This is a genomic window from Streptomyces sp. E-08 (assembly GCF_049913095.1).
GTDB lineage: Bacteria > Actinomycetota > Actinomycetes > Streptomycetales > Streptomycetaceae > Streptomyces.
Genome location: NZ_CP183971.1, coordinates 8,154,036 through 8,208,202, shown reverse-complemented (window position 1 = coordinate 8,208,202; position 54,167 = coordinate 8,154,036). Strand labels below are relative to the sequence as shown.

54 protein-coding genes, 1 pseudogene and 1 riboswitch (1 of these 56 only partly in view) are annotated in these 54,167 nt (G+C 73.8%); of the genes and pseudogenes, 30 read left to right on the top strand and 25 right to left on the bottom strand.

All coding sequences use genetic code 11. The features are described 5' to 3' along the window. A protein-coding gene (locus tag ACN9MM_RS37510) for a DMT family transporter (RefSeq protein ID WP_426368270.1) crosses the window boundary here: on the bottom strand, positions 1-819 show its 5' portion. Its footprint begins 144 nt before the window's first position; the window shows 819 of its 963 coding nt (coding positions 1-819); its start codon is at positions 817-819; its stop codon lies beyond the left edge, outside the window. A 71-nt stretch (positions 820-890) separates the two neighbouring features. On the opposite strand from ACN9MM_RS37510, the gene ACN9MM_RS37505 reads away from it, so the two are divergent. Then, positions 891-1,766, top strand: coding sequence for a LysR substrate-binding domain-containing protein (locus ACN9MM_RS37505; protein ID WP_426368268.1), 876 nt, complete (start codon positions 891-893; stop codon positions 1,764-1,766). A gap of 27 nt (positions 1,767-1,793) precedes the next feature. On the opposite strand, the gene ACN9MM_RS37500 is transcribed toward ACN9MM_RS37505, so the two are convergent. Both ACN9MM_RS37500 and ACN9MM_RS37495 read right to left on the bottom strand, forming a co-directional pair. Next, on the bottom strand, positions 1,794-2,627 hold the full coding sequence (locus ACN9MM_RS37500; RefSeq protein WP_426368266.1) for a class II fructose-bisphosphate aldolase: 834 nt from the start codon (positions 2,625-2,627) through the stop codon (positions 1,794-1,796). 39 nt (positions 2,628-2,666) lie between these two features. After that, a complete protein-coding gene (locus ACN9MM_RS37495; RefSeq protein WP_426368264.1) occupies positions 2,667-3,590 on the bottom strand; it encodes an SIS domain-containing protein in 924 nt (307 codons plus the stop codon). A 175-nt stretch (positions 3,591-3,765) separates the two neighbouring features. Between ACN9MM_RS37495 and ACN9MM_RS37490 the strand changes: the two genes are divergently transcribed. Both ACN9MM_RS37490 and ACN9MM_RS37485 read left to right on the top strand, forming a co-directional pair. Next, entirely contained in the window at positions 3,766-4,569 is an 804-nt protein-coding gene (locus ACN9MM_RS37490) for a DeoR/GlpR family DNA-binding transcription regulator (RefSeq protein WP_426368262.1), read from the top strand. Between the two features lie 193 nt (positions 4,570-4,762). Then, positions 4,763-6,787, top strand: coding sequence for a phosphocholine-specific phospholipase C (locus ACN9MM_RS37485; protein ID WP_426368260.1), 2,025 nt, complete (start codon positions 4,763-4,765; stop codon positions 6,785-6,787). Positions 6,788-6,850: 63 nt separating this feature from the next. On the opposite strand, the gene ACN9MM_RS37480 is transcribed toward ACN9MM_RS37485, so the two are convergent. Continuing rightward, positions 6,851-7,453: a DUF6197 family protein gene (locus tag ACN9MM_RS37480; RefSeq protein ID WP_426368258.1), complete on the bottom strand. Its 603-nt coding sequence runs from the start codon at positions 7,451-7,453 to the stop codon at positions 6,851-6,853. Positions 7,454-7,834: 381 nt separating this feature from the next. After that, positions 7,835-7,993, top strand: a riboswitch (cyclic di-AMP (ydaO/yuaA leader). Positions 7,994-7,995: 2 nt separating this feature from the next. Between ACN9MM_RS37480 and ACN9MM_RS37475 the strand changes: the two genes are divergently transcribed. Next, positions 7,996-8,886, top strand: a complete 891-nt coding sequence (locus ACN9MM_RS37475) for a transglycosylase SLT domain-containing protein (protein WP_426368256.1) — start codon at positions 7,996-7,998, stop codon at positions 8,884-8,886. On the opposite strand, the gene ACN9MM_RS37470 is transcribed toward ACN9MM_RS37475, so the two are convergent. The 3 genes from ACN9MM_RS37470 to ACN9MM_RS37460 form a co-directional block, all read right to left on the bottom strand. Continuing rightward, positions 8,870-10,174, bottom strand: a complete 1,305-nt coding sequence (locus tag ACN9MM_RS37470) for a phosphoribosyltransferase family protein (RefSeq protein ID WP_426368254.1) — start codon at positions 10,172-10,174, stop codon at positions 8,870-8,872. The two genes, ACN9MM_RS37475 and ACN9MM_RS37470, sit on opposite strands and share 17 nt — an antisense overlap. A gap of 155 nt (positions 10,175-10,329) precedes the next feature. Continuing rightward, positions 10,330-10,926, bottom strand: coding sequence for a hypothetical protein (locus ACN9MM_RS37465; protein ID WP_426368252.1), 597 nt, complete (start codon positions 10,924-10,926; stop codon positions 10,330-10,332). 149 nt (positions 10,927-11,075) lie between these two features. Next, a complete protein-coding gene (locus ACN9MM_RS37460; protein ID WP_426368251.1) occupies positions 11,076-11,840 on the bottom strand; it encodes an alpha/beta fold hydrolase in 765 nt (254 codons plus the stop codon). 163 nt (positions 11,841-12,003) lie between these two features. Between ACN9MM_RS37460 and ACN9MM_RS37455 the strand changes: the two genes are divergently transcribed. The 3 genes from ACN9MM_RS37455 to ACN9MM_RS37445 all read left to right on the top strand — a co-directional run bounded on the left by ACN9MM_RS37455 (position 12,004) and on the right by ACN9MM_RS37445 (position 15,870). After that, positions 12,004-14,535: a SpoIIE family protein phosphatase gene (locus ACN9MM_RS37455; protein ID WP_426368250.1), complete on the top strand. Its 2,532-nt coding sequence runs from the start codon at positions 12,004-12,006 to the stop codon at positions 14,533-14,535. Positions 14,536-14,677: 142 nt separating this feature from the next. After that, positions 14,678-14,926 (top strand): type B 50S ribosomal protein L31, encoded by a 249-nt coding sequence (locus tag ACN9MM_RS37450; RefSeq protein WP_190103166.1) that lies wholly within the window; start codon positions 14,678-14,680, stop codon positions 14,924-14,926. A gap of 107 nt (positions 14,927-15,033) precedes the next feature. After that, the gene (locus ACN9MM_RS37445; RefSeq protein WP_426368248.1) at positions 15,034-15,870 is read left to right on the top strand and encodes an NAD(P)H-binding protein; all 837 of its coding nucleotides are present in this window, start codon (positions 15,034-15,036) and stop codon (positions 15,868-15,870) included. A gap of 108 nt (positions 15,871-15,978) precedes the next feature. Here ACN9MM_RS37445 and ACN9MM_RS37440 read toward each other — a convergent pair whose 3' ends face one another. From ACN9MM_RS37440 to ACN9MM_RS37430, 3 genes are all read right to left on the bottom strand, one after another. After that, positions 15,979-16,476, bottom strand: coding sequence for a peptidylprolyl isomerase (locus tag ACN9MM_RS37440; protein WP_426368247.1), 498 nt, complete (start codon positions 16,474-16,476; stop codon positions 15,979-15,981). A 124-nt stretch (positions 16,477-16,600) separates the two neighbouring features. Continuing rightward, positions 16,601-16,813 (bottom strand): hypothetical protein, encoded by a 213-nt coding sequence (locus ACN9MM_RS37435; RefSeq protein ID WP_385567473.1) that lies wholly within the window; start codon positions 16,811-16,813, stop codon positions 16,601-16,603. Positions 16,814-16,824: 11 nt separating this feature from the next. Next, positions 16,825-17,490 carry a DUF6629 family protein gene (locus ACN9MM_RS37430; protein ID WP_426368246.1) on the bottom strand — a complete coding sequence of 222 codons (666 nt, stop codon included), beginning with the start codon at positions 17,488-17,490 and terminating at the stop codon, positions 16,825-16,827. Positions 17,491-17,608: 118 nt separating this feature from the next. Between ACN9MM_RS37430 and ACN9MM_RS37425 the strand changes: the two genes are divergently transcribed. Continuing rightward, positions 17,609-18,130: an AMIN-like domain-containing (lipo)protein gene (locus tag ACN9MM_RS37425; RefSeq protein WP_426368245.1), complete on the top strand. Its 522-nt coding sequence runs from the start codon at positions 17,609-17,611 to the stop codon at positions 18,128-18,130. A 51-nt stretch (positions 18,131-18,181) separates the two neighbouring features. Here ACN9MM_RS37425 and ACN9MM_RS37420 read toward each other — a convergent pair whose 3' ends face one another. Beyond that, positions 18,182-18,685 carry an NUDIX domain-containing protein gene (locus ACN9MM_RS37420; protein WP_426368244.1) on the bottom strand — a complete coding sequence of 168 codons (504 nt, stop codon included), beginning with the start codon at positions 18,683-18,685 and terminating at the stop codon, positions 18,182-18,184. Positions 18,686-18,805: 120 nt separating this feature from the next. On the opposite strand from ACN9MM_RS37420, the gene ACN9MM_RS37415 reads away from it, so the two are divergent. From ACN9MM_RS37415 to ACN9MM_RS37405, 3 genes are all read left to right on the top strand, one after another. Next, a complete protein-coding gene (locus ACN9MM_RS37415) occupies positions 18,806-19,291 on the top strand; it encodes a hypothetical protein (RefSeq protein WP_426368243.1) in 486 nt (161 codons plus the stop codon). A 127-nt stretch (positions 19,292-19,418) separates the two neighbouring features. Continuing rightward, complete coding sequence (locus ACN9MM_RS37410; RefSeq protein WP_426368242.1) at positions 19,419-20,327, top strand: ABC transporter ATP-binding protein; 909 nt, start codon at positions 19,419-19,421, stop codon at positions 20,325-20,327. Beyond that, a complete protein-coding gene (locus tag ACN9MM_RS37405; RefSeq protein ID WP_426368241.1) occupies positions 20,324-21,193 on the top strand; it encodes an ABC transporter permease in 870 nt (289 codons plus the stop codon). The genes ACN9MM_RS37410 and ACN9MM_RS37405 overlap by 4 nt, the downstream gene beginning before the upstream one ends. A gap of 3 nt (positions 21,194-21,196) precedes the next feature. Here the strand turns inward: ACN9MM_RS37405 and ACN9MM_RS37400 are convergent, their stop codons facing one another. Together ACN9MM_RS37400 and ACN9MM_RS37395 are read right to left on the bottom strand one after the other, a co-directional pair. Continuing rightward, positions 21,197-22,054, bottom strand: a complete 858-nt coding sequence (locus ACN9MM_RS37400; protein ID WP_426368240.1) for a YhjD/YihY/BrkB family envelope integrity protein — start codon at positions 22,052-22,054, stop codon at positions 21,197-21,199. 215 nt (positions 22,055-22,269) lie between these two features. Then, on the bottom strand, positions 22,270-22,746 hold the full coding sequence (locus ACN9MM_RS37395; protein WP_426368239.1) for a winged helix-turn-helix transcriptional regulator: 477 nt from the start codon (positions 22,744-22,746) through the stop codon (positions 22,270-22,272). Positions 22,747-22,844: 98 nt separating this feature from the next. Between ACN9MM_RS37395 and ACN9MM_RS37390 the strand changes: the two genes are divergently transcribed. Beyond that, positions 22,845-23,336, top strand: coding sequence for a PaaI family thioesterase (locus ACN9MM_RS37390; protein WP_426368238.1), 492 nt, complete (start codon positions 22,845-22,847; stop codon positions 23,334-23,336). 12 nt (positions 23,337-23,348) lie between these two features. On the opposite strand, the gene ACN9MM_RS37385 is transcribed toward ACN9MM_RS37390, so the two are convergent. After that, positions 23,349-23,714, bottom strand: coding sequence for a luciferase family protein (locus tag ACN9MM_RS37385; protein ID WP_389313523.1), 366 nt, complete (start codon positions 23,712-23,714; stop codon positions 23,349-23,351). 136 nt (positions 23,715-23,850) lie between these two features. Next, positions 23,851-25,110, bottom strand: a complete 1,260-nt coding sequence (locus ACN9MM_RS37380) for a PP2C family protein-serine/threonine phosphatase (RefSeq protein ID WP_426368237.1) — start codon at positions 25,108-25,110, stop codon at positions 23,851-23,853. Between the two features lie 182 nt (positions 25,111-25,292). Between ACN9MM_RS37380 and ACN9MM_RS37375 the strand changes: the two genes are divergently transcribed. From ACN9MM_RS37375 to ACN9MM_RS37365, 3 genes are all read left to right on the top strand, one after another. After that, positions 25,293-26,162 (top strand): AAA family ATPase, encoded by an 870-nt coding sequence (locus tag ACN9MM_RS37375; RefSeq protein ID WP_426368236.1) that lies wholly within the window; start codon positions 25,293-25,295, stop codon positions 26,160-26,162. A 77-nt stretch (positions 26,163-26,239) separates the two neighbouring features. Then, the gene (locus tag ACN9MM_RS37370; protein ID WP_426368932.1) at positions 26,240-27,595 is read left to right on the top strand and encodes a VWA domain-containing protein; all 1,356 of its coding nucleotides are present in this window, start codon (positions 26,240-26,242) and stop codon (positions 27,593-27,595) included. Between the two features lie 277 nt (positions 27,596-27,872). Next, positions 27,873-28,457, top strand: a complete 585-nt coding sequence (locus ACN9MM_RS37365) for a nucleosidase (protein ID WP_426368235.1) — start codon at positions 27,873-27,875, stop codon at positions 28,455-28,457. 18 nt (positions 28,458-28,475) lie between these two features. On the opposite strand, the gene ACN9MM_RS37360 is transcribed toward ACN9MM_RS37365, so the two are convergent. Next, complete coding sequence (locus tag ACN9MM_RS37360) at positions 28,476-29,648, bottom strand: alpha/beta hydrolase family protein (protein WP_426368234.1); 1,173 nt, start codon at positions 29,646-29,648, stop codon at positions 28,476-28,478. Positions 29,649-29,997: 349 nt separating this feature from the next. Between ACN9MM_RS37360 and ACN9MM_RS37355 the strand changes: the two genes are divergently transcribed. From ACN9MM_RS37355 to ACN9MM_RS37345, 3 genes are all read left to right on the top strand, one after another. Continuing rightward, on the top strand, positions 29,998-30,117 hold the full coding sequence (locus ACN9MM_RS37355) for a putative leader peptide (protein WP_426368233.1): 120 nt from the start codon (positions 29,998-30,000) through the stop codon (positions 30,115-30,117). A gap of 117 nt (positions 30,118-30,234) precedes the next feature. Beyond that, a complete protein-coding gene (locus ACN9MM_RS37350) occupies positions 30,235-31,356 on the top strand; it encodes an LLM class flavin-dependent oxidoreductase (protein ID WP_426368232.1) in 1,122 nt (373 codons plus the stop codon). Further along, positions 31,353-32,717 carry an NtaA/DmoA family FMN-dependent monooxygenase gene (locus ACN9MM_RS37345; protein ID WP_426368231.1) on the top strand — a complete coding sequence of 455 codons (1,365 nt, stop codon included), beginning with the start codon at positions 31,353-31,355 and terminating at the stop codon, positions 32,715-32,717. Before ACN9MM_RS37350 ends, ACN9MM_RS37345 begins: the two co-directional genes overlap by 4 nt. Positions 32,718-32,865: 148 nt before the next feature. Here ACN9MM_RS37345 and ACN9MM_RS37340 read toward each other — a convergent pair whose 3' ends face one another. After that, positions 32,866-34,758 (bottom strand): CocE/NonD family hydrolase C-terminal non-catalytic domain-containing protein, encoded by a 1,893-nt coding sequence (locus ACN9MM_RS37340; protein WP_426368230.1) that lies wholly within the window; start codon positions 34,756-34,758, stop codon positions 32,866-32,868. A 223-nt stretch (positions 34,759-34,981) separates the two neighbouring features. Continuing rightward, the gene (locus ACN9MM_RS37335) at positions 34,982-35,626 is read right to left on the bottom strand and encodes a TetR/AcrR family transcriptional regulator (RefSeq protein WP_426368229.1); all 645 of its coding nucleotides are present in this window, start codon (positions 35,624-35,626) and stop codon (positions 34,982-34,984) included. Between the two features lie 156 nt (positions 35,627-35,782). Here ACN9MM_RS37335 and ACN9MM_RS37330 point away from each other — a divergent pair, with 156 nt between their 5' ends. Both ACN9MM_RS37330 and ACN9MM_RS37325 read left to right on the top strand, forming a co-directional pair. Continuing rightward, entirely contained in the window at positions 35,783-37,276 is a 1,494-nt protein-coding gene (locus tag ACN9MM_RS37330; protein WP_426368228.1) for an APC family permease, read from the top strand. A gap of 4 nt (positions 37,277-37,280) precedes the next feature. Next, the gene (locus tag ACN9MM_RS37325) at positions 37,281-38,144 is read left to right on the top strand and encodes a carbon-nitrogen hydrolase family protein (protein ID WP_426368227.1); all 864 of its coding nucleotides are present in this window, start codon (positions 37,281-37,283) and stop codon (positions 38,142-38,144) included. Between the two features lie 15 nt (positions 38,145-38,159). Here ACN9MM_RS37325 and ACN9MM_RS37320 read toward each other — a convergent pair whose 3' ends face one another. From ACN9MM_RS37320 to ACN9MM_RS37310, 3 genes are read right to left on the bottom strand one after another with little or no spacing between them, the layout of a single operon-like run. Continuing rightward, positions 38,160-39,272, bottom strand: a complete 1,113-nt coding sequence (locus tag ACN9MM_RS37320) for a PP2C family protein-serine/threonine phosphatase (protein WP_426368226.1) — start codon at positions 39,270-39,272, stop codon at positions 38,160-38,162. 1 nt (position 39,273) lies between these two features. Next, the gene (locus tag ACN9MM_RS37315; protein ID WP_426368225.1) at positions 39,274-40,887 is read right to left on the bottom strand and encodes an MFS transporter; all 1,614 of its coding nucleotides are present in this window, start codon (positions 40,885-40,887) and stop codon (positions 39,274-39,276) included. Then, entirely contained in the window at positions 40,884-41,471 is a 588-nt protein-coding gene (locus ACN9MM_RS37310; RefSeq protein WP_426368224.1) for a TetR/AcrR family transcriptional regulator, read from the bottom strand. The genes ACN9MM_RS37315 and ACN9MM_RS37310 overlap by 4 nt, the downstream gene beginning before the upstream one ends. A gap of 299 nt (positions 41,472-41,770) precedes the next feature. Between ACN9MM_RS37310 and ACN9MM_RS37305 the strand changes: the two genes are divergently transcribed. The 6 genes from ACN9MM_RS37305 (at position 41,771) to ACN9MM_RS37280 (ending at position 47,419) form a co-directional block, all read left to right on the top strand. Further along, entirely contained in the window at positions 41,771-42,352 is a 582-nt protein-coding gene (locus ACN9MM_RS37305) for a TMEM165/GDT1 family protein (RefSeq protein WP_426368223.1), read from the top strand. A 114-nt stretch (positions 42,353-42,466) separates the two neighbouring features. After that, complete coding sequence (locus tag ACN9MM_RS37300; protein ID WP_426368222.1) at positions 42,467-42,985, top strand: hemerythrin domain-containing protein; 519 nt, start codon at positions 42,467-42,469, stop codon at positions 42,983-42,985. Between the two features lie 84 nt (positions 42,986-43,069). Next, positions 43,070-43,687 (top strand): TetR/AcrR family transcriptional regulator, encoded by a 618-nt coding sequence (locus tag ACN9MM_RS37295; RefSeq protein WP_426368221.1) that lies wholly within the window; start codon positions 43,070-43,072, stop codon positions 43,685-43,687. Further along, positions 43,671-45,329, top strand: a complete 1,659-nt coding sequence (locus ACN9MM_RS37290; RefSeq protein ID WP_426368220.1) for an acyl-CoA dehydrogenase family protein — start codon at positions 43,671-43,673, stop codon at positions 45,327-45,329. The genes ACN9MM_RS37295 and ACN9MM_RS37290 overlap by 17 nt, the downstream gene beginning before the upstream one ends. 89 nt (positions 45,330-45,418) lie before the next feature. Next, positions 45,419-45,952, top strand: a complete 534-nt coding sequence (locus ACN9MM_RS37285) for a VOC family protein (protein ID WP_426368219.1) — start codon at positions 45,419-45,421, stop codon at positions 45,950-45,952. 150 nt (positions 45,953-46,102) lie between these two features. After that, positions 46,103-47,419: a M20 metallopeptidase family protein gene (locus ACN9MM_RS37280; RefSeq protein WP_426368218.1), complete on the top strand. Its 1,317-nt coding sequence runs from the start codon at positions 46,103-46,105 to the stop codon at positions 47,417-47,419. A 23-nt stretch (positions 47,420-47,442) separates the two neighbouring features. Here ACN9MM_RS37280 and ACN9MM_RS37275 read toward each other — a convergent pair whose 3' ends face one another. Further along, on the bottom strand, positions 47,443-48,342 hold the full coding sequence (locus ACN9MM_RS37275) for a LysR family transcriptional regulator (protein ID WP_426368217.1): 900 nt from the start codon (positions 48,340-48,342) through the stop codon (positions 47,443-47,445). Between the two features lie 131 nt (positions 48,343-48,473). Here ACN9MM_RS37275 and ACN9MM_RS37270 point away from each other — a divergent pair, with 131 nt between their 5' ends. From ACN9MM_RS37270 to ACN9MM_RS37260, 3 genes are all read left to right on the top strand, one after another. After that, on the top strand, positions 48,474-49,736 hold the full coding sequence (locus ACN9MM_RS37270) for an MFS transporter (protein WP_426368216.1): 1,263 nt from the start codon (positions 48,474-48,476) through the stop codon (positions 49,734-49,736). Further along, a complete protein-coding gene (locus ACN9MM_RS37265) occupies positions 49,736-50,053 on the top strand; it encodes a cupin (RefSeq protein WP_426368931.1) in 318 nt (105 codons plus the stop codon). Before ACN9MM_RS37270 ends, ACN9MM_RS37265 begins: the two co-directional genes overlap by 1 nt. A gap of 65 nt (positions 50,054-50,118) precedes the next feature. Continuing rightward, positions 50,119-50,739: a TOPRIM nucleotidyl transferase/hydrolase domain-containing protein gene (locus tag ACN9MM_RS37260; RefSeq protein ID WP_426368215.1), complete on the top strand. Its 621-nt coding sequence runs from the start codon at positions 50,119-50,121 to the stop codon at positions 50,737-50,739. A gap of 17 nt (positions 50,740-50,756) precedes the next feature. Here ACN9MM_RS37260 and ACN9MM_RS37255 read toward each other — a convergent pair. The 3 genes and pseudogenes from ACN9MM_RS37255 to ACN9MM_RS37245 all read right to left on the bottom strand — a co-directional run. Continuing rightward, a pseudogene (locus ACN9MM_RS37255) lies at positions 50,757-51,257 on the bottom strand (tetratricopeptide repeat protein); the annotation flags it as partial. Between the two features lie 17 nt (positions 51,258-51,274). Further along, positions 51,275-52,078 carry a cache domain-containing protein gene (locus ACN9MM_RS37250; protein ID WP_426368214.1) on the bottom strand — a complete coding sequence of 268 codons (804 nt, stop codon included), beginning with the start codon at positions 52,076-52,078 and terminating at the stop codon, positions 51,275-51,277. Beyond that, complete coding sequence (locus ACN9MM_RS37245; protein ID WP_426368213.1) at positions 51,999-52,883, bottom strand: FadR/GntR family transcriptional regulator; 885 nt, start codon at positions 52,881-52,883, stop codon at positions 51,999-52,001. Before ACN9MM_RS37245 ends, ACN9MM_RS37250 begins: the two co-directional genes overlap by 80 nt. Positions 52,884-53,014: 131 nt before the next feature. Between ACN9MM_RS37245 and ACN9MM_RS37240 the strand changes: the two genes are divergently transcribed. After that, entirely contained in the window at positions 53,015-54,052 is a 1,038-nt protein-coding gene (locus ACN9MM_RS37240) for an ABC transporter ATP-binding protein (RefSeq protein ID WP_426368212.1), read from the top strand. Positions 54,053-54,167: the final 115 nt, after the last annotated feature.

Here is a 54,167-nt window from a genome sequence, read left to right as displayed (position 1 = left end):
GGTCATGCCCGTCAGGACCCGGGCGGTCAGGGGCTCGTGGAGGATCAGGGCGCCCAGGGTCACGGAGACCACCGGGAGCAGGTAGCCGACGGTCGCGGCGCTCGTGGGGCCTTCGTCGGCGATCATGCGGTAGTTGAGGTGGAAGGTGAGCCCGGTCGCGAAGACGCCGAGGACGAGGACCGCGAGCACGCCGGTCGCGGTCACCGTCGCCGGACCGCCTGCCGTCAGGGCGGGGGTGCTGAGGACGGTCGCCGCGAGGAGCTGGGCGGCGGAGAGGGCCAGGGGCGCGGTGCCCCGGCCGGTGAGCCGCCGGGCCATGTAGGCGAAGGCCGCCGCGTAGCTCATGGAGGCGCCGAGCAGGGCGAGCGCTCCCCAGGTCATCAGGCCGGGGCCCGCGCTCCAGGGGGCGAAGATCAGCAGGACGCCGGTGAAGCCGAGGGCGAGTCCGCCGAGGCGGGCGGGGCGCAGCGGGCGTTCCGTACCGAGGCCGAGGCCGATGAGGAGGGACCAGAGCGGGGTGGTGGCGTTCAGGACGCCCGCCACTCCGCTGTCGACGGTCTGCTCGCCGACCGAGAAGAGGAGGAACGGCAGGGCGTTGCAGAGGAGGGCGGCGACGAGGAGGCGGCCCCAGGTGCCACGGTCCCGGGGCAGCCGCTGCCCTGCTCCGTACGCGAGCGCGAGGAGGACCGCCGCGCCGAGGAGGCACCGGACGAAGGTGATCCACCCGGGGGTGAGGCCCTCGTTGAGGGAGATCTTGATCCAGAGGAAGCCGGAGCCCCAGAGCAGGGCCAGGACGCCCATGCGTATCGCCGAAGTCATGCCTCCACGGTCCCGGCCCCGAGCCGACAGGACAAGCGAAGGTTCGTGCATCCGGCGTTAAGCTCTGCTACATGCTGGATGTGAGACGCATGCAGGTGCTCCGGGCCGTCGTGGCCAGCGGATCCGTCACGGCCGCCGCCGGGCACCTCGGGTACACCCCCTCCGCCGTGAGTCAGCAGATCGCCGTCCTGGAGAAGGAGGCCGGCATCGCCCTGCTCGAACGTTTCGGCAGGGGTGTGCGACCGACCGCCGCCGGGCGGCTGCTCACCGAGCACGCCGCCGTGATCGGCCGTCAGGTCGCCGAGGCGGAGACGGCCCTCGCCGATCTCAGGGCGGGCCGGACCGGGCAGATCTCGGTCCGCTACTTCGCGACGGCGGGCGCCGACCTGGTCGCACCGGCCCTGGCTCGCTTCCGTACGGAACACCCCGGCGTACGGGTCGACCTGAGGATCGCCGACGGCGCGCCCGACGAGGAGGCGGACCTCACCCTCCTCGTACGGCCCCGGGGCGGACCGGAGACGTCCGGCGACGGTCTCCGGCTCGTCCCGCTGGTCGACGACCCGTACCGCGCCGTCCTGCCCCGGGGCCACCGGCTCGCCGGCCGCCGAGGGGCCGTGGATCTGGCGGACCTGGCGGCCGAGCCGTGGGTCGGCAGCGAGCGTCCGGGTCCCTGTCTCGACGCGGTGCTCGACGCGTGCGCGGCAGCCGGGTTCACCCCGGACATCGCGGTGGAGTGCGAGGAGTACGCGACCGCGCAGGGCTTCGTCGCGGCCGGTCTCGGCATCAGCCTGATCCCGCTGATGGGCCTCGGCAGCCGCCATCCGAACGTGGTGGTCCGCAAGGTCCGCGGTCCGGAGCCGGTCCGCGCGATCCACGCGGCCGTACGGGAGTCCTCGCTGGCCCTGCCCGCGGTGCGGGACCTCCTGACGGCGCTTCAGGATGTCTGAGCGGGCGGGGTCACGCGGGCGGGGCCGTCACGGTGACAGGACGGCCAGGAGGTGGGCGACCTCCCCGGCCACGGCCGCACGGGCCGGGGTCAGGTAGTGGCGCGGGTCGACCGTGTCCGGGTGCTCGGCGAGGTGGGCCCGGACGGCCGCGGTGAAGGCCTTGTTCAGGTGGGTGGAGACGTTCACCTTGGTCATGCCCGCCGTGACCGCCTCGGTCAGGTGCGGGTCCGAGACCCCGGAGGAACCGTGCAGGACGAGCGGAACGTCCACCGCCGCGCGCAGCAGGGCGATCAGGTCGAGGTCGAGAACCGCGTCGCGGGTCACCATCTGGTGGGCGCTGCCCACCGCGACGGCGAGGGCGTCGACGCCGGTGGCGGCGACGTAGGCGCGGGCCTCCTCGGGGTCGGTGCGCACGCCCGGGGTGTGGGCGCCGCCCTTGCCGCCGACCTCGCCGAGTTCGGCCTCGACCCAGACGCCGTGGCTGTGGCAGTGCTCCACCACCTCGCGGGTCGCTGCGACGTTCTCCGCGTACGGCAGCTTCGAGGCGTCGAACATGACCGAGCCCAGGCCGAGGGCGACGGCCTCACGGACGAGGTCGGGGTTCTCGGCGTGGTCGAGGTGGACGGCGACGGGGATCTTCGCTGCGCGGGCGACGGCCAGGGAGGCGAGCGCGACCGGTTCGAGGGCTCCGTGGTAGCGGACGGTGTTCTCGCTGATCTGGAGGACGACCGCCCGGTCGGCGTTCTCTGCGCCGGTCACGATGGCCTGTGCGTGTTCGAGCTGGAGGACGTTGAACGCCCCCACCCCGGTGCCCGCGGCGCGGGCGCGGCGGACGATCTCGTCGGTGGGCGTCAGCGGCATGGTGCTTCTCCCGTGGGGTGGGCGGGTGCGGGGCGGAGGTCAGGCATGGACGTCGGCGAGGACGACGGAACGGGTGAGGTTCCGGGGGGTGTCCGGGTTGAGCCCCTGGGCCTCGGCGACGGCGACGGCGAGGCGCTGGGCGCGGACGAGTTCGGCCAGCGGGTCGAGGTCGCTCTCGGCGAGGGTGCCGCCGACCTTGCGCACCTCGTCCGCGAGTCCGGCGGGCAGGGGGCCGAAGCCCCAGGTCACCCGGCCGGGGCCGGTGATGCTGATCGGACCGTGGCGGTACTCCATGGCGGGGTACGCCTCGGTCCAGGCGCCGGCCGCCTCGCGCATCTTCAGGCCGGCCTCCAGGGCGAGTCCGTAGGTCCAGCCGGTCCCGAGGAAGGTGAACTGCTCCGCCCCGCGGACGCTCTCGTCGAGCGGGGACGTGAGGGCCTGCTCGGCGTCGCGCGCGGCGTCCTCGACGGTGGCGAGCCCCTCCGGGAGGGCGTCCTCGGACTCCAGGTGCGCGCGGAAGAGGGCGAGCACGGTCGTCGCGAAGCGGGTCTGGACGACGGACTCCTCGTCGGCGAAGTCGAGGACGGCGACCTCGTCGGCGAGGTCCATCACCGGGGTCGTGGGGTCGGCCGTGATCGCGCCGGTGGGCACCGTGCCGCGCAGCCGGGACAGCACGGCGAGGACCTCGCTGGTGGTGCCGGAGCGGGTGATGGCGACGACCCGGTCGTAGCGGCGGCCGTAGGGGAACTCGGAGGCGGCGAAGGCGTCCGTCTCGCCGTGGCCGCCCGACTCGCGCAGTTCCGCGTAGGCGAGGGCCATGAACCAGGAGGTGCCGCAGCCGATCACCGCGACCCGCTCGCCGCGCCGGGGCAGGGCCGCGACGTGCTGTGACAGGGTGCGGGCCGCCTGGAGCCAGGTCGCCGGCTGGGAAGCGATCTCCACGGCGGTGCGGGTGGTGGTCATGCCGATCTCCTTGCAAGAAGAATGCGCGATGATGATGGAAGATGCTTGAAGACGCTCCCATTCAAGCAGAAACATGCAGCCTCTTTCCAGATCCCGCACCTTCTGGCGGCTAGAATCGGACGCGCGCACGAGCGGGGTGGTCATGCGGGCGCGGCCCCGGTGGAGGGAGGGACCCATGTCCAAGCACGAGCGGTGGAACACGCTTCTGGAGCTGCTCGCGGCCTCGGGGAAGCTGGAGGTCGAGGAGGCGGCGGCCGCGCTCGACGTCTCCGCGGCCACGATCCGCCGGGACCTCGACGAGCTCGCCGAGCAGCAGCTCCTCGTACGGACCCGGGGCGGGGCGGTGGTGCACGGCGTCTCGTACGAGCTGCCGCTGCGGTACAAGTCGACGCGGCACGCGCCGGAGAAGCGGCGGATCGCGGAGGCGGTGGCGGACCTGGTGGCGCCGGGCGAGGTCGTCGGCCTGAACGGGGGCACGACGACGACGGAGGTCGCACGGGCCCTCGCGCTGCGCTTCGCGAGCGGCCGGGCCGAGGCCCCGGGAGCGACGTCGGCCGGGCCCGCGCTGACCGTGGTCACCAACGCGCTGAACATCGCGGGCGAGCTCGCGGTGCGTCCGCAGATCAAGATCGTCACCACGGGCGGTGTCGCCCGCCCCCAGACCTACGAGCTGGTGGGGCCGCTGACGGTCGGCGTGCTCAACGAGGTCGTGCTCGACGTGGTGGTGCTCGGGGTCGACGGGGTCGACGCCGAGCTCGGCGTGATGGCCCACCAGGAGGACGAGGCGAGCATCAGCCGTCTCTTCGCGGAGCGGGCGAGCAGGGTGGTCGTGGTGACCGACTCCTCGAAGATGGGCCGCCGGGCGTTCGCGCGGATCTGCGGCCTGGACCAGATCGACCTGCTGGTGACCGACACGGGCATCACCTCCGAGACGGTGGCTCGGCTCACGGAAGCGGGAGTGAAGGTCCTCACCGTCTGACGTACCGTCCGACGCGCCGCCCGAACTGCTACCTGACCCATTGGTCTGAAGTCGGACCAATCGGTGAGCCCCCACCTCAAGGACTTCGCGTGTTCACACAGTAATTACCGCACGGCTGTATACCTTTAGGCTCCCCTCCCCCATCATGTCTCCGACGTGCCGCTGGGGCACACCGTGACAGGAGAGGCGGGGCATGATTCCCATCAGCCGCAGGGGTTTCGTCGGGATCGGCGCGGGGCTCATGGCGGGGGCAGCGCTGCCGCCGGTCCAGGCGTCGGCCGCCGCGAGCACCGCGACCGGCACCCTCACGGACGTCAAGCACGTGGTGATCCTCATGCAGGAGAACCGCAGCTTCGACCACTACTTCGGCACCCTGCGCGGTGTCCGGGGCTTCGGCGACCGCGCCGCCGGCAACCTGCCCGGCGGCTGGGGCATGTTCAACCAGCCCAACTGGGGCGGACGCCAGTACCCCTGGAAGCTCAGCGACACCCCGGCCGCCGGCGGCGTCGACGGCGAGACCCTCGCCCAGTGCAACGGCGACCTGCCGCACAGCTGGACCTCGCAGCACGCCGCCTGGAACAAGGGGCGCCTCGACAACTGGGTCACGGGCGTGGGCAACACCCGGTCCCTCGGCCACCTCGACCGCGGCGACATCCCCTTCCACCACGCGCTCGCCGACCAGTACACCATCTGCGACGCGTACTTCTGCTCGACGCTGAGCGCCACGGGCCCCAACCGCACGTTCCTGTGGAGCGGGAAGATCGACGGCTCCAGCAAGGACGGCGGCGACGAGTCGGGCCTCACCTGGGAGACGTACGCCGAGGCGCTCCAGCGCGCCGGGGTGAGCTGGAAGGTCTACCAGAACGCCCAGGACAACTACGGCGACAACGGCCTCGCGTACTTCAAGAAGTTCACCGACGCGCGGCCCGGGGACCCGCTGTACGACCGGGGCATGGGCTCGGTCCCGAAGGTGACCGGCTCGACGCCGGACGACATCGCCGCGGCGATCCGCGCCGACGTCGTCGCGGGCACCCTGCCGCAGGTGTCGTGGGTCGTCGCGAACGAGGCCTTCTCGGAGCACCCGTACGCCCCGCCGGGGGACGGCGCCCACTTCGTCGACCTCGTCTACCGCGCGCTGGCCGCGAACCCCGAGGTGTTCGACTCCACGGTGCTCTTCCTCAACTACGACGAGAACGACGGCTTCTTCGACCACGTGCCGCCGCCGGTCGCCCCTCCGGGCACCGCGGGCGAGTACCTGGACGGCGTCCCGATCGGCCTGGGCTTCCGCGTCCCGATGCTTGTCATGTCCCCGTGGACGCGCGGTGGCTGGGTGAGCTCCGAGGTCTTCGACCACACGTCGGTGCTGCGCTTCATGGAGACCTGGACGGCGGCGCTCGGCACCCCGGCCACCTGTCCGAACATCAGCGCCTGGCGCCGGAAGGTCACGGGCGATCTGACCGGCGTCTTCGACTTCGCCCACCCGGTGTACGGAGTGCCCGCGGACCTCCCCTCCACGGCGAAGGTCATCGGGCAGGCCACCTGCGGCCCGCTGCCGAACCCGGCCCCGCAGAACAACGCACTGCCCGCGCAGGAGCCCGGCACCCGTCCGGCACGCGCCCTGCCGTACCAGGCGAACGGCAACCTCGACCGCTTCGAGTTCGGCGCCGCGGGCAAGATCCTGGCCTGGTTCTCGATGACCAACCAGGGCGCGGAGGCCAAGCGGTCGGCGCACTTCTCGATCCATCCGCACCAGTACCGGGACACCGCCGCCTGGCAGTACACCGTCGACCCCGGCGACACGGCCACGGACTTCTTCAACATCGGCCTGGGGTCGGGTTCGGGGAAGTACGACATCTCGATGATGGGCCCCAACCGCTTCCTGCGCCGGTTCATCGGGGACGCCTCCAAGGCGGGCAAGGCCGTCGAGGTGGCCGCACGGTTCGCACCCGAGTCGGGGACGGGCAAGACCGCGCTGTGGTTCAGGATGACCAACAGCTCGGCCGGCCCGGTCACCTTCACGATCCGCTCGAACGCCTACCGCTCGGACGGTCCGTGGACGTACACGGTGCCTGCGAACTCCAGCCGCGAGGACTTCTTCAACGCGGTGGCGTACAACGGCGGCTGGTACGACTTCACGGTCCTCGCCGACATCGACGGGACCTGGTCGCGCCGGTACACCGGCCACATCGAGACCGGCGCCCCGAGCGTCAGCGGCTGACCCCCTCCTCCCCCGCCTGCCGGGCGGCGGCCTCCGGTCGCCGCCCGGCAGGCGGGCACGGGGTCAGCGGCCCGCGTGCGCGGCGCGGCGGACCGTGGCGTCGAGGAGCGCCACCGCGTCGGCGGCCGTACGGCCGGGAGCCCGGTTCCACGGCCCGATCAGGCCGTGCCACCCGCGCGACCGGAGCTCGGTCATGATCCAGGCGGCCGCCTCGTTCATGGTGTCCGCGCCGCCGTAGCCGAGGCGGTGGGCGGCGAGGAGGGCGCCGCAGACGCAGCGCGCTCCGCGGACGTCACGCAGTCTGTAGGGGGCGTTCTGCCAACCCCACTCCGTCAGCACCAGGCGCGCGTACCCGAGGTGCACGGAGGGCCGCAGCCGGGCCTGGCCGATGCGGCGCCAGGAGTGCAGCCGGTCCGGGAGCACGGCCCCGAGCCGTCCCGGGAGCCGGCGCTCGCCGGGGAGCTCCGGCGGCAGGGCGGCCAGGGCGTCGGCCACGAGCCGGTCCACCGGCACGCTGAGCAGCTCCCGCCAGCCCTCCTCCGCCGGGGGCGGTTCCTCGGGGGCGGTCCAGTCCGTGACGATCCGCTGCCAGGTGGCGCTCTCGAAGAGGGCGGCCGCCTCGCGGTCGAGGCTGTCGGGGCTGAGGAGGGAGGCGGAAGGTGGCATGTTGCGGCTCCTGGGTCGGCTCCCTCCATCCTTCAAGAAGAATGTCTGTTTTGCGACTTTTGAACCCACCGGGAGAGTCGCCCGCCCGAACGCCCCGTCGCGGAGATTTCCGCCCTATTTACCCAGCACGGAATTAAAACCCATATTCGGACATTGTGCCCCGGGTGACGCGACTCACTCATCGAGCCCCGCCCCTTCCCGGCATCTCCGCCCACCCCGTACCGGGCAAGGAAGTTCAACGGTCCCGCGGCGGCATCGATCTTGAATTCCGCGAATTCGGTGATCCATTTCCCGATACCCGACATCCGCTCCCCTTGTTATCGATCGCATTACTGGCCTACGGTCACCTCCATTCGAGCGGAACGCCCAATCCTGCCGCCGCTCGGTAAAACTCCCTTTTCACCCGACGGCAGGAGCGGGGGACCCACGAATACGCCGGTCCGGAATCCGGAACGGCTCGGGGTGCAGCCGCGTGCGCGCGGCCGGACATCTCCCGTCCGAACCCGACAGCTCACCCCGCAGGCGCCGGAGAGGAAACCGTCATGCCTGCTCACGGTAAGCACCGCCGCCCCCGTCTCGGCCACGTCTCCCGCGGCCTCGCCCTGGTCGGCACCGGTGGCGTCGCCCTGACCCTGCCCCTCATCGCCCCGGCCGTCGCCGGTGCCGCGCCGCTGTCCGGCGCCCCGCAGATCGCCGTCCAGTCTCCCGCCGCTCCCGCCGCGACGATCGCCGTCAAGGCCCCCACGGCCCCGGCCGCCGCGCGTACGTACACCGTCGTGAGTGGTGACTCGCTTTCTCTGATCGCCCACAAGAAGGGAATTCAGGGCGGCTGGAAGAGCCTTTACCACGCCAACAAGAGCGTCGTGGGTGACAACCCGTCACTCATTCACCCCGGTCTTGAACTGACGATTCGTCGGGATTCCGTGAAGGCCGTCCCCGCCGAGGCCAAGGCGAAGAAGTCCGCCACGAACGAGCGGGCGAGCCGCTCCGAGCGCCGCGCTGCCGCCCCTGCCGTCGCCACCGGGACGGGCTCCTCGGCCGCCGCGGCCGCTCCGGCCGTCGCCGCCCCCTCCGCCGCCGTCAAGGCAGCCCCGATCGCGGCCACCAACTACGCCGACAACCTCGACGGCTGGATCCGTGAGTCGCTGGCCATCATGGGCCAGCGAAACATCCCCGGTTCCTACGACGGGATCTACCGCAACGTCATGCGCGAGTCCTCCGGCAACCCCCAGGCCATCAACCTCTGGGACTCCAACGCGGTCGCCGGCACCCCCTCGAAGGGCCTCCTCCAGGTCATCGAGCCGACCTTCCTGGCCTACCACGTGCCCGGCACGTCCATGGACCTGTTCGACCCGGTCGCCAACATCACCGCCGCCTGCAACTACGCGGCCGACCGCTACGGCTCCATCGACAACGTCAACTCGGCGTACTGATCCCCTGCCGCCGGAAGTGCCCGGCGAACCAGGAGGTGGCGAGGTCCGCCACCTCCTCCAGGGCGCCCGGCTCCTCGAAGAGGTGCCCGGCGCCCCCCACCACGGCGAGCCGGTTCTCACAGCGCAGCAGCTCCAGGGCCCGCCGGTTGAGGTCCAGGACCAGCGCGTCGGCACCGCCCACCACCAGGAGCGTCGGGGCGCGCACCCGGGCCAGGTGCTCGGCCGCCAGGTCCGGCCGGCCGCCGCGCGAGACGACGGCGCTCACCGGGGACGCGGGATCGCCCGCCGCCCACAGCGCGGCGGCGGCGCCCGTGCTCGCGCCGAAGTACCCGATCGGGAGCCCGGTGCTCTCGGGCCGCGCGGCCAGCCACTCCGTGGCCCCGGCGAGCCGCCCGGCGAGGAGCGGCGTGTCGAACACGTGCGCCCGGTCGGTCGCCTCCGCCTCGGTCAGCAGGTCGAAGAGCAGCGTCCCGAGACCCGCCCGGTTGAGCGCGGTGGCGACCGCCCGGTTCCGGGGGCTGTGCCGGCTGCTGCCGCTGCCGTGGGCGAACAGGACGATGCCGCCCGCGTCCTCGGGCACCGCGAGCCGCCCGCCGAGGGCGACGCCCCCGACCGGGATCCTGACGTCCGTGTCCTGGACGACCGGGACACGCGCGGTCCTGTTCCGCTCCAGGCCGGCGATGACCTCGGCGTCCGGGGTCTGCGAGAAGTCCCGGTAGAACTGCCCGATCGCGAAGAAGAGCTCCGGCGCGTGCACGCTGACGGTCTCGTCGGCCTCTCCGCCGAGGCGGGTCGTCCAGCCACGCGGTGCCACGGGGACGGCGAGGACGATCCGGGCGGCGCCCCGGGCCCGGACCACCCGGCAGGCCGCCAGCGCCGTGGCCCCCGTGGCCAGCCCGTCGTCGACCACGACGACCGTCCGCCCGTCGAGCGGCACGGACGCCCGGCTGCCCCGATATCGCAGGGCGCGCTGGTCGAGCTCCGCGTGCTCCCGCTCCTCCACCGCCGCGAGAGCGCGCTCACCCACACCGGTCTCACGGATCACCCGCTCGTTGAGGACCCGGACGCCGCCCTCCCCGAGCGCCCCCATCGCGAGTTCCGGCTGGTGAGGCACCCCGAGCTTCCGTACGAGGCAGATGTCGAGCGGCGCGTCGAGGGCCTCGGCGACCTCCACCGCCACCGGCACGCCACCCCGCGGGAGCCCGAGGACCACGACGTCCTGGCCCTTGAGGTGGTCGAGCCGGGCGGCGAGCTGCCGCCCCGCGTCCGTGCGATCCCTGAAGAACATGGTTCCGCCGCCCTTCCGCCTCCGCGGCTGGGGCCCGGGGAGGGACGGCGTGCCCCGTCCCCTGCCCGTCTCTCCAGGGTAGACGGGTCCGCCACCGAGGACGGAGGACCGGTGACCGGCCTGCGACCGGACCGACGGACCGAGGGACCGAGGGGTCAGCGGGACTGCAGGGCGTCGAGGGCCACGGCCTGGGCTATCGCCAGGCGCCGGTCGAGCTCGGGGTCGGCTATGTCGAGCACGTACCGGTCCCGGATCCCGAACCGCTTGTCGACCGACATGACGGAGCGCCCTCCCTCGGCGAAGTCGAAGTGGTACGGCACGACGAACGGAAGGAGGTCCGTGAAGGGCAGGAACTCCCAGGCCCGCCGCAGCAGCGCCACCGTCTCGTTCCGCTCCTGGCCGGTGACCTCCGCCGCCGCGCCCTCCCGGCTCATGTGCCAGGTGCTGCGCAGCAGGGAGGCACCGAAGTCCTTGCGGAAGGAGCCGAGTCGGGTGCCGGAGGCTCCGACCACGTCGTACGTCGCGCCGAGGTCGATGACCTGACGGGCCTTGAAGGTGAAGAGGACCTGGCGCTTGGACTCGTCGGTGTAGAAGGTGACGTGCTCCTTCAGCGCCATCCTCTTCTGGTGGGCGAACGCGACGAGTTCGCCCTCGCCGCCGTCCGGGCCGGCGGTGTGCACCAGGTAGCGGTTGGCCATGGGCGTGACCTTCTGCCGGACGAGAAAACGGTGCTGCGACTGCGCGAGGCCCATCGGTGGTGCTCCTGCCGGTCGTGGACGGTCCCTGGAAGACCGCCCCCTGAGGTCGAGAGCATGATGATCCGACGCCGGGGAGCCCCACCGCTGTCCTCTAAAGTCGTCGGTTCCGTCCACCTTCGGATGAGACGTCGGACGGGCGGTTCTCAGCTGCCGAGGAAGGCCTCGATCGCCTCCGCGAGTGCCTGCGGGGCCTCCTCCGGGGCGTAGTGACCGGCGTCCTTGAACACTTCGAGGCGGGCGTTGGGGTACCAGCGCAGCCAGGTGGTCTCCATCGCCTCGGAGCCGAGCGCGGGGTCGTGCGCGCCGACCACGAGCAGGACGGGGACCGGGTTGTCACGGACGCGCTCGTGGAAGTCGGTGCGGGACCAGGAGTCCAGGTAGGCGCGGAAGGCCGTCGCGGAGGAGCGGGTGACGGAGCGGTCGACGAGTGCGCTCAGCCAGGCGTCGTCGTGGCGTCCGCCGGTGGTGTTGTCGATGATCGCGCGCCGGTTGGCCGGTTCGTCGGCGGCGCCCGCGAAGAGCTCCCAGGTGTCCCCGTCGAGCGGGAAGCCGGCGGCGGAGACGGGTGAGACGCCGATGATCGAGCGGATGCGGTTCGGGGCGTCGAGGAGCATGAGCTGAGCCGCCTTGCCGCCCATCGAGTGACCGATGACGGAGAACTCGTCCCAGCCGAGGTCGTCGGCGACCGCGAGGGCGTCGGCCGCGACCTCCTCCATGGTGTACGCGCCCGCGCGGTCGATGGCGTCCCCGTATCCCCGGCAGTCGACGAAGGCGTACGAGCCGACGGCTCCGTCCAGGTGGGGGCGGAGCGGGGCGAAGCTGGTGCGGTCGCCGAACCAGTTGTGGAGCACGAGGGCCCTCCCGGGACCCTCGCCGTGTACGTCGTACGGAAGAACCTGGCCCGTCATCGTGCCCCCTGCTCGCGAGGTCGTGCCGCCGCGCGCCGACGGCGACGGTCGACGACCGAGTGTGACGGTGCGGGCGCATGGGGTCAATATCGTCGCCAGGGGCGCGCGGGAGCGTGTCGGGTACGGGATGCGGGGTCATTCGCGGCGGGGGCATGCTGGCTGTGTGACCTCGCACGGCGCGTCCGGCTCCGGCCCGGCGGGCGGCACCGGGCCTCCGTCCGGGAACGGAGCCGACGACGGGCCTGCTTCCGGTGCGCTGACCTGGGCGCTCGCGGAGGCGGCCCTCGCGTCGGTGGAGGAGGTCGGCGGGTACGCGGGCGGGGTGTACCTGCGCTCCGGCACTCCTGGACTGCTGCGGATGGCGGTGCTGGTGGGGCTGCCGGGGCCCCTGTTCCGCCCGTGGGCGCGGATGCACGCGAACCGGCCGTTCCCCATCGCCGAGGTGCACCGCTCGGGGCAGGCCGTCCATCTCGCGGACGTCGAGGAGACCATGCGGCGCTTCCCGCAGCTGGTGGCGAGCCTGCCGTTCCCCTTCGCCTCGCTGTACGCGCCGGTGGTCGCCGGCCGCGAGCGCTACGGCGTGCTCGTGGCGCTGCGGGCGCCGACGCCGGGCGTGCCGGTCGACGGGCGGGACCGGAACCGGATGACCCGGGGCGCGCTCCGCCTCGGCGAGGCCCTGGCCGGTCTGTCCCGGCAGGGGGTGGCGGTCGAGTGGCCCGGAGAGCCGGTGTGCGTGCAGCTGCCCACCGGCTCGGGACCGCCGGTCCGGTTCGGCTCCTTCGCCTGGGACCTGGACTCGGGCACGGTGACGCTGGACGACGGGCTGCTCGCCATCCTGGGGGCGGGAATCGTCTCGCCCTGCTCGATCGAGGGCCTGACCTCCCTGCTCGATCCCGAGGACGGCTACGCCCTGTGGGCGGCGGCCCGGCAGGCCACGGGGGCGGACGGGCGGCCGCCGGTCCGCAGGATCCGCCTCAAAGGTCCGGACGGTGGCCTGCACCTCCTGGAGGTGTCCGCGCGGACCCGCCGGGCGGCGTCGGGTGACGGCTCCCCCGACGGCGGGCGGCTCGAAGGCACGCTCGTGGACCTCGGTACGGGTCTGGTCGGCTCGGACGCCACGGACCGGCTGCCGCGCGCGATCCTGGCCGTCGACCGGCTGGGCCGCGTCACGTACGTCAACGAGCGTACGGAGCGCCTGCTGGGCAAGCCGCGCACGGCATTGGCGGGGCGGACGCTGTGGGAGGCGCTGCCCTGGTTCGGTCATCCCCTCCACGAGGAGCACCTGCGCGCCGCCCTGCTCTCCGGCGAGCCCGTCCACTTCCTCGCCCACCCCGAGCGGGGCCGCTGGCTTTCGGTCTCGCTCCACCCGGGCCGGGACGGGGTGACGATGGTGCTGGTCCCGGAGGAGGACCCGGCTCCGCTCGTACCGGCGTCGGCGAGCGAGCAGCGGACGGAGCACGTGCTGTCCTCGCCCGGCGACCGGGCCGCGGCGCTGTACCGGCCGGTGGCGCTGGCGATCGCCCTCTCCGAGGCGGTGACGGCGCGCCAGGTGTCGGCGGTGGTGACGGAGGAGCTGCTGCCGGCGTTCGGCGGGCGGCAGCTGGCGATCTACCTGCTCAGCGACCGGCGGCTCTATCTGGCCTGGGAGACGGGTTTCCCGCCGGGCTTCCTCGAACCCTTCGACGGGGTGGCCCTGGACGCCCAGGTCCCGGGCGTGGAGACCCTGACGACCGGTCGGCCGCTCTTCTTCGAGTCCATGGAGCAGCTGGGGCGGGCGTATCCGGACCTGCCGATGGACGCGCACTCGGGTGCGCGGGCCTTCCTCCCGCTGATCGCCTCGGGCCGGCCGGTGGGTTCCTGCATCCTCGGTTTCGACTCGCCGCGCGGCTTCAGCCCGGAGGAGCGGACCGTCCTCACGGCTCTCGCGGGGCTGATCGCACAGGCACTGGAGCGGGCTCAGCGGTACGACACGGAGTCGGCGGTCGCGCGGGGGCTGCAGGACGCGCTGCTCCCGCACCGCCTTCCGGTGCGGGACGGCGTGGACACGGTGGGCCGCTATCTGCCGGGCACGCAGGGCATGGACGTGGGCGGCGACTGGTACGACGTGATCGAGACGGGCCACGGGCGGCTCGCCCTGGTGATCGGTGATGTGCAGGGGCACGGCGTGGCGGCCGCGGCCACCATGGGGCAGCTGCGCAGCGCCGTCCGGGCGTTCGCGCTGGGCGGCCACCGGCCGCAGGACGTGATGCGGGGCACCAACCGGCTGCTGATCGACCTCGACCCCGGCCAGTTCGCGAGCTGCTGCTACGTCCTGCTCGACCCGGAGACGGGTGAGGCGCGGGCGGTGCGGGCGGGGCATCCGCAGCCGCTGCTGCGGCAGCCGGACGGGACGACGGAGGAGGTGGATCTGGCGGGCGGGATGGTCCTGGGCGTGGACGTGCGGGCGTCGTACCCGGTGACGCGGCTGCGGCTGGCGCCGGGGGCCGTTCTCGCGCTGTTCACGGACGGTCTGGTGGAGCAGCCGGGCAAGGACATCGACGAGGGGATCGAGCGGCTGAGGGGCGCCTTCGCCGCGACGGGTTCGCTGCCGCTCGCGGAGGCGGCCGACCGGTTGATCCGGGAGGCGCGGGCTGCCACGTCCCGGCCGGACGACATCGCGCTGCTGCTCGCGGCACGGTGGGCGGAGAGCGGCTGAGCCGTCCGGGCGGGACGGTGCGGCCCCGGGGCCGTCACCCGGTCGGGCCCTTGGCGCTGGTCGGGGGCCGTGCGCACGGGGAGGCTGGGGGTGCCGTGCCGATCAGGCCGGACGAGCCAGGGCGGTAGCCCGAGGAGGACACGTGCAGCAGGACAAGCAGCCCGAGTACGGCCCCGTGGTGTTCCGTGACCGCTCGGCGGGGTACGCGTTCCTGACCCGGTCCACGGCGACCAGCGACCGGACGATCGAGTGGGACGACGGGAACACGTACCCCGTGATCGACGTCGAGATCTCCTCCGAGAGCCACCCGTTCTACACGGGCACGGCGCGGACCGTGGACTCCGAGGGCCGGATCGCCAAGTTCCAGCGCCGTTTCGGCGAGGAGGACTGAGTCACTTCTGAAACTGGCCAGGAGATGGCCAGTTCGCCTTCCAGGATGAGGTCACGAAGACGGCGGGGCGCTCACGCTCCGCCGGGACTCCCTGGAGGGGAACAGCTGTGATCATGGTGACCGGAGCGACCGGAAACGTCGGACGACCGCTGGTCGAGCTGCTGGCCGCGGCCGGCGAGGACGTCACGGCGGTGAGCCGCCGCCCCGCCGAGGGGCTGCCCGCCGGTGTCGCGCACCGGCAGGGGGACCTGGCCGATGTCGACGGCCTCAAGGACCTGTTCGAGGGTGCCGAGGCCGTGTATCTGCTGGTGGCGGGCCTCGGGGACGAGCTGCGTCCGCACGAGATCGTGGCGGCGGCGGTGGCCTGCGGGGTGCGGCGGATCGTGTTCCAGTCCTCGCAGTTGGTGGGGACGCGGACCGATTCGGTGTCGCACGAGATCCTGCGGGAGTTCGAGGCGGCGGTGCGGGAGTCGGGCGTCGAGTGGACGGTGCTGCGGCCCGGCGGCTTCGCGTCCAACGCCTTCCTGTGGGCCGAGCCGGTGCGTGCCGCCCGTACCGTGGCGGCCCCGTTCCCCGATGTGGCGCTGCCCGTGGTGGACCCGGCGGACATCGCCGAGGTCGCGGCCGCCGCGCTGCGGGACCCGGTGCACGCCGGGCGGACGTACGTGCTGACCGGTCCGGTCGCGGTGTCGCCGCGCGATCAGGTGCGGGCGCTGGCCGAAGCGCTGGACGTACCGGTGGAGTTCGTGGCACAGAGTGCGGCCGATGCCCGGGCGCAGCTGGTGCGGTTCCTGCCGGAGGAGGCCGTCGACGGGATGCTGTCGGTGATGGGCGCGCCGCGCGCCGACGAGCAGGTGGTGAGCCCCGACGTGGAGCGGGTGCTGGGGCGGGCGCCCCGGCCCTTCTCGGCGTGGGCGGAACGGAACGTCCGCGCCTTCGCCTGAGCGTGCACACGGCGGAGGCGGGGGCGCGTGTCCGATGGACCGCGCTCCCCGCCCCGGCCGGGTGGGTGGGTGAGGGCGCCTGGCCCTCTCCTCACGTCAGGAAGGCGTTCAGGCCTTCACGATGCCGGACTCGGCGACCTTGACGGCGGCCTTGGGGGCGCCGGAGGGGGAACCGAGGGACTCGATCTTCTTGACCAGGTCCTGGCCCTCGACGACCTCGCCGAAGACGACGTGCTTGCCGTCGAGCCAGTCGGTGACGATCGTGGTGATGAAGAACTGCGAGCCGTTGGTGTTCTTGCCGGCGTTGGCCATCGAGAGCAGGAACGGGCGGTCGTGCTTCAGCTTGAAGTTCTCGTCCTCGAACTTCTCGCCGTAGATGCTCTTGCCGCCGGTGCCGTTGCCCCGGGTGAAGTCGCCGCCCTGGAGCATGAACTGCGGGATGACGCGGTGGAACGGGGAGCCGGCGTAGCCGAAGCCGTGCACGCCGGTCGCGAGCTCGCGGAAGTTCGTCGCCGTCTTCGGGACGACGTCGTCGTACAGCTTGAAGACGATGCGGCCCGCGGGCTCGTCGTTGATGGTGATGTCGAAGTAAACGTTGTCGCTCATGGGGACATCCTGTCATTAGTCACGTACGGCGCGCGCACGGGCCGCCTCCTCCCGGGTCACGGCGCGCCGGTGCCCCGCGTTCACCGGGGAACGCGGGGCACCGCTCGCCACCTGGGACGCGGTCTCAGAGCAGTCCGCCGCCCTGCTGGTTCTGGAGGGCGCCCTCGGCGCCCTGGACGGTGTCGTGGAGGACACCGGCGGCCTGGTCCTCCTGGAGGAGGCCCGTGGTGCCGGCCAGGGGGTTCTCGGTGGCACTGGCCTGCGGCGGCGGGGTGACGAGGGCGGTGACGACACCGGCGGCGAGGGAGGCGATGGCGAGCATGCTGCGCTTCTTCATGCCCTGGTCAACTACCGACGGGCCGTCGGGTTACGGTCGGCCGCGCTCGGATCCGCCGGGGACGTCGATCGTGCCCGTCCTCTGATCCACGCGAGCAGCAGGAGCGAGGCGACGGCCGCGAGGGCGCACCACGTGGAGACGAAGGCGGTGCGCCACAGGAGGGCGCAGACGGCCGCGCCGAGTCCGGTGAGGAGTCCGAGGGCCCGGAGGAGCCGGTCGCGGGCGAGGAGCAGGGCGCCGACGGTGGCGAGCAGGTATCCGGCGAGGACGAGCGGCGCGTAGGGCAGGTCGACGGCGTAGCCGAGGGTGTGACCGCGGATCCCGGCCGAGACCGGGCGGGTGACGAGGCGGTACGCGAGCACGGAGGCGGTCGCGAGGCCGACGGCGAGGGGAACGAGCGCGCGCGGACGGTCGGCGGGCCGGGCGGCGGTCAGGACGCCGAGGGGCACCCAGACGGGCAGCAGGGGAAGGGCGACGACGGCCCAGGCGAGGGTGGCGGGCCCGGTGCCGCCGCCGGTGTGCCAGACGGCGGCCTCCACGATCTGGTGGGCGCCGAGGAGCAGGGGCAGGGCGGCGAGCGGCGCGTCCCCGGTGCGGCGTACGGAGGCCAGGGAGGCCACGCCGACCGCGCCGATCCCGAGCCCCGCCCAGAGGTCGGCGGTCGCACTCCAGCACATGACGAACCTTTACCCGATATCCGACATTTACCTCACACGGGGTGGAACCGTACGGTTGTCCTGGATGTCTCTGCCAGTGACACCTCTGTCCCCGGAACAGCAGAAATTGGGGGACGTCATGCATCACCGCCACACCCTCGCGGCCGTCGCCGCGGGAATCCTGCTGACCGCCGGTATCGGCGCCACGGTCCCGGCAGGCGCGGCCAACGCCCCGACCCTGCACTCCTCGACCCCGGCCACGGCCCTGGTCGTCAACGCCCGCTGGGGCGGCCACACCACCTTCGACCGGCTCGTGATCGACGTCCGGGGCACACTGCCCCCGGTCACCGTCCATCAGGTCCGCTCGCTGCACTACGACGGCTCGGGGAAGAAGGTCCCGCTGGCGGGGAAGTACTTCCTGGAGATCAGGCTCTCCCCCGCCGCCGCGCACGACGACGCCGGACGGTCCGTCTACCACGGTCCCCGGCTGGTGAAGATCCATCTGCCCGCGCTCAAGGGGGTCGCCCTGACCGGCGACTTCGAGGGCGTGGTGACCATCGGAGCCGCCTTCGACACCAAGCCCGAGTTCAAGACCCTCCGGCTGCACGCACCGGAGCGGTTCGTCGTGGACATCGCCCACCCCGTGGGCTGCCGGGCCTGACCGCCCGGGTGGGGGCCCGTCGTACCGGACGGGCCCCTTCTTCCGTACCGCTCAGGCTCCGCCGGCTCCGGTCTCCACGTACACCGTCGACCCGGTCCTCCGGGCACGGTCGATCTCGGCGAGGCGGGCGAACTCGCGCGGGTTCATCTCCCGCTCCCACTCGTCCAGGGTCCGCAGGCGGTACTCGCTGTGCTCCTCGGGGTCGAGGACGACGGCGGCGATCTGTTCGTCGGTCAACTCGCCCCCGTCGAAGATGAAGCCGATGTGGTTGGCGGGCCAGTCCTCGCCCCGGTCCGTCACGAAGTGAGTGGCGAGGAGGCGCGGCTCACCGGTGAAGACGAGCCCGGTCTCCTCGTGACACTCGCGCACGGCGGTCTCCCAGGGGGTCTCCCCCGGGTCCATGTTGCCGCCGGGCCACTGCCACGGCTCCGTCTTGTACGTGGCCCGCAGCTGGAAGGGGCGGCCTGCGCGGTCGGTGAAGTAGAGGCAGGCGTACGCCGTCGCTCTCGGCAGGGTGTCGACGTACTCGGCAGGGGGCAGCCAGGTGTTCGCCATGGGCGGCTCTCTCTCGACGGACCGGATGGGTCGCCTCCATCCAAGCGGTCCGGGGCGGTCCGGCCTGCGGCTCGCGAGTGGATCACCGGATCGTGTGAGCGCCGCCTGAACCGTGCGGCGGTGGAGGCCTTCCGCCGCCGGAACCGCCGGGCGGCGGAGACCAGGCCCGCCTCGTACGCGATGATCACGAGCTGGACGCGGTCGCGCATCCGGCGCGGGCCGGCGAGGGTCTCGCGGCTCGCCGTCTCGATCTCGGTGATCGCCTCCACCCCGCTCGGGCGACCCGGGCTGCGCGGCGGGGAGGGCGGTCGCCCCGAGCGGGGTGGAGGCGATCACCGAGGCGACCAGGAGGTGGTTGGGGGCGGCGGTCGGGCGGCCCGCGAGGAGGACGCTGCCGCGCAGGGTGAGAAGAGTGGCGACGCCCAGCATGGCGAGGCCGTCCCGGCGCAGGATGACGAAGCCGGGCATGAGGTCCGGCCCGTCCTGGCCGGGCACACGGATCCGGAGCAGGGCGGTGAAGGCGATGCCCCCCAGGCGACCGCGGCCCACCCGCCGGGCGCGACCCGTTTGAAGAACGGTGCTGACGGGGTGCTGGACATGCGGTGATCGTGAACGGCGGTCCCCACCGCGGGCATGGGACCTGAGATGTACGACCTGGGATGACAGCGCACGCCGCCGATTGTCGGTGCTGGTCCGATGCCCGGCACGGGGACCGTACGGCACGGTGGTGCACATGATCGAAGTCAGGGAACTCACCAAGCGCTACGGCGCCACGACCGCCGTCGACGCGCTCACCTTCACCGTCCGCCCCGGCCGGGTCACCGGCTTCCTCGGCCCCAACGGCTCGGGCAAGAGCACCACCCTGCGGATGATCCTCGGACTGCACACGCCGACCGGCGGCGCGGTGACGGTCGACGGCAGGCCCTTCACCGACCGGCCGCGCGGTCTGCGGCACGTCGGAGCGCTCCTCGACGCCGGGGACGTGCACGGCGGCCGTACTGCCCGGGCGCATCTGGCGGTCCTGGCGCGCAGCAACCGCATCCCGCTCTCCCGGGTCGACGCGGTCCTGGAGGAGGTCGGTCTCGCGGGGGCGGCCGGACGGCGGATCGGCGGGTACTCGCTGGGCATGCGCCAGCGGCTCGGCATCGCCGGCGCGCTGCTCGGCGACCCGCCGGTGCTGTTGTTCGACGAACCGCTGAACGGCCTCGACCCGGAGGGCGTGAAGTGGGTGCGGGGACTGTTCCGGCGGCTCGCCGCCGAGGGCCGCACGGTGTTCGTGTCGAGTCATCTGATGACGGAGATGGAGCACACGGCGGACGAGCTCGTGGTCATCGGCCGGGGCACGCTGATCGCGGCGGAGAGCCTGACGGAGTTCGCCGCGCGCGGAAGGCGGCTGAGCGTGACGGTCGGCACTCCGGACCGGGCGGGCCTGACGGCGCTCCTCCTCGCGGAGGGGGCGGCGGTCGAGGAGGAGGCCGGAACGCTGACGGTGACCGGAATGGCGGCCGCCCGCATCGGAGAACTGGCCCTGGAGCACCGGGTGCTGCTCGACCAGCTCACCACCCGTACGGCCTCCCTGGAGGAGGCGTTCATGGAACTGACCGCCGACAGCGTCGAGTACCTGGCAGGAGAAGCCCGATGACGACCCTCGACCTTCCCCCGGCCTCCGAGGCCCCCGGTGCGTCCGGTGCCTCCGCCGTGGAACCCCGTGCCCGCTTCCGGGACCTGGTGGGATCGGAGTGGCTGAAGCTGTGGTCGCTGCGCTCGACCGGCTGGTCGCTGCTGCTCGGCGCGCTCGCCGTGGTCGCCTTCAACTTCGGCACCGCCTGGGACCACTACCGCTACTGGCTCCAGTACGACGGGGCGAGCCGGGCCGAGTTCGTGGCGAACGACATGGCGCTGTGGGACGCCTTCACGTACAACGCGGCCCTGATCCTGATCCTGGCCTCGGCGTCCATGGGCGCGGTGGCGGTGGTCGGCGAGTACGGCAGCGGGCTGATCCGTACGACGTTCACGGCCGTGCCGGCGCGGGGCACGCTCATGGCGGCGAAGGTGCTGGTCGTGACGGTGGTGCAGGCCCTGTTCGGGGCGGTCGTCGCGGGGGCCTCGTTCTGGTCGACGCAGGCGATGCTGTCGGCCCGGGGCATCGGGCTGCCGATCACCCATCCGGGAGCACTGCGCATCGTCGTGGCCTCGGCGCTGCTCGCCCCGGTGTGCGCGGTGGCCGGGATGGCGATCGGCGCGCTGCTGCGGCGGAGCGCGATCTCGATCGTCGGTGCGTTCGTCCTGCTCCTGCTGCTGCCCGCCGTGCTCAGTGACCGGCGTCACCTGACCGCCGTGCTCGCCCACGCGACCCCGCTGCACGCCTGGCAGCGGCTCGCGGATGCGGGACCGCGCGCCGGGGAGCTGTTCCCGTGGACGGCGGGCGGGGCGTGGCTGGTGTTCGCGCTGTGGGTGCTGGGCGGGGCGGTGGTGACGGTGCTCGCGGTGCGTCACCGGGACCAGTGACGGTCACTCGGGGTGCCGCAGCCGACGGCGGACGAGGTGTTCGTGGACGAGGCGTCCGGTGAGGGCGCCTCCGTACACGACGAAGCCGACGCCGACGAGCCAGGACTGGAGGACGAGGACGGTGCCGAACTGGCCGTACGTCACGGCGTTCGAGGCGATCAGCGGGGAGAACACGAGCTGAGAGAAGATCCGCAGCCCGAGGAGGCCGAGTGCGGTGAGCACGGCCCCGGGGGCGAGGGCGCGCCAGCGGATGCGGCCGCAGAGCAGGAAGCGCTGCGACCACCAGAAGAACACGAAGGTGCCGAGGACGTCGCCGAGGGCGACGACGGTGGTGACGCCCGCCGACGCGTTCTCGGGTGCGGGGAAGGCGACGAAGAGCAGCAGGGCGGCGACGAGCACGGCGAGCCAGACGACGTGCCGCCACATGGTGTGCCAGCGGGCGGTGGGGAGGTCCCAGACCCGCTCGTACCCGGTCTGTACGGCGGATCCGAAGGTGACGCCGAAGGCGGCGAGGGCCGCGAGTCCGAAGGCCGTGGTGCGTTGCAGGGCCTGTCCCGGCTGGCCGAAGAGCTGCTCGACCTCCTCCTCCGACACGTCGGAGACGCCGAGGCCCTGGACCAGCCAGCGGGCGAAGCCCCGGCCGCTGGCGAGGTCGGCCGCGGCGACGACGATGAGCAGGGGGACGAGGGTGAGCAGGCTGAGCGCCGCGAAGCCCATGGCGCGGTGCATGAGCTCCATGGCGCGGCCCCGGCTCCAGGCGAGGCCGGCCGAGGAGGCGAGGACACGGGCCTGGAGCCGTGCGAACCAGTGGCCGTGTTCGGCGGGGGCACCGTCGCGCGGCGGACCGGGTGTGGAGGGCATGAGTGGTGAGGTACCCGGCCGGGCGCCGGGACATCGCAGGGGTGGGGCCGAACGGGTGGGGACACGGCCGGTCCGGCGAAACGCCCGTCGGGGCGGGCGGGGTGGTCCGGCGGAGGGGGGCCGTGCGCGGGCGGTCCGCCGAGCCTGGGACGGACTTGTGCGCAGGCGGTCCGCCCAGGCCCCAGACGGCTCTGCACGGACGGTCCGCCCGAACTTCAGACGGCTGTGCGCGGGCGGGCTGCCGGGCCCGTGCGGACGGTGACGTCGCGGGGCGTGAGGACGGTCCGTTCGTCGCCCTCGCACTGCACGACGACGCGGACGGGCGCGCCGCAGTCGGTGTGCCGGATGTCGAGGACGGGGCCCTCCGGCTCGCCGGCGTGGGTGTCGCCCCACTGCTTGAGGGCGAGGAGTACGGGCCAGAGGTCGACGCCCTTGCGGGTGAGCCGGTACTCGTGGCGGGTGCGGGCGCCCGGTTCGCGGTAGGGCTCGCTGCGCAGCACGCCGGCGGCGACGAGCTTGCGCAGACGGTCGGCGAGGACGGCTTCCGAGAGGCCGAGGTGCCGGCGGAAGTCGTCGTACCGGCGGACGCCGTTGAAGGCCTCGCGCAGGATGAGCAGGCTCCACTTCTCGCCCACGACGTCCAGGGCACGGCGCACCGGGCAGTTCTCGGTATCCGTATCCAGCCAGTTCATCCGCCCACTGTAGCGACCTGGCTCTGTCGTTGACAGTCAGCGGAGACGGAAGCTAGCTTCGGCATACAAAGTCAGTGGTTCGGAGGAGTGGAGTGGTGATGGGGCGGTCACGCACGGTCGAGTGGGGGGACGCCGGGGCCACCGCGCGGGCCGCGATGTCGATGGCGGGCATCGACTTCCTGCGCCAGATGGTGGCGGGCCGGCTGCCCGCGCCGCCGATCGCGGCCCTGCTGGGATTCAGCCTGGAGGAGGTCGAGCCGGGGCGCGCGGTGTTCGCGCTCGAACCGGGCGAGGAGCACTACAACCCGATCGGCAGCGTGCACGGCGGCGTGTACGCGACGCTGCTCGACTCGGCCGCCGGCTGCGCGGTCCACAGCACGCTCCCGCAGGGCACGGCGTACACCTCGCTCGACCTGTCGACCCGCTTCCTCCGTCCGATCACGATGGACACGGGCAAGATCCGGGCCGTCGGCACGGTCCTGTCGCAGGGGCGTCGCACGGCACTCGCCGAGGCGGGCCTGTACGACGCGGAGGACCGGCTCCTCGGCCACGCGACCAGCACCTGCATGCTGTTCCCGGTGCCCGCGTAGGGCACGGCGGGTTCAGCGGGTGCCGGGGACCGGAAGGGTGCGGGTGCATCCGTCCGGGGCGACGTCGGGCACCCCGTTGGCCTGGAGGGCGGCGCTCACCAGGGTGGCGAGCAGGTCGATGTCCGAGCCCATGTCCAGCCGGACCGTCACCCACCCCGATCCCGCCCGCAGCCGCACCGCGCTCGACCCGAGGAGGGCCGGGCGCAGTTTCGCGACCATGGCACGGGTGAGGTGGACGTCCGCCTCGTGCTCGCCGTGGAAGTGGACGATCTCCTGTGTCCCGGTGCCCAGTCCGAGCTCGGCGCCGCAATGGGCGCGGCCCGGGGTCAGCGAGGGCCAGCTCATCAGACGTTCACTGGCATGCCTGGCCGTGTTCATACGAGGAGCGTGCCGGGCGCGGGGGCCGTGCACAAGCGTCCTGCCGGAAGAATCGCGCCGTGGCCTGAAACAGGTCGCCGGCCAGGGTGGTGTGACCGTGCGTCACGGCGGCGCGTGGGGAGGGTGTGACGCAGTGTCACGGTGCCGGGCGGACGCGGATGCGGGCCGCGAGGACGGCGACGTCGTCCTCCGCGTGGTGGGCGTCGAGCCGGCGGAGGACCTCCTCGACGACCTGCTCGGGTCCGGAGTCCGCGGGGAGCCGGAGGGCGGCGAGGCGGGCGAGCGAGACGTCGATGTCCTCGCCGCGCCGCTCCACGAGGCCGTCGGTGAAGAGCAGGAGGGTCTCACCCGGGGCGAGCGGGCGGGTGGTGGGCTCGTAACCCCCGACGCCGGTGCCCAGGGGCGGCCCCACCGGGAGTCCGACGAGCTCCGCGGAGCCGTCCGCGGCGAACACGACGGGCGGCAGGTGCCCGGCGCTCGCGAAGGTGGCGGCGCCCCGGGCCGGGTCCACCCGGACGAGCAGGCAGGTGGCGGGCCGGCGGGCGTCGTCCTCGGCGACCACCGAGTCGAGGTGGCGCAGCACCCGGTGCGGCGGCAGATCGGTCGCCGCGACCTCGCGGAGCGCCGTGCGGTAGGCGTTCATGTCGACGGCCGCGTCGAGCCCGTGGCCCATCACGTCGCCGACGACGAGGAGGCTGCGGCCGAAGTGGAGCCGTACGGTCTCGAACCAGTCGCCGCCGACAAGGGCGCGGGGGCCCGCCGGGAGGTAGCCGCCCGCGATCTCCAGGTTGGGGTGCGGCCGCCCCGGTTCGGCGACGAGGGCGCGCTGGAGGTGGAGCGCGGTGTCCTCGGTGGCGACGAGCAGGCGGGCATGGCCGAGGTGGCGGGCGGCGAGCCGGGCCGCGTGCCGGAGGACCGCGATCTCGTCGACGGAGAAGCCGGGGCCCCCGTCGCGCGTGACGATCACGGTGCCGAGGGGGTCCTCGTCGTGGACGGCGAGGGGTACGGCGAGACCGGCGGCGCCGGAAGCGCCACCGCCGCCGAAGCCGGCGCTCACGGCATCCGCCGCGCCCGCCGCGCCCGCCGTCCGTTCTTCCGTCGGCGCCGAACCCACCGAACCCGAACCCACCGAACCCGAACCTGTCGGGGTCGAACCCGCCGCCGCCGCTCCTGTCGACGCCGCTTCTGCCGACGCCGCTTCTGCCGACGCGGCGCGCCGGACCGGGGCGCCCGGTTCGCCGACGACGTCGACGGTGACGGAGCCGCGCAGGTGGCGGGCGAGGAAGCCCGCGAGCTCGCGGCAGGTGCTCGTCTCGTCGAGCGTCGTGCCGATCTCGCCGATCGCCTCCTCCAGGGCCCGTGTCCTGGCCAGGAGGGCCTCGTCCCGTTCCGCCACGACACCTCCACCGCCGTGCGGGGCCTCCGGGGGGCGTACCCCGGTCCCCCATTGCACCAGTGGCCGGCGCCCCGCGCGCGGCACGGAGCTCGCGCCGGACGGTTGTGCGGTGGTGCCCGATCTGATCAAGTACAGCTGAGGCTACTGGCCAGTACGAGTTTTCGCTTCCCAGGGGGACAGCCATGACGACCGGATTCTTCACCTCCGTCGACGACGTCGCGGAACGGCTCGCCACGACCGGCTACCTGGCGTCGCCGGCCGTCGCCACCACCGTCTTCCTCGCCGACCGGCTGGGCAAGCCGCTGCTCGTCGAGGGCCCGGCCGGCGTCGGCAAGACCGAGCTCGCCAAGGCCGTCACCGAGGTCACGGGGGCCCGCCTGGTCCGCCTGCAGTGCTACGAGGGCGTCGACGAGTCACGCGCGCTCTACGAGTGGAACCACGCCAAGCAGCTGCTGCGGATCACGGCGGGGCGGGGCGAGTCCTGGGACGAGGCGCGGACGGACATCTTCGGCGAGGAGTTCCTGCTCCCCCGGCCGCTGCTCACCGCCATCCGGTCCGAGGATCCGACGGTGCTGCTCATCGACGAGACCGACAAGGCCGACATCGAGGTGGAGGGGCTGCTCCTGGAGGTCCTGAGCGACTTCCAGGTCACGGTGCCCGAGCTGGGCACGATCACGGCGACCCGGCGGCCGTTCACCGTCCTCACCTCGAACGCCAGCCGCGAGTTGTCCGAGGCGCTCCGCCGGCGCTGCCTCTTCCTGCACATCGGCTTCCCCGAGGAGGAGCTGGAGCGCCGGATCGTCACGCTCAAGGTGCCCGGTCTCGACGCCGCGCTCGCCTCGTCCGTCGTACGGGTCGTGGGCGCGCTGCGGGCCATGGACCTGCGCAAGGTGCCGTCCGTGTCGGAGACGATCGACTGGGCCCGCACACTGCTCGCGCTCGGCGCGGACCGGCTGGACGAGCGGGTCGTACGGGAGACCCTCGGTGTCCTCCTCAAGCACCAGGAGGACATCGTGAGGGCGGCGGCCAAGCTCGACCTGGACGCGGTGTGACCGGGGCGGGCTCCGGCGCGGCGGACCGGGGCGGTCCTGCGGCCACGCACGATCCCCCGGCCCCGGCCGGGGCCGCGGTGCGGCTCACCGGGCTCGTCGCGGCGCTGCGCGCGCACGGGTTCGGGATCGGCACCGGCGAGACCGTGGACGCGGGAGTCGCCCTCGAAGCGGTCGGCTTCACCGACCGGGAGCGGGTCCGGGAGGCACTGGCGGCGACCCTGCTCCACGGGGAGGCCCAGCGCACGGTGTTCGACCAGGTCTTCGACCTCTACTTCCCGCTCGGCGGCGCTCCCGGTCAGGCCGAGGCGTACGAGAACACCGCCGCGGACCTGGCGGCGCTCCGCGACCGGCTCGCCGAGGCCCTCGCCGCCGGTGACGGCGCCGCGCTCGACCGGCTGGCGGCCGAGGCGGTGGGCGGGTTCGGCGGATACGGCTCCGGTCCCGAGTCGGACGGCTGGTCCTCGTACCAGACGCTCTCCCGGCTGCGCCCCGAGACGCTGCTCGCCCGCGTGCGCGGCCGGCTGCGGGCGGAGGCGGCGGCCGACGACCAGGAGTTCACCGACCGGCTCCGCGACGACGAGATCCGGCGGCGGATCGAGGCGTTCCGGGAGCGCGTGCGGACCGAGGCCCGGCGGCGCGTCGCCGAGCGGCAGGGCCGGGACCGGGTCGCGCGGAGGGCGGTCGCGGGGACGGCGGACGGCGTGGACTTCCTGCTGGCCGGGCGGGCGCAGCTGGACGAGTTGCGGCGTACGGTACGGCCGCTGGCACGGAAACTGGCCACCCGGCTCGCGGCGCGGCGGCGCCGGGCGGCGCGCGGGGAGATCGACCTGCGGCGGACGCTGCGCGGCTCGCTGTCGACCGGTGGGGTGCCGGTGCGACCGGTCCTGCGGCGGCGCAGGCCCCGGCGTCCCGAGCTGGTCCTGCTGTGCGACGTGTCGGGCTCGGTGGCCGGGTTCGCGCAGTTCACGATGCTGCTGGTGCAGGCCCTGCACGATCAGTTCAGCCGGGTGCGGGTCTTCGCCTTCGTCAACCGGGTCGACGAGGTGACCGGGCTGATCGCGCGGGGCGCCGCGGATCCGGCGGGGCTCGGCGACCGGATCCTCGCGGAGGCGGAGCTCACCGGGTGGCACGGGCAGAGCGACTACGGGACGGCGCTCGGGGAGTTCGCCGAACGGTACGCGGAGGCGGTCGGCCCGCGCACGGTGGTCTTCGTCCTCGGCGACGCCCGCACCAACGGCGCCGACCCCAACCTCGCGGCGCTCCGGCTCGTCAGGGACCGCGCGCGCCGGGTCCACTGGCTCAACCCGGAGCAGCCCTCGCTGTGGGGGACGGGCGACTCGGTGGCCCCGGCCTACGCGGAGCTCGTGGAGATGCGCCCGTGCCGCAACGCCCGCCAGCTGGGCGCGCTGATCGGCCGGCTGCTGCCGGTGTGAGGCGGGAGCCGAGCCCGGCACGGAAGGCGGGAGCCGAGCCCGGCACGGAAGGCGGGAGCCGAGCCCGGCACGGAAGGCGGGAGCCGAGCCCGGCACGGAAGGCGAGGGTCGAGCCCGGCACGGAAGCCGGGAGCCGCGCTCCGGCCTCCTGGCTCCCCGTTCACCTCCGGACCGGTCTGCGCGGCGCCGGTCCGAAGGGCCTGTGTGTGCGCGGCTCCCGGCTTCCGTGCCCCGCCCGGTTGTACGGCGGGCGGGCCCTCGAACTAGCGTGGCCCCCATGGAACTCTTGGGACAGATCACGGCCGACCGTCCGCTGCTCGTGCTCGCCGTCAAGGAGGAGGCGCAGTTCCTCGACACGGAGCTGCCCATCCTGCTCACCGGCATGGGGAAGGTGAACGCCGCGAGCGCGCTCGCGACCGCGCTCGGCCGGGGGCCGCTGCCTTCCGGGATCGTGAACCTGGGGACGGCGGGAGCGCTGCGCCCGGGCTGGACGGGGACACACGTCGTCGGCACGGTCGTGCAGCACGACCTGGACGGGCAGCTGCTCGCGACGCTGACCGGCGAGACGTACGGCGCTCCGCTGACCCTGCCGGACGGCGGTGACGTGGTCCTGGCCACCGGGGACGCCTTCATCTCGGACGAGGCGGCGCGCGCCCGGCTCGCCGAGCGCGCACCGCTGGTCGACATGGAGGGGTACGCGCTCGCGGCCGCCGCGGAGCTCGCCGGGGTGCCGCTGCGCATCGTGAAGCACGTCAGCGACGAGGCCGGTGACGGGGCCGCGCGCACCTGGCGCGAGTCGGTCGCCGAGTGCGCGCGGGCGCTGGCCGACTGGGCGGCGGCGAACACCCCGTACCGCTCCTGACCCCCGCCCGGACGGGCGTCAGCGGTGCTGGAAGTGGACCTCCGGGTTCGCGGGCGTCGGGCCGTCGAGAACCGGTCGCGGGATCCCGCGCAGGTGCTGGTCGAAGAAGGCCGCGACGTAGGTCCGGGTGACGGCGACGGCCCGTTCGGAGGGCAGCTCGGGCTGGGGCAGGCCGAAGTGACGTGCGATCACGGGTCCGTCGGAGAAGGTGAAGTGCTCGGATCCGGCGACCGTGATCCAGCGCTTCCAGCCGTCGAGCGCGGTCCACGTCCGGTCCCAGCTGTCGTCCTCACCGCCGGGCAGGTGCATGCCGTCGTGCGTCCCGAGCATCATGAACGGGCGGCCCCGCAGGCCCTCCGCCGGGAGGTCCTCCCAGAACCTTCCGTCCATGTTGATCCCGGCGTCGATGCGGCGATCGGCCGCCATCGCGGTGGCGGCGCTCGCCCCTCCGATGGAGTGGCCGGCCATGCCGACGCGGCGCGCGTCGATCGTGTCGGCGTACCGCCAGGCGGGCTCGGGCCCGGTGAGCCGGTCCAGGACGTACCGCATGTCGGCGGCGCGGGTCGAGGTCACGACGCTGCCGTGCACCCCGCCCTCGTCGAGGGCCGTGCAGGCGACGCAGGTGACGGTGCGGCCGCCGGGGAGGGTGATCCCGTACGACTCGTAGGCGTGGTCGACGGAGGCGACGACGTAGCCCCGTGAGGCGAGGTCCTCGGCGAGATGGGTGAGCGTCCAGCGCGAGACGCTGAAGCCCGGCGAGAGCAGCACCAGCGGGTGGCGGCCGGGCGCGGGCCGGACGTCGGTCCTGCTGTGGGTGCGCGTGCGGGCGAGCACGTCGCCGGAGACGCCGGGCCCGAGCTGCTCGGCGAGCAGGCGCGCCTCCTCCCGGGTGGCGTACGGGGCCGGGTGGCCGCCCCCGGAGCGGGCCGCCGGGTAGCGGACCGTGACCATGAGCGCGCGGCCGTCTGCGGAGGGCACCCACGGGTCGGTACGGGAGCGGTCGACGAGCGGCAGGACCGTGCTGCCGACGGCGTACGGGCCGGTGGGGGCCGGGAGCGTGGCGGCCCGTGGGACCTGGGCCGGGGTGCCCGTGGCCGGGGTGTCCGGGGCGGCCGCCGTGGCGGCGCCGACCGGTAAGGCGAGGGAGCAGACGAGTACGGCGGCCGCGGCCGCCCTGGTGAATCGGATCATGCGGGCACGTTAGGCGCGGGGGCCGGTCCGGCGCGTCCGTCCCTGGGCCGACCTCCGGTCAGCCCAGAGTCGGACACGAGATCAGGCCCGGGGGATACGAGATCAGGCCCGGCGGCCCGCCGCGTCCGGCCGCACGGGACCGGCGAGCCGTTCGAACTACCGGCCGACGGACCGCGGCTCGACTTCCCTCCCCCTGACCCGCCCTGACGTCCCGGCGGTCGGAACGACCTTGACCCGCCCTGTCGTCCCGGCGGTCGGAACGACCTTGACAGCGCCGAAGGCGTCCTGCCTATGGTGACGTGTCCCCGTCCGTACACCTGGGCGGGACCTGGACCAGGGGGAGGCGCACGTGCCAGCAGTGATCGCCACGGCGCACGTCCCCGCCCGTTCGAGTGCCCGCCTCGTCTGCCGCCGGCACGTCGACCTCTGCCGTACGTCCTCGGCCATCTGTCCTTCCCCTCGCGCCTGACCCCGCCCCGCGTGGGTCCGCGCGTCCCGTGACGTCCCGTAGCCCGGCCCCCGTGCAGCCGTGCCCCGCACCGCTGCGCCGTGCCGTCGCGCGTCCCTGTCGTTCGGAAGGACTCCCATGCCCCGCCCTGCCCTGCACCTGGCCGTCGAGATCGACGGCGACGGTGCCCATCCCGCCGCGTGGCGCCGTGCCGCGCACTCCCCCGGCGAGCTGCTGACCCCGCGTCGGCTCGCCCGGGTGGCGGCCGTCGCCGAGAACGCCGGGTTCACCCTGGTCACCCTGGAGGACTCCATCCTGCCGCCCGACGCCGGGGACGGCTCCGGTCCCGTGGGGCGGATCGGCGCGGTGGAGCGGGCCGCGTTCGTGGCCGCGTCGACGAGCGTCCTCGGCGTGGCGCCGGTCGTGGCGACCACGTACGCCGAGCCGTTCCACGTGTCCTCGCAGCTCGCCTCGCTCGACCACGTCTCGGCGGGCCGGGCCGGCTGGGTCGTCGCGGTCGAGGAGGACCCCGCCGCCGCCCGCGCCTGGGGGCGGCCGGTCGTCGAGGGCGCCGACGCGCACGCCCGGGAGGCCCGGGACGGTCTCCGCGTCGTACGGGACCTGTGGGACTCGTGGGAGGACGACGCGGTGATCCGGTCGGTGGCCACCAGCCGCTACCTGGACCGGTCCCGGCTCCACGCCATCGACTTCTCGGGCGAGACGTACTCCGTGAAGGGCCCCTCGATCGTGCCGCGCCCGCCGCAGGGCCGGCCCGTGGTCCTCGCCCGCGCGGGTCTCGTCCCGGCCGGTCTCGCCGACGTCGCGCTGGTCGGCGGGACGACGCCCGCCGAGGCGGGCGCGGCGGCCGCGGGCGCCGGGGCGCCGCTCGCCTTCGCCGAGATCGAGGTCGCCCTCGACACGCCGGGCGAGACGGCGCGGGAGCGGATCGCCGACCTGGAGCGCCACGCCCCGTGGGAGGGCGGCCCGGACCGGCTGCGGTACACCGGTCCCGCCGCCGGCCTGGTGGACCTGCTGACGGAACTCGGCGGCCACGTCGACGGGGTGCGGCTGCACCCGCTCGTCCTGGACGAGGACCTGGCAGTGCTCTCCCGTCTCGCCCTGCCCGAGCTGTTCGTCCGGCGGATCGCCGCGCGCCCACTGCCGGGCGCCACCCTGCGCACCTCCCTGGGCCTCCCCCGGCCCCTCAGCCGCTTCACGACCGACGGTGCCGCCGCGCTCGTCACGGAGGAGACCCGATGACCCGCGCCGATGAGAACGACGTCCCGCGCCCGGACGCCCAGCTGCACTTCGGGGTGTTCTTCCAAGGCGTGAACCACTGGACGATCTGGTCGGACCCGTCCAGCGGGTCCCAGATCGACCCGGCGTCCTTCCTGCGGGTGGCGAGGACCGCCGAACGCGGGCTCTTCGACGCGTTCTTCCTCGGGGACGGCCTGCGGCTGCGCGAGTCGGAGGGCGGCATCCACGAGCTGGACGTCGCCGGCCGCCCCGACTCGATCGTCCAGCTGTCGGCGATCGCCGCCGCGACCGAGCGGATCGGTCTCGTCTCCACGTCCAACACCACGTTCAACGAGCCGGGCGATCTCGCCCGGCGCCTCGCGGGTCTCGACCTGCTCTCGGGCGGCCGGGCCGGCTGGAACGTGGTGACCACCCACAACGCCTGGACCGGCGAGAACTTCCGGCGCGGCGGCTTCCTCGACCACGCCGACCGCTACCGGCGCGCCGAGGAGTTCCTCTCCGTCGCGCGCGCCGTGTGGAACGGCTGGGCGGAGGGCGCGGTCGCCGGTTCCGCCGAGGCCCGGTCCTGGTCGGTGCCGGACGCGGTGGGACGCGTACGGACGCGGACCGACCACTTCGACGTCGATCTGGCGCCGACGCTGCCGCGCAGCGCGCAGGGCCACCCGGTGATCTTCCAGGCGGGCGACTCCGGCGAGGGCCGGGACTTCGCGGCCCGCAACGTGGACGTGATCTTCTCGGCGCACGGCACGGACTTCGACGACGCGCTGGCGTTCGCCGAGGACGTCCGGGCCCGGCTGCGGGCGGTCGGACGCCCGGAGGACGCCCTGCGGATCCTGCCGGGCACGGAGATCATCATCGGGGCCACCGAGAAGGAGGCGGAGGAGAAGGCCCGCTGGGTCCGCCTCGAACAGGTCACGCCCGCCGTCGCTCTGGGCATCGCGAGCCGGCTGTGGGGCTTCGACCTGTCCGGGCGGGACGCGGACGGGCCGCTGCCCGCCGAGGACCCGGTGGTCGCCCGGTACGACGGGAAGTTCGGCACCCGTCAGCTCGGCGAGACGCTGGACACGGTGGCCGAGTGGCGGGCGAAGGCCGATGCCAACGGCTGGTCGCTGCGCGAGACGGTGATCGAGCTCGGCCCGCAGCGCGGGCACGTCGGGACCCCGGCCGGACTGGCCGAGAAGTTCGCCCGGTTCGCCCGGTACGGGGCCGTCGACGGCTTCAACATCTCGCCGTACCTCGTGCCGGACGGTCTCGACGACATCGTCGAGCTGCTCGTGCCGGAGCTCCAGGAGCGGGGCGTGTACCGGACGGCGTACACGGGGACGACGCTCCGGGAGCACCTGGGGCTCGCGCCGGTGGCGTGACCGAGCGGCGAAGACGGGTGCCCGGTACTCCCGGCACCCGTCTGCGCCGTACGGTCCGCCGGCCCGGCTGCGGTCCGGGCGTCCCTCTTCCGCCGTGCGGTGCGCAGCCCTGCGACGGTTCCCGGCGTCCCCCTCCGGCGCACGGTCCTCAGCCCAGGGGCAGTTCCAGGAAGGCCGGGGCGTCTTCCGGGGAGGTGAGGGTGGTCTGCGTCCAGGTGACGGAGGCGTCTCCGTAGAGCGGGTCCTTGCTGTCGACGACCAGCATCAGCCGGTGTCCGGCGGGGATGTCGTACGCGGCGGCCTGGAGCCGCCAGGTGACGCTGCGGTCCTGCTCGGGCGTCAGCCCGTACACGTTGAGCGGCTCGTGGGTGACGATCCGGGCCGTGCCTTCCTCGGCGACGTCGAAGAGGTGGGCGACGAGGCAGGCCGAGGTGGCCGTGGAGCGGACGGTGAGGCGCAGCCGCGGGGCGCCCCGGACGCGGCGCCCGGACGCGCCCCGCCCTCCCGGCTCGGTGAGCGGTGCCGTGGTCCAGACGAGGGCGTGCCGCCGGTCGATCTTGCGGGTGTCGTAGGTCTTGGGGTTGCCGGCGCGTTCCGCCTGGCCGGTCTTCATGAGCGCGTCCATGACGGTGGCCTCGGTGTCCACCCCCGCGAGGAGGGAGCGGCGCCAGCCCGTGACCTCCGAGGGTGCCGTCGTCTCGCCGGCGGGGAGGAGCCGGCCGTCGGCGCCGCCCGCGCCGTCGCCCGTGAGGCCGAGGACCTCGACGCCGGTGGTGACCCGGCCCCAGTCGGCACGCTCCTCCCGGTAGGCCTCTTCGACGATCCGGTTCTCGCCGGTGGGCTCGCCGGTGCCGGGGTCCGGGACGGGTTCGGTGACGTAGGTGAACATGACCTGGTTGCAGACCTGCTGCCAGTCCTCGACCCCGTTGCGCTCGCCCTTGAGGTGGTGGTCGAGCCAGGCGTACGCCTCGGCCAGGGGCAGGTTGACCCTGTCGGGTTCCGTACCGATGAGCCCCGGGCCCTCGGGGGCGGCATGGTCGCCGATCCAGAGGTTGAGCCGCTTGGGGACGTCGAGTCCTTCGAAGGTCGTCAGGAGCTGGTTGACGGCGAAGAGGCCCTCGTGCCAGGTGTTCGAGAGGAAGGTGGGGGTCTCGTTGTCGTTGGTGAGGTGGAGGTACGACTCGGGGGCGCGCAGCAGGCCCCACTCGACGACCCTGTCGAGGTTCCGGTCGGCCAGGAAGTCGGCGAGGATCTCCTGGTTCGCGGTGTCGAACTTGGTCTCCACCGGGCCGCCGGTGAGCCCGAGGAGGGCCTTCACTGCCGCGAGGTGGCGGGTGTCGTGGTCGTAGAGGCTGGTGGCGAGGTTCCCCCAGGTGCTGAGCGCGGCGACGGCGGCGACCCGGTCGTCGTGGGCGGCGACGAGCTGGCTGATGCCGGAGCCGTAGGACTCGCCGAGGAAGCCGATCGCGCTCGGGGCGAGGTGGTCGGTCGCGAAGTCGATGACGGCGGAGCCGTCCGCCCAGTCGTGGGGTCCGGCGACGTCGACGAAGCCCTCGGAGGTGGAGGGCAGTCCGGGGATGCCGAGGCCGCGGGGCGTGTAGGCGAGGACGTGGTAGCCCCTGCGGGCGAGGTCGAGGTAGGACCAGAGGAACAGCGGCCAGCCGAAGGGGGTCCAGCCGGCCGGGACGACGACGAGCGGGTGCGGGCCGGGGCCGAGCTGCCGGAGGCTGAAGGCGGAGAGCCGGATGCCGTCCGTGGCCTCGACGCGGTGGTACGCGGGGACGGCGAGGCGCCGTACCTCCCGGACGGACGCGGCGAGTTCGGCGGGGAGCAGGGCCTCGGGGTCGCCGTTCCCGTCCAGGACGGCGGTGGTGAGGGTCTGGGCGAGCCGGACGACGTCGGGGTCGACGGTTCCGTCGGCGGCCCAGAGGCCGCGTCCGGCGGTGCGGGAGGCCTCGGCGGCGGTGAGGCCCGCCGTGATGCCCGGGAAGCCGGGGAATTCTTCGGACGATCCGTTGGCGAAGGGGTTGTCCTGGGGCACGTGCACCCGTCCTCTCGAATGGGCTGTGGGCGGTCCGCACTGCGGACGGTCGCAAGCCTCACGTACCGGGAACGGGGCGACCAGAGCGCACGAACGGCGCACGGGACGCGCAACCGGGCGGCAACGACACAAGCCGCCCCGGAGTCGGTGTTTGCCGAGGGGGTCCGCGCCGGTCCCGGGGAGGTGTCCGGGATGTACACCGCCTGCCGGGGACCTGCCCGCGTCAGGGACGTGCCCCGGCTCCCTGGGGCGCGTCCGGCAGGTATCCCGTCGCGGCGCGGGCGTAGGAGTGCAGGGCGGTGATCACTTCCCGGGGCGAGCGGCGGCCGGCGAGCACGTCCATCTGGTAGCCGTCCTCCATCGCCACGAAGTTGGCGGCGACCAGACGGGCCGGGTCGTCCAGGGTGAAGTGCCCCTGGGCCTCGCCGAGCACCAGGATCCCCTGGTAGACGCCGATCTGGCGCTCGGTCAGGACGCTGTCGAGGGCGGCGGCCTTGGGATCGCGCAGGGCCCGGGGCCAGTACTCGAAGAGCAGCCGGGGCAGCCGGTCCTGGGGGCCCGTGGCCACTCCGGACGCGATGCAGCTGCGCAGCCTCCCGCGTGCGTCCGCCTCCCGCTCCGCGGCGGTCTCGCGCTCCCGGCAGAACCGCTCGATGGCCTGCTGGAAGGTCTCGTACATGAGGGCGTCGAGGTCCTCGTAGTAGTACAGGACCGCCGCCGGGGTGACCCCGGCCTCGGCCGCGACGTCCTTCAGGCGGAGCCCTTCGAGTCCCCTGCTGAGCAGGGCCCGCGCCGCGGCCTCGCCCAGCTGGGCGCGCCGGGCCTCCTGGTCCTTGTTCCGCGCCACCTGGTCCCTCCGCCGCCTCATGAACTAAATCGAAACCAAAAGATACAGCCCGAGGTCTTGACCGCACCACTGCCGATTCCTTAAATCTCCGTTTAACGAATGCGGGACGTCCGCACCCGTCCGTACGCCCCTCAGTCCGCACCCCCAGTCCGTACGCCCCTCACCGGGAGGCCCCTCATGACCAGCGCATCCGACACCCCGCCCCCTCCGGAACGACCCCTCGGCAAGGGCCTGCGGGGTGACTCCGTCGGTCTTCTCGCCACGGTCGCCCTCGGGCTCGCCTCCGTGGCCCCCGCGTACAGCATCGCGATCACCCTGGGCCTGGTGACGCTCGTGGTCGGCGACCTGGCCCCCGCGGCGCTGATCCTCGGCTTCGTGCCGATCCTCCTGACGGCCTTCGCCTTCCGGGAGCTCAACCGGCGGATGCCGGACTGCGGCACGACGTTCGTGTGGAACACGCGGGCGTTCGGCCCGGCCGTCGGCTGGGTGGCGGGCGGCTGGACGGTCCTCGTCGCGACCGTCCTCGCGATGACCGCGCTCGCCCAGGTCGGGGCCTCCGCGATCCTCGCCCTCCTCGGGCTCGGAGAGGCGGCCGGCAGCACCCTCGCCGTGACCGTCGTCGCCGTCCTGCTGATCGCCCTGGTCGTCACCGTCGCCTACCGGGGCATCCAGCTCGCCGCCCACGTGCAGTACGCGATGCTCGGCCTCCAGCTCCTCGCGCTGCTCGCCTTCGGCGTCGCGGCCTTCGCCCGGGACGGCGCCGCCACCCCCTCCCTGAGCTGGGTCGACCCGTTCGCCTTCGACGACTTCGGCTCCTTCGCGGAGGCCGTGCTCCTCTGCCTGTTCGTCTACTGGGGCTGGGACGCCCTGATCACCTTCAACGAGGAGACCGTCGACAGCGGCCGCACCCCCGGCAGGGCCGCGGTCGCCTCCACCCTGATCCTGCTCGTCACCTACCTCTTCACCGCCTTCGCCGCGATCTCCTTCGCCGGGACCGGCACCGGAGGGCTGGGGCTCGGCTCCGCGGAGAACGCGGCCGACGTCCTCACCCACCTCGCGCCGGCCCTGCTCGGCGGCGCCGCGAGCCGGGTCGTCACCCTCGCGATCGCCGTCTCGGCCGTGGGCGCGCTCCTGACCTGCGCCGGCTCCTCCCCCCGGAGCACGCTCTCGATGAGCGCGCACGGCGCCCTGCCCGCCGCCTTCGGCCGCATGCACCCGCGCTTCCGCACCCCCGCCTTCGGGACGGTGTTCTGCGGAGCGGTCGCGTCCGTGGCGCTGGTCCTCCTCACCCTGGTGTCCGCCGACTTCCTCGGCGACGCCATCCTGTCGATCGGCCTTCTCATCGCCTTCTACTACGGCGTCACCGGCTTCGCGTGCGCCTGGTACTTCCGCCACCGGCTGCGGGACTCCCCGCGCGAGCTGCTCGTCAAGGGCGTCCTCCCGGCGACCGGCGGTCTGATGATGCTGGCGGCGTTCGTCCGCAGCGCCTACGACATGGCCGATCCCGACTACGGCTCCACCTCGCTCGGCGGGGTCGGCGGGGTGTTCCTCCTCGGCGTCGGTTCGATCGCCCTCGGAGGCGTCGTGATGCTGCTCGTCCGCACCCGCCACCCCCGCTTCTTCCAGGACGGCCGCACGGCCGTCACCACCCTGCTCGTCACGGAGAGCTGAGTCCATGCGCACCCTCGCCATCGCCGCCGTCCAGACCTCGCCCGTCGCCCACGACCCGAAGGCCAGCTGGGAGCGGTTCGCCGACCAGGTCCGCGCGGTCCGCGACACCTTCCCGCACGTCCAGCTCGTCGTCGTCCCGGAGCTGCTGCTGTCCGCGGAGGCGCCGCTGCTCCAGGCCCGCGCGGAGTGGATGCAGGAGGCCGCCGTGCCGGTCCCCGGGCCGCTGACGGACCGGCTCTGCGCCCTGGCCCGCGAGACCGGCCTGTGGCTGGTCCCGGGCAGTGTGTACGAGCGGACCGACGACGGCCACGTCTACAACACGGCCCTCGCCGTCTCCCCCGCGGGCGAGATCGTCGCCCGCTACCGCAAGGTCTTCCCCTGGCAGCCGTACGAGCAGACCCGCCCCGGCCACGAGTTCGTCGTCTTCGACCTGCCCGGCATCGGCCGCGCCGGCCTCGCCATCTGCTACGACGGCTCGTTCCCGGAGACGGCACGGCAGCTGGCCTGGCTGGGCGCCGAGGTCATCATCCAGCCGACGCTGACCACCACCCGCGACCGCGAGATGGAGCTGGTCTGCGCCCGGGCCAACGCCTGGACCAACCAGTTGTACGTCGTCAACGTCAACGCCGCCGATCCGGCCGGTGTCGGAGCCAGCGCCGTCGTCGACCCGGAGGGCATCGTCCGTCAGCAGGCGGGCACCGGCGAGGAGGTCCTCGTCGACGTCCTCGACCTCGACACCGTGACCCGCGTGCGCACGTACGGCTCCGCGGGCATCAACCGGCCATGGGACCAGCTCGCCCGCTACGGAGAGCGGATCGAGCTGCCCATGTACGGGGGAACGTTCCGCCCGGTCCCGCCCCGCGCCTGAACCGGCACCCCCGGCTCAGGGGGCCTCGGGCGGGCGGACCACGACGACGGCGGCGACGTCGTCGTCGAGGCCGCCCGCCCCGTACGCGGAGAGGTCGCGGTGGAGCAGTTCCGGCAGCTCCGCGGCCGGTTCACGGGCCCAGCCGCGCAGGCGCAGCTCCAGCGGGTAGAACGTGCCCGTCCGGTCGCGGGTCTCGCTGACGCCGTCCGTGTAGAGGAGCAGCCGGTCCCCCGGCCCGAAGGGCACCTCCTCGATCCGGTGGTGGTTCTCGGCGAGCCCCGCGAGGTTGACCGGCAGCGAGGGGTCGGTGAAGTGCACGGGCTCGACGCCGTTCGCGCCCTGGAGCAGCGGGGCGGGGTGGCCGCAGCTGAGGAGCCGTGCCACGTCGTGGCCGTCGGGGAACTCCACCAGGACGACGGTGGCGAAGCGTTCGGCGGCGTCCGAGTCCGGGTCCCACGCGCCGTAGCGGGCGAGGCCCTCGTCCAGCCGGTCCGCGAGGTTCCCGAGGTCGGGCGCGTCGTTGACGGCGGCGCGGAAGGAGCCGAGCAGGACGGACGCGGTCTCCACGGCGCCGAGGCCCTTGCCCTGGACGTCGCCGAGCATCACGCGCACCGCGCCCGGGATCCTGACGGCCTCGTAGAAGTCGCCGCCGATCCGCGCCTTGGCCGCGGCCGCGACGTACAGCAGGTGCAGTTCGAACACGCCGAGTCGTTCGGGCAGCGGGCGCAGGACGACCCGCTGGACGACCTCGGCGACGGCCGTGACCTCGCGCAGGTCCCGCTCGTAGCGGGTCCTGACGCGGCTCACCCAGGCCGCGGCGGCGGTCACCGCGGCGAGGATGAGCTCGCTGGCGAGGAGGTCGGACGCGAACCCCTCGCCCCGGGTGAAGTCGAGCAGGGCGCGGACGCCCATCGCGGTCATACCGATGGCGACGGTGGCACGCACGGGCCAGGTGACGGCCGCGAGGGCGGGCGCCGCGACGAGAAGGCGGTCGAAGCGCTCCCGGTCGGGCGTGACGAGGTCGGCGACGACCGTCACCACCAGGACCAGGAAGGGCAGGGCGCGACCGAGGTTGAACTGGATGCGCGCCGCCGTGCCGGGAGGACGGCGGAAACCGGCTGCGGGCATCTCATGATCGTACGCAGCCCTGCCGTCCGGCCCCGGGTGCCGCCGGCTCCGGGCGTGTCCCCCGGCGGACCGCACGGCCGGGCAGGGCCAGGGCGGCGGGCAGGGCGAGCGCGGCGATCAGCGTCAGGACCGGAAGGGCGGCGCCCCTGGCCGGTACGAAGCCGCCGTCCGGGACGAGCGCGAGGAGCAGCGTCGCGATGGCGACGCCGAGCGCCGGTCCGACGTTCATCGCGGTCTGCTGGAGGCCGCCGGCGACCCCGGCGTGCTCCGCGGGGGCGCGGTGGACGACGACAGAGGTCGCGGTGACCATGAGCGTGACGAACCCGGCGCCGAGCAGCGCGGAGGCGACGCCGACGGGGACCGCGCCGGCCGTCGCGTCGAGCCGGGAGAGCACCAGCACCCCGAGCGTGACCAGCGCGGCCCCCGCGGTCGCGGTGCGCCGGGGGCCGAAGCGGCGCTGGAGCGGTGGGCAGAACGGCGCGCCGAGGATCATGAGGACGGCGAGGGGCAGGACCCGCAGGGCGCAGTCGAGGGGGTCGAGGCCCTGGACGTCCTGGAGGAAGTACGTCGTCACGAAGAGCGCGCCGAACAGGCCGGCCGAGGCCGCGAGGAGCACGGCGAGCCCCGCGACGACCGGCACGCTCCGGAGCAGCGCCGGGTGCAGCAGGGGGTGCGCGACCCGGCGCTCCTGCCGTACGAAGGCCACCCCGGCCCCGACGGCGGCGGCGCAGTCGAGCACGGCGCCCCCGGCGCCACCGGCCCGGGAGGCCGCGTCGAGTCCGTGAACCAGAAACCCGAGCGTGAGGGCGAGCAGAAGCGCCCCGACCGGATCGAGCGCGGCGAGACCGACTGTGGGGCGGCGGGGAGAACCCACGGGCGGGAGCCCCTGTGAGGCGGCACCGCCCACGGGGACCGGACCCGTCGAGGCCGGGTGGGCGGGCGAGCCCGGGTGGTCCGGCCGCGCCGGGCGGTCCACCGGATCCGGGCTCTCCGGCGACGCCGGGCGGGCCACCGGCACCAGGCTCTCCGGCGACGCCGGACGGTCCACCGGCACCGGGCTCTCCGGTGCCGCCGGGCGGGCCACCGGCGCCAGGGCCAGTATGCCGATCGCGACGGTCGGGGGGACGCCCAGGAGGAAGACCGCGCGCCAGCCGTACGCGGAGACCAGGGCGCCGCCGACCAGGGGGCCGGCCGCTGCGGCCAGGCCGATGGCGGCGGTGCGCACCGCGATCGGGGTCGCGAGCCGTTCCGGCGGGTAGGCCGTGCGCAGCATGCCGAGGGTGGCGGGCTGGAGGAGCGCCCCGCACACGCCCTGGAGCACGCGCAGCGCGATCACGGTGCCGATGCCGGGGGCCAGGGCGATCCCGGCGGACGCGGCGGCGAAGCCGAAGGCACCGACGGCGAAGACCCGCCGGTGGCCGTACCGGTCGCCGAGGCGGCCGGCGAGGACGAGGAGGCTCGCGACGGCGACGAGGTAGCCGGTGCTGGTCCACTGCACCTGGCCGACCTGGGCGTGCAGGTCGCGTTGGAGGGCGGGCTGGGCGACGGTCAGGACCGTGCCGTCGAGGGCGACGACGGCGGCGCCGACGACGCTGCAGGCGAGGGTGCGGTTCACAGGGCGGCCTCCCCGAGGTGGGCGTCGAGCGCGGCGGCCAGCAGCGGGCCCGGGGAGTCGCCGCCGGTGGCGAGGCGGAGGCTGCCCCAGTGCCAGAGCTGGGCGATCCCGTGCAGGTTCGCCCAGAGGGCACCCGCGAGGACGGAGGGTTCGGCCTCGGGGCGGACGCGGGCGACGAGGCCGGCCAGGTGGGCGAAGAGCGGCAGGCTCGTCTCGCGCAGCCCGAGCCGGCCGCTCTCCAGGAGGTCGTGCCGGAACATCAGCTCGTACATGCCGCGCCGGGTGTCGGCGTAGTCGAGGTAGACGCGGGCGAGCACCTCGATCCGCTCGCGAGCCGGGGCCTCTTCGGGGTCCGCGTCGGCGATGCGGGCGGCCAGTTCGGCGAAGCCCTGCCGGGCGATCGCGGATAGCAGGTCCAGGTGGGCGGGGAAGTACCGTCGTGGCGCTCCGTGCGAGACGCCGGCGCGGCGGGCGATCTCGCGGAGCGAGAGGGCCTGGGCGCCCTCGGCGTCGAGCAGCTCGACGCCGACCCGGACGAGCCGGTCGCGCAGCCCGTCCTCGTTCTCCTTGTCGCTCTCATGCATAGACACTGCCTACCAAGATCGAGTAGACGCTGTCTACCCACTCTCGCGCCCCCATCCGTTACACTGGGCGACAGCGAAGGGGAGTAGCCCTGCGAACCGGTCGTCGACACACTGGAACCCCCGGGTTCCCGGTGACCGGGTCCGCGCACCACGCGGACGGGCGAGACCTTCGGCCAGGCATTCGTCACGTCCGCGTTCCCGTGGGCGTGGTCCGTCATGCCGGGCCGAGTGGTCCTCCCGTCGCCCACCGAGGTGGCACCCGGAGCCCACAGGGCCCGGACCGAGCAGAGAGCCCCGGTATGCACCTCGACCCCTTGGCGATCCTCACCGCCTTCGGGCTGATCTTCCTCGCCGAGCTTCCCGACAAGACGATGTTCGCGTCCCTCGCCATGGGCACGCGTATGCGTCCGCTGTACGTATGGATCGGCACCTCCACCGCCTTCGCGGCCCACGTCGCCATCGCGGTGGGCGCCGGCAGCCTCCTCGGGCTGCTCCCCGGCTGGAGCGTCAAGCTGGTCTCCGCCCTGATGTTCGGCTTCGGCGCGTTCATGCTGCTGCGCGGCGGGGGCGACGACGGGGCCGACGAGGGCGGCCGGACGGTCAGCGGCTTCTGGCCCGTCTTCTCGACCGCCTTCATGGCCGTCTTCATCAGCGAATGGGGCGACCTGACCCAGATCACCACCGCCAACCTGGCCGCAACCAACGGCACCTGGTCGACGGCGATCGGCTCCTTCGTCGCCCTGACGACGGTCTCGGCACTGGCCCTGGTCGCGGGCCGCTTCATCGCCAAGCGCGTCCCCCTCAAGACCGTCCAGCGCATCGGCGGCATCTGCATGGCGGGACTCGCGATCTGGTCGCTGACCGAGGTCTTCACCGGCTGACCCGAGCCACCCCCGCACGGCGCACGCCCCTTCCCCTCTCGGGAAGGGGCGTGCGCCGTCCCGGGAGCGACACGAGGGCGTACGCCGGCCCCGCCCGGTGGAATCATGCGGCGCATGACCACCACCTCCGATCCCTCCGACCGGCTCACGGCGTTCGGGAACCAGCTCGTGGACGTACACCTCTGGCTCCGTGAGGAGCTCGCCCGCCTCCGTGAGGAACTGGACTCCTTCCTCTCCGGCGGCAGCGCCCGCCCCCGGAACCTGCGGGCACACTGCCTCGCCTTCTGCTCCGCGCTCACCCGCCACCACACCGCCGAGGACCGGGGCGTCTTCCCCGTCCTCGCCGAGGCGTACCCCGCGCTGCGGCCGGTGCTCGACGAACTGGCCCGCGACCACGTACAGGTGGAGGAGATCCTGGTCAGCCTCCAGGCCCTCCTCGACACCCTCCCGGCCGAGCCGGGGAGCGACCCGGACCCGACGGAGGCGCAGCGGGTGCGTGGCGAGCTGGACGGTCTCGTCGCGCTCGTGGAGTCGCACTTCACGTACGAGGAGAAGAAGCTCGTCAAGGCCCTCGACGAGCTGGGCACCCCGCTGCCGGACGACTTCGCGCTCCGCGACCTGACGGGCCGCTGACGGAGCCGGGCGCCCGCTCCTCAAGGGGCGGGCGCCTTCGTCCGGCCTCTTGATGAAGCAGTGAATCACTGCTTCACTCCTTCCATGCCCTACCGACGCACCCCCGCCGTGCAGGCCCGGCTCGACGCCCAGCGCGTCTCGGTCGTGGACGCGGCCCTCGGGCTGCTCGCCGAGCAGGGGTACGCGGGCTGCACGATGGCCGCCGTCGCCGCGCGCGCCGGAATCGCCACCGGCAGCGTGTACCGCCACTTCCCGAGCAAGGCCGAGCTCGCCGTCGAGCTGTTCAGGGCCGTGGTGAGCCGGGAGGTCGCGGCCGTCTCCGAGGCGGCCGGGCACCCCGGGCACGGTTCGGCGGCCGAGCGGGTGGTCGCCGTGATCGAGACCTTCGCCCAGCGGGCCCTGAAGTCCCCGCGCCTGGCCTACGCGCTGCTCGCCGAGCCGGTCGACCCGGCCGTGGACGCCGAGCGGCTCGTCTTCCGGCGGGCGTTCCGGGACGTGTTCGCCGCGCGCGTCCAGGAGGGCGTGCGCTCGGGCGAACTGCCGCCGCAGGACCCGGTCCTGACGGCCTCGGCGCTCGTCGGGGCGGGCGCGGAGGCGCTCGTCGGACCGCTGGCGGAGGGGTCCGTCGGGCCCGGCACCGTACCCGCACTCGTCACCTTCACCCTGCGAGCACTGGGAGTTCCCGATGCCGACCACGCATGAGGTCACCAACCAGGCACCACCGCTGACCGGTTACGACGTCTCCGCCGACCCCGCGCTCCTGGAGGCGCTGCGCCGGGAGGGCGCGGGCTGGGCCGAGGACGAGGTCCGCGAGCTCGGGGCGAAGGCGGGGGGCGAGGAGGCCCAGGAGTGGGGGCGGCTCGCCGAGCGCCACTCCCCCGTCCTGCACACCCACGACCGGTACGGGCACCGGATCGACGAGGTCGAGTTCCACCCGTACTGGCACGAGCTGATGGACACGGCCGTGCGGCACGGCCTGCACGGCGCCCCCTGGCGCGACGAGCGGCCGGGCGCGCACGTGGCGCGCGCGGCCAAGGTGTTCGTGTGGGGGCAGGCCGACGCGGGGCACCTGTGTCCGGTCTCCATGACGTACGCGGCGGTGCCCGCGCTGCGCGCCCAGCCGGAGCTCGCCGAGGTGTACGAGCCGCTGCTCGCCTCCTCCTCGTACGACTTCGGGCTGCGGGTGCCGACGGAGAAGCGCGGCATCATCGCCGGGATGTCGATGACCGAGAAGCAGGGCGGATCCGACGTCCGGGCGAACACGACCCGGGCCGTGCCCACGGGCGAGCCCGGACAGTACGCGCTGACCGGCCACAAGTGGTTCACCTCGGCCCCGATGTCAGACGTCTTCCTCACCCTGGCGCAGGCGCCCGGCGGCCTTTCCTGCTTCCTGGTGCCCCGGGTGCTGCCCGACGGCAGCCGCAACGCGATCCGGCTCCAGCGCCTCAAGGACAAGCTGGGCAACCGGTCCAACGCCTCCTCCGAGATCGAGTACGAGGGTGCCCTCGGCCTGCTGGTCGGCGAGGAGGGGCGCGGGGTGGCCACCATCATCCGGATGGTCAACATGACGCGGCTCGACTGCGCCATCAGCTCCGCGTCCGGGATGCGCCTCGGTCTCGTGCAGGCCGTGCACCACGCCACGCACCGCGAGGCGTTCGGGGCGCGGCTCGTGGACCAGCCGCTGATGCGGAACGTCCTCGCCGACCTGGCCGTGGAGGCGGAGGCCGCCACCGTCGCGGCCCTGCGCCTGGCGGGCGCGGTGGACCGGGCGGCGCGCGGCGACGCCGAGGAGGAGCAGCTGCGGCGGCTCGGGCTCGCGGTCACGAAGTACTGGGTCTGCAAGCGGGCGCCCGCGCACGCGGCCGAGGCGCTCGAATGCCTCGGCGGCAACGGCTACGTCGAGGACTCGGGCCTTCCGAGGCTCTACCGGGAGTCGCCGCTGCCGTCCATCTGGGAGGGCTCCGGGAACGTCGCCGCGCTGGACGTGCTGCGGGCGATGGCCCGTCAGCCGCAGGCGGTGGAGGCGTACTTCGCGGAGGTCGACCGGGGCGCGGGGGCGGACCGGCGGCTCGACGCGGCCGTCGCGGGCCTCCGCAAGGACCTCGCCGGTCTCGGCGACCCGGACGCGGTCGCGTACGGGGCACGGCGGCTCGTCGAGCGGCTCGCCCTGGTCCTCCAGGGTTCGCTGCTCGTCCGGCACGGCCACCCCGCGATCGCCGACGCCTTCTGCGCCTCGCGTCTCGACGGCGACCGGGGCCTGGCCTTCGGCACGCTGCCGGCGGGGGTGGACACGGCGGCGATCATCGCGCGGAGCGGCCCGAACGCGGTGGTCACGCCTGCCTGAACGGTCATGTCGGACAGGACCTGACCTACTTCGCGCCTAGCGTGACTCCCCTACGGCAACGAGGGCACATCGGCGAAGGGATCAGCGTGATGTCCGAGCACAGCGGCACCGTTCCGAAGGGGTACACGACCGTGGCGCCCTGGGTCGTCACCGACGACACGGGTGCCTTCCTCGACTTCGTCGCCCGGGCGTTCGGGGGTGAGGAGCTGGCCCGGGTGGTCACCGAGGACGGAGCGGTGGGCCACGGTGAGATCCGGGTCGGCGACACCGTCGTGCTGGCCTTCGACCGGCGTGCGGACTGGCCCGTCCTGCCGAGCCTGCTGCGCGTGTTCGTCACCGACGCGGACGAGGCGTTCGCCCGGGCGGCCGCCGCCGGCGCCCGGGTCGTGACCCCTCTCGCCGACGACGCCTTCGGGCAGCGCGGCGGGCGGGTCCGCGACCCCTTCGGCAACATCTGGTGGGTGACCTGCCGCGTCGAGGAGGTCGCGGAGGACGAGATGTGGCGGCGGCTCAAGGACCCGGTGTACGCCGAGACCATGCGGGTCGCGCAGGAGACGCTCGACGCCGAGCTCAGCGGCAGGGACGAGGGACGCAGCAGCGCACCGGTGGGCCCGACCGGCTGACGGGAGTGACGCGGTGGCGCCGACCGCCTGACGGGGTGGTGCCGTGGCCGACCACCCGGCGAGGTGGTGCCGTGGCCCGTTCCGGGTGGCAGTCTGGTCGGGCACGGTTCCCAGGGCCACGGCGTCAGCCGGTACGAGAGGGAGTCCCCGTTGGGCGGCGAGTCGATCCACGGTGAACTGGACGAGCGGGCGGCGAAGGTGTCGGAGCAGGTGGTGGCCTGGCGGCGTCATCTGCACCGGCACCCGGAGCTGTCCAACCGCGAGGTGAACACGGCCCGGCTGGTGGCGGACCACCTGCGCGCCGTGGGCCTCGACGAGGTCCGTACGGGCATCGCGGGCCACGGGGTCGTGGGCGTCCTGCGCGGGGCGGCGCCGGGCGGCGGGCGGGTCGTGGCGCTGCGGGCGGACATGGACGCGCTGCCGGTGAAGGACCTCTGCGGGACGGACTTCGCTTCCGGGGCGGTGGACGCCGACTATCCGGGCGGCCCGTTCCCCGTGTCCCACGCCTGCGGGCACGACTGCCACACGGCGATGCTGATGGGTGCGGCAACGGTGCTCGCAGGGGTCCGCGACCGGCTCCCCGGCACGGTCCTGTTCGTCTTCCAGCCCGCCGAGGAGGGCCCGCCGGTGACGGAGGAGGGCGGGGCGCGGGCGATGGTCGAGGCGGGCGCCTTCGCGGACCCGGTGCCGACGATGGCCTTCGGCATGCACGTGACGCCGTATCCGAAGGGGTACGTGGGGTACAGGACCGGCAATCAGTACGGTGCCTCCACCCTGGTCCGCGTCGTCGTCACGGGGAAGCAGGTGCACGGCTCCACCCCATGGCAGGGGGTCGATCCGATGCCGGCGGTGGGCGCGGTCCTCACCGGCATCGGCCAGCTCTACCGGCAGGTCTCGGCGTTCGACCCGGTCACCGTGACGATTGGACACGTCGAGGACGTGGGCCGCTTCAACATCATCGGCGAGACGGTGACCCTGTGGGGCACGGTCCGCTGCGTCGTGGAGTCCGACATGGCCGAGGTGCAGCGCCGTCTGACGGCGCTGGCCGAGCACTCGGCGGCGGCGTTCGGCGCGACGGCCACGGTGGAGTACCTGCAGCCCGTGCCGCCCGTGCACAACAGCGGGCCCTGGGTGGCGGCGGGACTGCCCACCCTCCGGCGGGTCGTCGGCGCGGACCGCGTGGTGGAGACGGGGGCGACGCTCGGGTACGACGACGTCTCGGAGTTCATCAACCGGTTCGGCGGCCTGTACGTGATGCTCGGCGTCCAGGACGCCACGCTGGACGCGGCCGGGCGGCCGGTACCGGTGGAGGGCGGGCGCGGCCTGGTCACCAACCACAACCCGCGCTTCTACGCGGACGACGACACCCTCGTCACGGGCGTACGCCTCCACGCGCACGTGGCCCACGACCACCTCGCGGGTTCCCTGGTGGGCGTCGGCCGCGCCCGCCGGCAGGGCGCCCGGTAGGCGCGTCACCCAGGGAGGCCGGCTCAGGGGCCGGGCGTCTCCGCGCACGCGCCGACCGCCGTCACGAAGGCCCTGAGCAGAGCCGAGTCGGAGGCGGTGGGCCACACGAGGCCGTACTCCAGGGGCGGGACGTCACGCAGGGGGACGTAGGCGATGCCGGGGCGGGGGTGGTACCGGGCGCCGCGAGCCGCGCCGGGGGAGGCGCCCCGGCCGGCCGTCACATGTGAGAGGACCTCCTGCCAGGTGGCGGCCGCCGGTCCCCGGCCGACGGGGGCGCCGGACGGTGTGCGGCGGGGGTAGTGGTGGTCGGCCCAGTAGCCGGGGACGGCGCCGCCGGGGGCGATCAGGTCGAGGCCCGCGAGGTCCTCCGGGCCGAGGGAGGCACGACCGGCCAGCGGGTGGCCGGCGGGCAGGAGCAGGACCCGCTCGTCGGTGACGAGGACGGGACCGGTGGTGAGGTCCGGTTCGCGCACGGGAAGGGCGGCGCACTGGATGTCGAGCGTCCCGTCCCGGAGGAGGCGGACTCCGCCGTCGAGGGGAACCTCGTGGACGGTGATCTCACAGCCGGGGTGGAGGGCGATCAGGGTGTCGGCGGCGGCCGTGAGCAGTTCGCCGCCCCAGGGGGTGCCGAAGCCGACGCGCAGCCGGCCGTGGACGCCGCGCCCCGCGGCGGTGGCGCGTTCGAGAGCGGCCCCCATCTGCCGGTACGCGGGCAGGAGGTCCTCGTACAGGGCGCGGCCGACGGGTGTGAGCCGGACGCTGCGGCTGGTGCGGGCGAAGAGCGGGGTGCCGACGCGCCGCTCCAGCTTCTTCACGGTCTGGCTGATCCGGCCGGTGGAGACACCGAGGCGCTCGGCGGTGCGCCCGAAGTGGAGCTCTTCGGCGAGCGTGAGGAACGCCTCCAGTTCGTACCGTTCGAGCACGGCCCCGCCCTTCCCCGTATCCGCTGATCGTTGAGCGTGACTCAACGCCGGTTTCATGATGACATCTTGATCCGCCCGGGCCGCGGCGAGGAGCCTTGAGGCGTCCCCCTCCCTCGTACGGAAGAGACTCCGTGGCCCCACGCCCCCTTGCCCCCGCCGCTCCCGACCGGCCCCTGAACGTCCCGCTCCTCGCCGTCGCGGGGGCCGTCACCGTCGCCAACATCTACTTCCCGCAACCGCTGCTCGCCGCCGTGGCACACGGCCTGGACGTGTCGGAGCGGACCGCGGGACTGATCGCCTCGGCCGCGCAGATCGGCTACGCGCTCGGCATCCTGCTGCTCGTGCCGCTCGCCGACTCCGCGCGGCTGCGCCGCCTCACCTCGGTGCTGCTCGCCCTGACCAGTACCGCCCTCCTCGTCGCCGCGGCGGCACCCGACGTCCTCACCCTCACGCTGGCGACGCTCGCGCTCTCCACCACCACCGTGCTGCCTCAGATCCTCACCCCGGTGGCGGCGGTGCTCGCCGGACCCGGCAGGCGGGGCCGGGTCGTGGGCCTGGTGGGCCTCGGCCTCACCCTCGGCTCGACCCTGTCCCGTACGGTGTCGGGCGCCGTCACCGACGCGACCGGGAGCTGGCGGATCGCCTACGGGGTCGCCGCCGTGGCCACGGCGGCGCTGCTCCTGGTCCTGCCCCGCCGGCTGCCCGAACGTCTCGGGCAGCCGGGGCACACCTCCTACGCCGGGCTCCTGGCCGGGCTTCCCCGGCTCCTCGCGGTCCATCGCGAGCTGCGGATCTCCGCGCTGGTCGGCGCGTGCGTCTTCGCCGCGTTCAGCGTCTTCTGGTCCGTCCTCGCCTTCCACCTTGCGGCCCCGCCGCTCGGGTACGGGCCGGGGGCGGCGGGTCTCTTCGGGCTGCTGACCCTGCCGGCGGCGCTGCTGTCGGCGGCGGCCGGGCCGCTGGCCGACCGGTACGGGGCCTCGGCGGTGAACGTCGGAAGTCTCGTCTGCGCGGGGCTCGGCCTCGCTCTCGCGGGGCTCGCCCCGTCCTCCCCCGCGGCCCTGGTGGCCGGGGCGAACCTCCTGGTGGTCGGGGTCAGCTCGTGCCAGGTGGCCAACCAGGCGCGGATCTTCGGGATCGGCCGGACGGTGGCGGCCCGCGTCAACACGGTCTTCATGCTCGCCACGTTCGCCGGCGGGGCGCTCGGCTCCCTCGCCGGGTCCTGGCTGTACGCGGCGCACGGCTGGCCGGCCGCGCTGCTCGCGGCGGGGGCGTGCGTCGCGGTGGCCGGGCTCGCGGTGGTGGTCGCGGCACGACCGGTGGCCCCGAGTTGCGTCCGGGACGTCACACGGGAGGCTGGGGGTATCCGTCCGCGCATCCCGCAGGGAGAGTCATGATGCTGGACCTCACCGCCCTCGCCGACGAGCACATGGCCGCGGCCCGTGCGGCACCGCACGGGCGCAGCGCCCACCGGATCATGCACGACGGGATGCTGCGGCAGACCGTCATCGCCCTCACGTCGGGCACCTCCCTGGACGAGCACAACGCGCCCCCGGCCGCGAGCCTCCAGGTGCTGCGGGGCCGGGTGAACCTGACGGCGGCGGGATGGGCGGAGGAGCTGCCGGCGGGCACGCTGCGGATGATCCCGAAGGAACGGCACGGGCTGACGGCCCTGGAGGACGCGGTGGTGCTGCTGACCGCCGTGAACGACTAGGCGGGAGCCGGCGGGGACGCGAATATTCGATGCCGTGCCGGGCCGTGGCCGGGCAGACTCGCCCCATGGCAGACACGAGGGCGTTCCAGGACGAGATGAGCCGCTGGGCGGCGGGCGGCAGCGGCGGGGAGACGGCCAGGGACCTGGCCGTGGGCCTGGGCTTGCGGACGGCGGTGCTCCTGGAGGGACCGAGTGACGTCGCGGCCGTCGAGACGCTGGCGGCGATGCACGGCCGGGACCTCGCCGCGGAGGGCGTGTGCGTGGTGTCGATGGGCGGCGCGATGAGCGTCGCCCGGTATGCCGAACTGCTCGGACGGCCCGGTCTCGACCTGCGCCTGACCGGCCTGTGCGACGAACGCGAGCAGGGCTTCTACGAGCGCGGGCTGCGCCGGGCCGGAGCGCCCGACCGGGACTTCTTCGTCTGCGTTTCGGACCTGGAGGACGAGCTCATCCGGACGCTGGGCCCGGCGAGGGTCGAGGAGATCATCCGGGAGGAGGGCGATCTGCGCCCCTGGCAGACCTTCCTGAGCCAGCCCGCCCAGCACGGGCGGCCCCGGCACCAGCAACTGCGTCGCTTCCTCGGCACGAAGAAGGGCCGCAAGATCCGCTACGGCACACTGCTGGTGGAGGCCCTCGGCACCACACCGGCACCGTCACCGCTGGAGGGCCTGCTGGCGGGTCTGTGATCCTCGGCGTCGTCCCGGATCGAGGCGTCGAGGTCTTCCGCGTAGTGCTCGATGGCCTGGCGGTACGCGCGGACGGACGGGTCCTCGCTGGTGGCGGCGAGGAGGCGCAGCAGGAGCCGGACCGACTCGTGATGGTCGCCGGTGTTGTAGAGGGCCATCGCGAGGAACGCGCGGAGCGATCCGTCCTCGGGGAACTCGCCGACGGCGCGGGTCAGGAGGGCGACGGCGTCGTCGTGGCGGCCGAGGATCCGGTACGTGCTCCCGAGGCCGAGGAGGGCGCCGCGACGGTCGTCCGGGGTGAGCCCTCCGGCGCCGAGGGCACGCTCGTAGTGGGGCACGGCCTCCGCCTCCAGGCCGAGGACGTCGTGTGCCCAGGCCGTCTGGTACGCGACCTCCGCGTCGTCCGGCCAGCGGGCGGCGAGCGCGACGAGCAGCTCGCGCGCCTCTTCCCTGTGGCCCTGCTCGCGCAGCTCGACGCCTTCGGCCAGCCGGCGGTTCTTCTCGTCGGGATCGTTCATGGCGCCATCGTCGCAGCTCAGTCGCCGTCCGCCGTGACCAGGACGAGCGGTGTGCCGCCACAGGGGCACAACCTCAGGCCGTCGGCGCGGTGCTCGGTGGGCGGTCCGGCGAGGACGGCGGCGAAGTCGGGGCCCTTGGTGAGCGATCCGGCGAGGTGGGCCGGGTCGGTGGAGGCGGCGACGCGGCCGCGCGCGTTGACGAGCCGGGCCGGGGCGGGAAGCCGCTGGAGCACGGGGAGCACGGCCGCCTCGAAGTGCCGCAGATAGACGTCGGCGGCGGCCACGCCCACGAACCGGCCGCCGAGGTCGACCGGCGCGGAGAGCGTGAGGCTGTACTCGTCGGAGCACAGGTAGTCCACGTAGGGCCCGGCGACGGCCCGGCGCCCGGTCTCGCGGGGCAAGGTGTACCAGTCCCAGTGCGTGTAGTCGGAGTAGGCGGAGTGCTCCGGGTCGAGGTCGAGCAGGAGCGGCCGGACGGCTCCGCCGGGACCCCGCTGCCACCACTCCAACCAGCCGGGTGCGTCGGTCAGGAGGCCCGGCGCGGCGACGAAGCCCACGCCGGAGACGAGGGGGTGCGCGGCGAGCCGGGCACGCAGGCCGGGGCGGAGGGCCGCGAGGTCGGCGGCGACGGGGGCGCGCCCGGACGCGGACACGTCGGTCAGCAGGGCGCCGGTGTCGGAGCCGGTCACGGCGACGGCGGCGAAGACCTCTTCGAGGGCACCCCGGACCCGGCTCACGACCTCATCGACCGGATCCCCGGTCGTCCGGTCCGTGTCGGTGACGGCCCCCGCGGGGCCCGCGAGCCCGGTGCTCCTGCCCATGCGTGTCCTCCTCGGGACGAGGCTCGGTTGCGCGGACGGGGTTGCCGAGGCGCAGCGCGATCAGCCGCCCCACTGACTCCCGTACGCACGTCTCGGCGAGCGTTCTGGCCCGCTCGTCGGCCTCATCCTGCACGGCGGAGATCACGGCGCGGTGACGATCCGACACATCGGCCAGATGCACGGGGTCATCGAGGACGAGGCAGAGGAGCGCGCCCAGGTCCGTCTGCAGGGCGATCTCCTCGCGCGTGAGGCGCGCGGACTGGGCGGCGGCGGCCAGCTCGACGTGGAAGCGGCCGTAGAGCCTGCTGCGGGTCGCCGGGTCGGTGGCGGCGGCGAGTTCCTCGACCGTACGGGTGAGGGGGCGCAGGTCCCCGGGCTGGGTGCGGCGGGCGGCGAGCAGGGCGGCGGCGCCGGAGACGGCCGCCCAGTGGTCGCCGAGGTCGCGGAGTTCCTCGGTGGACCAGTCGGCGAGGCGGGCGCGCAGCCGCTCCTCGGGCGGGTTGTCGGGCAGGGTGACGAAGCTGCCGCCGCCCCGCCCCCTGCGGGTGGTGACGAGTCCCTGCTGCCGCAGGGCCATGAGGGCCTCGCGCAGGGTGACGGTGGAGACGCCGAGCTGCCCGGCGAGTTCGGTCTCGCCGGGCAACTGCTCCCCGTCGGCGAGGAGTCCGAGCTCGATGGCGTCGCCGATGCGGCGGACGACGGTGTCGACCCGGGCGCGGGTGTCGACGGGGGTGAAGACGGCCCTGCGGGCCGCGCCCGTCCCGGCCGCGCTTCCGGCGTCGTCCGGCCTGCCGTTCGGTCTCACGGTTAACCACCTCGCGCGTCGAGCGTTGACTCAGGCTTTACCTTAAAGGGGTCTTGAGATTTGAACTATGACTTCATATGTTTACGCCCACGCCCGAGCAACGCTCCACCGCACCAGAAAGGTTCCCGCCCATGGAGGGAATGGCGATCCGGCTGACGGGACTGCGCAAGACCTACGGCCGGACCGAGGCCGTGGCCGGGGTGGACCTGGAGATCGCCGACGGCGAGTTCTTCTCGATGCTCGGCCCCTCCGGTTCCGGGAAGACGACCGTGCTGCGGATGATCGCGGGCTTCGAGACACCGACCGCCGGCACCGTGGAACTGGCCGGCCGCGACGTCACCCGGCTCGCCCCCTTCGAGCGGGACGTGCACACCGTCTTCCAGGACTACGCGCTCTTCCCGCACATGACGGTCGAACAGAACGTCGCCTACGGCCTCAAGGTCCGCGGCGTGCCCCGCGCCGAGCGCCTCGTGCGCGCCCGGGCCGCCCTCACGCAGGTCGGCCTCGACGGTCTCGGCCGGCGTCGGCCCGTCGAACTCTCCGGCGGCCAGCGCCAGCGGGTCGCCCTCGCCCGCGCACTTGTCGGCCGCCCCCGCGTGCTCCTCCTCGACGAACCCCTCGGCGCACTCGACCTCAAGCTCCGCGAACGGATGCAGGTCGAACTCAAGGCGATCCAGCGCGAGGTCGGCATCACCTTCGTGTTCGTCACCCACGACCAGGAGGAGGCCCTCACGATGAGCGACCGGATCGCCGTCTTCCACCAGGGCCGGATCGAACAGGTCGCCGCCCCAGCCGGGATCTACGAACGCCCCGCGACCCCGTTCGTCGCCGGATTCGTCGGCACCTCCAACCTGCTGAGCGGAGACACCGCACGACGGCTGGTCGGGGCGCCCGGCACGTACAGCATCCGGCCGGAGAAGATCCGGATCCTCTCCGACCACGAGGCGCCCGGCGACCCCGGGCACGCCACCGCCGCCGGCACGGTCGCGGAGGTCGTCTACCTGGGCGACTCCACCCGCTTCCTGGTCGACGTCGACGGCGGCGGCCGGCTCACCGCGCTCCAGCAGAACCTGGAGACCTCCTCCGCCGACCTCGCCGCCTTCAGGGGCGCCCGGATCGGCCTCCAGTGGCACCCGAGCCACGCCGTACGGGTCCCTGAGACTCCGTAAGTCCCGGAGAGCCCGCAAGTCCCGAAGACCTCGCAAGGCCCGGAGACCCGTACGTCCCGAAGACCTCGTAAGCGACCAGGCCCCTCCCCCGTCCCGTCCCCTCACGCATCGGAGA

Coding starts and splice junctions, on each gene's coding strand:
- ACN9MM_RS37395 (WP_426368239.1), bottom strand. CDS start 22,746: ATGAACTGGCTGGATACGGATACCGAGAACTGCCCGGTGCGCCGTGCC.
- ACN9MM_RS37290 (WP_426368220.1), top strand. CDS start 43,671: ATGCCGACCACGCATGAGGTCACCAACCAGGCACCACCGCTGACCGGT.
- ACN9MM_RS37375 (WP_426368236.1), top strand. CDS start 25,293: ATGACGACCGGATTCTTCACCTCCGTCGACGACGTCGCGGAACGGCTC.
- ACN9MM_RS37485 (WP_426368260.1), top strand. CDS start 4,763: ATGATTCCCATCAGCCGCAGGGGTTTCGTCGGGATCGGCGCGGGGCTC.
- ACN9MM_RS37420 (WP_426368244.1), bottom strand. CDS start 18,685: ATGGCGAACACCTGGCTGCCCCCTGCCGAGTACGTCGACACCCTGCCG.
- ACN9MM_RS37335 (WP_426368229.1), bottom strand. CDS start 35,626: ATGAGGCGGCGGAGGGACCAGGTGGCGCGGAACAAGGACCAGGAGGCC.
- ACN9MM_RS37265 (WP_426368931.1), top strand. CDS start 49,736: ATGCTGGACCTCACCGCCCTCGCCGACGAGCACATGGCCGCGGCCCGT.
- ACN9MM_RS37500 (WP_426368266.1), bottom strand. CDS start 2,627: ATGCCGCTGACGCCCACCGACGAGATCGTCCGCCGCGCCCGCGCCGCG.
- ACN9MM_RS37460 (WP_426368251.1), bottom strand. CDS start 11,840: ATGACGGGCCAGGTTCTTCCGTACGACGTACACGGCGAGGGTCCCGGG.
- ACN9MM_RS37350 (WP_426368232.1), top strand. CDS start 30,235: ATGCCCCGCCCTGCCCTGCACCTGGCCGTCGAGATCGACGGCGACGGT.
- ACN9MM_RS37465 (WP_426368252.1), bottom strand. CDS start 10,926: ATGGGCCTCGCGCAGTCGCAGCACCGTTTTCTCGTCCGGCAGAAGGTC.
- ACN9MM_RS37495 (WP_426368264.1), bottom strand. CDS start 3,590: ATGACCACCACCCGCACCGCCGTGGAGATCGCTTCCCAGCCGGCGACC.
- ACN9MM_RS37295 (WP_426368221.1), top strand. CDS start 43,070: ATGCCCTACCGACGCACCCCCGCCGTGCAGGCCCGGCTCGACGCCCAG.
- ACN9MM_RS37360 (WP_426368234.1), bottom strand. CDS start 29,648: ATGATCCGATTCACCAGGGCGGCCGCGGCCGCCGTACTCGTCTGCTCC.
- ACN9MM_RS37435 (WP_385567473.1), bottom strand. CDS start 16,813: ATGAAGAAGCGCAGCATGCTCGCCATCGCCTCCCTCGCCGCCGGTGTC.
- ACN9MM_RS37390 (WP_426368238.1), top strand. CDS start 22,845: ATGGGGCGGTCACGCACGGTCGAGTGGGGGGACGCCGGGGCCACCGCG.
- ACN9MM_RS37440 (WP_426368247.1), bottom strand. CDS start 16,476: ATGAGCGACAACGTTTACTTCGACATCACCATCAACGACGAGCCCGCG.
- ACN9MM_RS37260 (WP_426368215.1), top strand. CDS start 50,119: ATGGCAGACACGAGGGCGTTCCAGGACGAGATGAGCCGCTGGGCGGCG.
- ACN9MM_RS37480 (WP_426368258.1), bottom strand. CDS start 7,453: ATGCCACCTTCCGCCTCCCTCCTCAGCCCCGACAGCCTCGACCGCGAG.
- ACN9MM_RS37470 (WP_426368254.1), bottom strand. CDS start 10,174: ATGTTCTTCAGGGATCGCACGGACGCGGGGCGGCAGCTCGCCGCCCGG.
- ACN9MM_RS37285 (WP_426368219.1), top strand. CDS start 45,419: ATGTCCGAGCACAGCGGCACCGTTCCGAAGGGGTACACGACCGTGGCG.
- ACN9MM_RS37240 (WP_426368212.1), top strand. CDS start 53,015: ATGGAGGGAATGGCGATCCGGCTGACGGGACTGCGCAAGACCTACGGC.
- ACN9MM_RS37430 (WP_426368246.1), bottom strand. CDS start 17,490: ATGTGCTGGAGTGCGACCGCCGACCTCTGGGCGGGGCTCGGGATCGGC.
- ACN9MM_RS37385 (WP_389313523.1), bottom strand. CDS start 23,714: ATGAACACGGCCAGGCATGCCAGTGAACGTCTGATGAGCTGGCCCTCG.
- ACN9MM_RS37425 (WP_426368245.1), top strand. CDS start 17,609: ATGCATCACCGCCACACCCTCGCGGCCGTCGCCGCGGGAATCCTGCTG.
- ACN9MM_RS37250 (WP_426368214.1), bottom strand. CDS start 52,078: ATGGGCAGGAGCACCGGGCTCGCGGGCCCCGCGGGGGCCGTCACCGAC.
- ACN9MM_RS37325 (WP_426368227.1), top strand. CDS start 37,281: ATGCGCACCCTCGCCATCGCCGCCGTCCAGACCTCGCCCGTCGCCCAC.
- ACN9MM_RS37365 (WP_426368235.1), top strand. CDS start 27,873: ATGGAACTCTTGGGACAGATCACGGCCGACCGTCCGCTGCTCGTGCTC.
- ACN9MM_RS37345 (WP_426368231.1), top strand. CDS start 31,353: ATGACCCGCGCCGATGAGAACGACGTCCCGCGCCCGGACGCCCAGCTG.
- ACN9MM_RS37320 (WP_426368226.1), bottom strand. CDS start 39,272: ATGCCCGCAGCCGGTTTCCGCCGTCCTCCCGGCACGGCGGCGCGCATC.
- ACN9MM_RS37405 (WP_426368241.1), top strand. CDS start 20,324: ATGACGACCCTCGACCTTCCCCCGGCCTCCGAGGCCCCCGGTGCGTCC.
- ACN9MM_RS37490 (WP_426368262.1), top strand. CDS start 3,766: ATGTCCAAGCACGAGCGGTGGAACACGCTTCTGGAGCTGCTCGCGGCC.
- ACN9MM_RS37475 (WP_426368256.1), top strand. CDS start 7,996: ATGCCTGCTCACGGTAAGCACCGCCGCCCCCGTCTCGGCCACGTCTCC.
- ACN9MM_RS37305 (WP_426368223.1), top strand. CDS start 41,771: ATGCACCTCGACCCCTTGGCGATCCTCACCGCCTTCGGGCTGATCTTC.
- ACN9MM_RS37300 (WP_426368222.1), top strand. CDS start 42,467: ATGACCACCACCTCCGATCCCTCCGACCGGCTCACGGCGTTCGGGAAC.
- ACN9MM_RS37410 (WP_426368242.1), top strand. CDS start 19,419: ATGATCGAAGTCAGGGAACTCACCAAGCGCTACGGCGCCACGACCGCC.
- ACN9MM_RS37400 (WP_426368240.1), bottom strand. CDS start 22,054: ATGCCCTCCACACCCGGTCCGCCGCGCGACGGTGCCCCCGCCGAACAC.
- ACN9MM_RS37330 (WP_426368228.1), top strand. CDS start 35,783: ATGACCAGCGCATCCGACACCCCGCCCCCTCCGGAACGACCCCTCGGC.
- ACN9MM_RS37310 (WP_426368224.1), bottom strand. CDS start 41,471: ATGCATGAGAGCGACAAGGAGAACGAGGACGGGCTGCGCGACCGGCTC.
- ACN9MM_RS37505 (WP_426368268.1), top strand. CDS start 891: ATGCTGGATGTGAGACGCATGCAGGTGCTCCGGGCCGTCGTGGCCAGC.